Here is a 56,595-nt window from a genome sequence, read left to right as displayed (position 1 = left end):
GGTCCAGGTCGAGGGTGTGGAGCTGGGTGGTGCGGTAGTCGCGGTGGGTGGGCGCGTAGAGGATGGCGACCGTGCCGCGGGGGATGCCGAGGCTTTCGCGGAGCCGGGCCACGTCGGCGGAGGTGGCGCGCTGGTAGATGTCGTTGCGCGGGTAGCCGTATTCGAGGGTGGTGTAGGCGGCGGGGTAGACGCGTTCCCAGACGAGTGTGGAGTGGCGGTTGGCGGACAGGACGTAGTCCCATTTGTCCACGTTCTTCAGTAGTGCCCCGAAGTCGGTGCCGCGGGCGGCGGCGGGGCGGTCCTGGAGGTCGAGGCCCATCAGCTTCAGGGGGGTGCCGTGCTGGGTCTGGATCATGATCTGGCCGGGTCGTTTGACCAGTCTGCGGTCGAAGTTGACGTTGTTGACCAGGTACTTGGAGCGGGCAAGGGCGGTCCAGTAGGCGGCCGTGCCGGGGCGGATGCGCGCGGTGGCGGTGGGCACCGAGTGATCGTGACGTGAGTCCGTGATCCAGGCGGTGCGGATGTGCGGGGCGTGTTCGCGTACGGCGGCCTCAAGCGCGCCGGGGTTGCAGCCGTAGCCCCGCCCCCAGTAGGAGGAGAACACCGCGCGGTCGGCGCGCACCGGCAGGCGCAGCTGGATCCGGTAGTGAAACTGCAGCGCTGCGCCCCTGACTTTGCGGCGTGCGGTGACTGCGTACCGCCTGGCCCTGCTGCGCACCCGCATGGCTGTCCACAGGGTCCGGTAGGTGCGGTGCGAGCCGAGGCGTACCAGGGTGTGCCGCAGCCGAGTGCGGGTCTGCACGCGGGCGCCGGGGACGCGGTAGCGGCGGTAGTGGGTGCGGGCCTTGCGCAGGAACGCGGGGCGGCTGCCGCGCGGCAACCGGTTCCGCTTGATGAAGATCGTCGAGTAGTGGTCGACCATCCGCCGGAACAGCACCGGCCGCCAGAGCGCCGAAAGCTCCGGGTGTGCGTCCAAGAACGCGAAGACACGCTCGTACTGGTCGAAGATCTCGAAGTGCCTGCGGGTCGCGGTGCCCAGGATGCTGCCCTGGCGCCGCTGCCGGTAGTGCACGCAGACCCGGTCGAGCGTGGCGATCGTGCCCGCCTTCATCAGGACCGGATACGTCCAGGGCGTGTCCTCGTACAGGCCCGGCGGGAAGACGAAGCCCTCGCGCTCGATGAACTCCCGGCGATACGCCTTGTTCCAGGCGACCATCAGCAGCCGCAGCAGGGCGGGCCGGTCGCTCAGTTGGAACGGGGCCTTGCCCTCTTCTGTGAGTAAGCCGGTGAATTGGTTGCGGACGGTCTCGCCGGACCAGTAGCTGCGTGCGTAGTCGTAGACGAGGACGTCCGGCTCGTCGGTCTCCTTGAGGCGGTCGGAGATGGCGTGCAGGGCGTCCGGGGTGAGGGTGTCGTCGCTGTCGAGGAAGATCAGGTAGTCGCCGGACGCGTGCTCCATGCCGGCGTTGCGGGCGCGGCCGAGGCCGACGTTCTCCGCGAGGTGCACGGACTTGACCCGGCTGTCGCGGGCAGCGAACTCGTCGATGATCGCGCCGCAGGCATCCGGTGAGCAGTCGTCGACCGCGATCAGCTCGATGTCCGTGAACGACTGGTCGAGGACGGACTCCAGGCATGCGTGCAGATACGCCCGCACCTTGTACACGGGGACGATGACACTGAACCGGGGCAAGGCGTATCCATGGGGGTCGGCGCGGGCATACTGCACGGAAACGCCCCGGGGGCCGGTCGGGTTACGCCGAATACGGCAGATGGGGGACGGCGCCGGGGCGGCCGGGCGGCTCCGCGAGCAGCGGGACAAGTCCGTTGACCAGGACGGAGATCCGGTCCGCGCACCGCCGCGCACACGCCCGGGACTTTCCGTACGGATCGAGTACGTCGTCGTCCTCGGGGCGGGCGGCAGGTGTGCGTGGGCCGTGTCCGACGCGGATGTACTCGGCGAGCGTGAAGCAGCGGGCGAGAGCCGTGGGCGCCAGGCGCACCGCCGCTTCCCGGTGTTCGCGTGCCAGGCCCAGGACGAGGCGAGCCCCGGCGACCATGCGGGCATCGAGGCGCCGGGCCGCGAACCGGTCCGGATTGCCGCCGAGCCGCACGAGTTCGTCGCTCATGGCCGGATCCATGGGCGAGCCCGGCACGGCCGAGGTGCCGGCGCTCACGGCGGGCGTGTCCGCACGGGCCGTCAGCAGCCGCGCGGCCAGCGGCGAGCGGCAGATGTTGCCCGTACAGACGAACAGCACATACCCGGAGGCGGGTTGAGAGCCGATCACGATGCCGGGTCGAGAACCCATTACGTTGCCGGGCATTCCCACGACAGCTGTGCCGACTCGGGCAGCAGCCGCTCCTGATCGGTGCGCGCGAGGGACAGCAGATTGGCCGCGTGCGGATGACCGCCCGGCAGGCGGCTCAAGTCCGCGGCCTCGGCACGCCGTACTTGCCGGCAGTGTTCGTCGATGACGTAGACGCGGCGGCCGTCCTCGTACAGCGCGTCCAGTACGTCACCGGGGCGCGATCCGCAGCCGCGGATCTGCGACGGCAGGTACTCGACGAAGAGCGCGGCGCCGGACCGCGCCACGGTATGGGCGGCGCCTTCGAGCACATGAGCCTCGTATCCCTCGACGTCGATCTTCATCACGTCCGGCGCGGGCAGGCCTTGGGCGATCAGGTACGAGTCGACGTCGACCCGGGGAACGGTCACCGTCTCGCCGCTCGGCGCATGGCCCGCGGTGCCTGCGGTGTGGCCGCCGCTGTTGACGCCCGACAGGTGCAGCGTCAGCTGGCCGGGGCCCGCGCCGACCGCGACGGCTTCGACACGTACCCGGTCCGCGCACTCGTTGAGCGTCAGATTCCGGCGCAGGGCACGGAGGTTGGCGGGCACCGGCTCGAAGGCGGTCAAGCGGCCGGACGACGGCAGCGCGGCGGCTCCGGAGCAGGCGTAGAGGCCGATGCTCGCACCGATGTCGAGGACGTGTGATGCGTGCGCCGAGAAGGTCTCGAAGAGGTCCAGTGCCAGCTGTTCGTGGCGGCCGGAGAGCAGCCCCGCCGCCGTGCAGCGCTCCCCGTCCGCCATGGTGAACCACAGTCCCCGGTAAGGCACTCGCACCCGTTTCCCGCGGGAGGGGAAGGCGATGCGGTGCAGCGCCGCCGACAGCGACGTGGTGAGGCCGCTGCCCTGCAAAGGGGTGCCGTGGACGGCACGCCGCCCGGCCCGCACGGCCGCGCACAGGGCCCGCTGGCGCACTCCGGCCGACCGGGTTTCCTCGTCCTGCTCGGTGGCGGCGCTCACCGCAAGCTCTCCGACAGCGGTCGGTCGGCGGGAGCGAGCCGTTGCCGGAGCGTGCCGTCGTCGTACCCGTACTTCTGGTCCTTGGGGATCCGCGCCATCGACAGGACCGCGCCGAGGACCGGAGTGCCGACCGCGCGCAGGGCCGCGACGGCCTCCTCGATGCGGCGGCGCGGGGTGATGCCCGCGCGGACCACCAGGACGGTTCCGTCGGCGTACGCGGCGAGGCTGGTGGTGTCGGCGACGTTGAGGACGGGCGCGCTGTCGACGACGACCGTGTCGAAGCGTTCCGTGAGTTCCGTCAGTACCTCCTGCATGCGCGGCGAGGCGAGCATCTCGGCCGGGTTGGGCGGCAGCTCACCGCTGGTGAGGACGGAGAGACCGTCGCTGTCGGTGTTCTGCAGGACCTCGTCCACCGAGGCGCGGCCGATCAGCACGGTCGTCAGACCGGCGCTTTCGACGAGTCCGAAGGTACGGGCGACCGACGGGCGCCGCAGATCGCCGTCGACCAGGCAGACCCGGCCCCCGGCCTCGGCCAGGGCCACCGCGAGATTCGCGGCGAAGGAGCTCTTGCCCTCATCGGGCCCCGCGCTGGTCACCAGGATGGTGCCCGCCTGCTGGTCGATCCGCGCGAACTGCAGCCCGGCGCGCACCAGTCGGATGGCCTCGGCCCGTTCTCCGTACGCGTCGCGGGTCATCGCCAGGGGGCGCTGGTGCGCCCTGCGGTCGTAGGGGATGGCGCCGAGCACCGGAAGTCCGGCCGCGGCGGCGAGCGCCGCGGTGTCGCCCACCGTGGTGTCCAGGCTCTCGCGCACCACGGCGAGGATCGCCCCGGCGAACAGTCCGGTGAGCAGTCCGCCGAGGATGTTGAGCAGCGGCCGGGGGCTGGTGGCCTCCTCGGGCACCTGCGCGGCGCTGATCACTTCGAGCCGGGTCAGCGGATCCGGCTGCGGGCCCTCGGGCAGCTCTTCTCCACGGGCGCGGGCCTCCTCCTCCTGCTTGGCCTGCTCCTCTTTCGTGAGCCGCTGCTCGGGAGTCTCCAGGAGCATCATCTGCTTCCTGAACTCTTTCGCGAGGGCGTCCGCCATGCGGGCTGCGGCCTCGGCGTTGCCGTCGCGCACGGTGATGTCGAGCAGGACGGAGTACGGGGGTGCCTCGGCGGTCACCCGGTCGGCGAACTCCGCCGGCGTGTCCGCCAGGCCGAACTTCTTCACGATGGGTTCGGTGAAGCGAGGGCTCGCGACGATCTTCGCGTACGACTGGACGCGTTGGGTCGCGACGTTCGCGTACTGGGAGCGCTCGGCCATGGTGTCGGCGCCCTGTGGCGCGGCGAACAGACGCGTGGTGGCCTCGTATTCGGGGGTGATCGCCGAGGTCAGCGCGGCACCGGCGGCCAGGCCGAGCAAGGTGGAGACCACGACGATGCGCCAGCGGCGGCGCAGCGTGCGGAGAAATTCGTGCAGATTCACCGGAGTCCAGCCTTCGCTTCCGCGTTCAGAAGGGTTCAGAATGGATAGGGGCGTTCAGGAGGTTCAAGGAGGTTCAAGGGAGTTCAAGACGGTTTGAGAAGGGTTTCGGGGAGGCTTCGCCGCCTTGTGCCATCTCTGGGCGAGCACGTGTCGGACGGTAAGGCAGCCGTAGCGGTGCCTCCTCGTGCCACGCCCCGGAGTGCCGCCCGCTTCACCCCCTGGGCGCTGCCAGCGTCGCGGCCTGGAGCTGCGTGGCACCTTGTCCGGCGAACCACCTGATGGTGCGGTCCATGCCCTCGACGAGCGGGACACGCGGGGTCCAGCCGAGCAGCGCCTGTGCCCTGCTGACGACGGGTTGGCGCCGCTCCGGGTCGTCCTGGGGCAGCGGGATGGAGACGATGTCGGAGTCCGTGCCGGTCATGTCGCGGATGAGATGGGCCAGTTCCAGCATGCTGACCTCTTCGGGGTTGCCCAGATTGATGGGGCCCGCGGCATCGGATTCGGCCATGCGGACGATCCCTTCGACGAGATCGTCGATGTAGCAGAGCGATCGCGTCTGGCTGCCGTCCCCGGACACCGTCAGGGGCAGACCGTTCAGCGCCTGGTGGATGAGGTTGGGGACCACCCGGCCGTCTCCGGCGCGCATCCGCGGGCCGTAGGTGTTGAAGATTCGGACGATCGAGGCGTCCGTTCCGCGGCTGCGGCGGTAGGCCATCGTGGTCGCCTCGGCGAATCGTTTCGCCTCGTCGTAGCAGCTCCGCGGGCCGATGGGGTTCACATGTCCCCAGTACGTCTCCGGCTGCGGATGGACCTGCGGATTTCCGTACGTCTCCGAGGTGGAGGCCAGGACGAATCGGGCGCCCGTGCGGGTCGCGAGGTCGAGCATGCGGCGGGTGCCCTCGGCGCCCACCCGCAGCGTCTGCAGGGGGTGGCGCAGATAGTCGGCGGGGGAGGCGGGGGAGGCGAAGTGGAGGACCAGGTCGGTCTCGCCGATCACGTCCAAGGGCTCGCTGACGTCACAGTTGATGAGCTGGAATCCCGGGCGCCCGACTAATGACTCGACATTCTCTGGACGCCCTGTCAGGAAATTGTCCAGGCAGAGCAGTTCGTCGAAGCCGGAATCCAGCAGCCTCTCGCACAGGTGTGCGCCGATGAATCCTGCGCCGCCGGTCACTACCGCTCTCATCAGGAATCCTCATCTCTCGTGCGCTCTCGCTCCGCTGTGGCCCAAGCTCGTGTTCCCTTGGGCTGCCTCGTGCGAGGGCGATGACGAACAACCCATGGACGATGACGAACAGCCCATGGACGGTGACAAATAACCCATGGACGGTGACACCACCCGTCAACACGGAAACATCTGTTTATTCACGCGAGTGGCGGTTGGACATGGCCGGGATGCAGGACGCCGAGGACCCCATCTGCTATATCCGGTTGATCATGGAAGGCAGACGGCGTGACGGCGGTGAGGGAGGCTCCGACCGCATCTTCGGTCTTGCCCTCTTAATCGTCGGCGCCGCCCCGGCCGTGGTCTTCCTCGACCGGGAGTTCTGCCATCCGTTCGTCCCCCCACCACAGGGACGCTGGGGCGTCCCACGCGCCTGGGAGTACGTCAACCCGGGCCGCTCCTCTCTCGCCGCGCTCTTGGCCGCGGTGGTCCTGGCGTTGGTCATCGCGCGATGGGCGCACGACTGGAGGGGCGTGCGCTGTCCGCGCCCGAGCAGCGGAGTCCTGGCCGCCGCTTGCGGTCTCTACGCGGCGCCGCTGGTGTCGGCGCTGCTGACCGGACACGGCGGATTCGGCGACTGGTGGCTGTGGCTGCCGATGGTGCTGCTCGCACTGCTCCGGTACGCGCCCTCGTACGGGCTCGACGGTCTGCTTCCCCGCATGCGCCGGATCCTGCGCATCTACACCTGGGGCAGTCTGCTCTCCCTCGTCCTGATCCGTGAGCAGGTCACCGAAGCCAACGGGAACGGCCTGTTCAACATGGGCTGGCTCGACGGCGAGCGGCTCGGCGGTGTCGCCGGGCATCCGATCCTGCTCGGCATGCTGGCGGGCGTCGCCCTCGTCGTCGAGGTCACCCCGATCGCGCGCGCCCGTCCCTGGCCCCTGCACGCCGCTGCTGCGGTCCTCGTGCTCGGCCTCAGCCAGTCGCGCACCGGCTGGGTCGCCGCCCTGCTCGGCCTGCTGCTCCTCTACCGTCCCGGCCGTCCGCCGACCCTGCTCTCACGCGGGCTCACCTGCGGACTGCTGGCCGTGCTCGGCACTGGCCTGCTGCTGCTCACCCCGGGCGCGACCGCCTCCGTCACCAGCGCCCTGTTCTCCGACGAGGTGGCCACCCTGCACGGGCGCACCGTGCCGTGGGAGACGGGGCTGCGGGCCTTTCGCGCGAACCCTCTGACCGGGTGGGGGCCACGCTTCTACCACGACGTCGGGTCCCCGGCGGGCGGCGCCTTCTCGCACGGCCACAGCCAGGTGATCCATACCCTCGCCACGGCCGGACTGCTCGGCGCCGCCGCGCTGGTCTGCTTCGTCGCCGTCCTGCTGCGGGCCGCCTCTCGTGCGAGACGGGCCAGTTGCGGTCTGGCGCCGGCGCTCGCCGTGATGACGCTCGTCTTCTGTGTCACCGAAGTGCCGCTGCGCTCGGACGGTTTGTCGCCGAACGTCCTGCTGGCGTTTGTCCTGATCACGGTGGTGACCGTCGCCCGGCGCGGCACCGTGAGGGTGATTCCCCCGCGTTCCGGGGGTCCTGCTCCTGTGGTGGCCCCCAGCCTCGTGGAACGCGTGTGAACGAGGTGCTCGCCGTACGGCTGCGGATCGTGGTCCTGTGGATCGTCGGGGTCGCCCCGGCCGGGCTCAGCGCGCTGGTGCTCAGCGGTGTGTACGAGCCGCCGAAGGTGTGGAGCGTACGCCGTGCATGGGGAAGCCCGGCAGCCGCCGAGAGTCTCGGCCTGGGCGCCTCCCCTCCGGCGCAGCTGCTCGCCCTGCTCCTCGTCCCGCTGCTGGTCACAACCGCCGTGCTGGGATGCGCACTCGCCCGCCGGGGCCGGAGCGCCGCGGCCTTCTGCGGCACCCTCGCCGTCGGCCTGGCCGTGCTGTACGGGGCGCGGCTGCTGTCCGCGCTGACCGGCCGCAGCGGCGGCGCCGGGCGGTGGGACCTGTGGCTGCCGCTGCTGGTGACGATCGCCCTGTGCCTGGCGCCCCGCCCGGCCCCCGGTGACGTACTGCCGCACCTGCGGGGCATCCTGCGCGCCTACACGTGGGGCGCGTTGGCCGCCCTCGCGCTCTTCGGTACGGCCGAGACCTTCGGGTATCCCGACACGGCCGAGCTGCGCCTCGGCTTCCTGCCCGGCCGGTTCATGGGCACCGGACTGCACCCCAACCTGCTGGGCCCGCTGGCGGCGTTCGCGCTCGCCGCCGAGTGCGTGCCGCTGCGCAGGGCCCGGCTGTGGCCGCTGCACGCCGCTGCCGCCGCCACGGTCCTGCTCCTGACGCAGTCCCGGACGTCCTGGCTGGCCTGCGTCCTTGGCCTGCTCCTGCTGCACCGGCCCGGTGCCCACCGGATGCTGCACCCGCTCCTGGCCCGCACGCTGGGCGTGGGCGCCGCCGTCGGCCTGGCGCTGCCGGTGCCCGGAGCCGTCGCCGCCGCGGCGCGAGCGGCCGGCAGCGGGGACATCGGCTCGCTGCACGGCCGCCATCTGCCGTGGCGTGCCGCACGGGAGGCGTTCGAGGCGCACCCGCTCCTCGGCTACGGCCCCCGGCTGTTCACCGACCCGCTCTCACCCGTGGGCGGCGCCTTCGGCCACGCCCACAACCAGCTGCTTCAAGTCCTGGCCACCAGCGGCCTTGTGGGCGCCGCCGGGCTGCTGCTCTTCGCGGTGGCCGCCGTGCGGCTCGCCGTCCGCTCCTTCGGCGCCACCGCGGGACTCTCCGCGGCGTGGCTCACCATGACGGCCGTCGTGGGCGTCACCGAGGTCCCGCTGTCCGGCACCGGCCTGTGGGTTCCGACCGCGCTCACCTCTCTGCTGGTCTGCGCCCTGCTGATGGCCCCCACCGGAGCGCCACCCCTCCCACTCCAGCCACTCCAGGAAAGACCACTGCCATGTACTGCTCCCCGGCGCCTCCCGTCCCCCGCGTCAAGCGCCTGATCGACCTCACCGGCGCGGTACTGCTGCTGATCGCCACAGCTCCCCTTCTCCTCGTCATCTCCCTGGTGGTGGCGGTGAGTTCACCGGGCGGCGTGCTCTACCGGCAGCGGCGCACGGGCCACGGCGGTCAGACCTTCGACATGCTCAAGTTCCGCACCATGCGGCAAGGGGCACACGCCCAGCGGGCCGCCCTCGCGGCGCGGAACGAATCCGGCGGCGGGCTGTTCAAGATCCGCGACGACCCGCGCGTCACACGCGTCGGACGGCAGTTGCGCCTCCTGTCCCTGGACGAACTGCCGCAACTGGTCAACGTCGTACGCGGCGACATGTCCCTGGTCGGTCCGCGGCCCCTGCCCGTCGAGGACTCCGGGTACACCGGCCCGGCCCGTGCCCGCCTCGACGTGCTGCCCGGGCTCACCGGTCTCTGGCAGGTCAGCGGCCGCTCCGAGCTGTCCTGGGAGGAGATGGTCCGGCTCGACCTGCACTATGTACGGCACTGGTCGGTCCGCCTCGACCTGAAGATCCTCGCCCGCACCCTGCCCGTCGTACTCGCCGCGCGCGGCGCCCACTGAACCGCACCCATGCCGGCCGCATCCGCCAGCACCTCGCGCAACCTCCTGTGGAACTACGGAGGTTCCGCCGCCGCGTTCCTCGTCCAGCTCGGCTACACCGCCCTCACCGCGCGCCTGGTCGCCCCGGGCCAGTTCGGTGCCTACGCGCTGGCCCTCACCCTGACGACCCTCCTCTCCTACTTCGCGGGCAACGGCATGGCGGTCTGCCTGCTGCGCGCGGACACCCTGACCCGCTCCCTGCTCCGTACCGCGCTGCGTGTCGCCGTCGGCAGCGGCCTGGTGTGCTGCGCGACCGTGCAGCTGGCCGCCGCCTTGGTGGGCGGCCTGTTCGGCATCGCCGACACGGTCCCCCTGCTGCGGCTTCTCGTCCTCCAGTTCCCGCTCACCGCGGTGGCCGTCACGCTGTGCGCCGCCCTGCGGCGTCTGGGGCGCGCACAGTCGGCGGTCCTCGCCGAAACGGGAGGGCAGCTGGCGGGTTCGACGGCGGGCGCGGCGCTGCTGCTCGCGGGCTGGAGTCCCTACGGTCTCGCCATGGCCTGGCCGGTCAACGGCGCGGTCTGTCTGCTCATCGCCCACCGCATGCTGTCGGGCGGCGGCCCGCTGCCCGACGGGCCGGCCGTCGGCGTCCGCCAACTCCTCGGCCTCTCCAGCTTCTTCGGTTCCACCTCCTTCGTCAGCTCCGCTGTCTCGCAGCTGCCGGTGGGCTGCGCGGCCTTGCTGGGACCCGCCGTGGTCGGCTACTTCTCCCGCGCACAGAATTTCGTCGTGCTGCCGCTGACCGTCCTCAACCAAGGGCTTGCCCGAGCGGTCGCGCCCCGGCTCGCCGACAGCGGGCGGCCCGACGAGCACCACCCCGGACGACGGCTCCTGCCGCACCGGGACGTGGACGACGTGGTGTGCGCGGCCTCCGCCCTCGCCCTGGGCGTCTTCGGCGTGACCGCCGGGCTCGGCCCCACCGCGCTCGGCCTGCTGCTCGGCCCCGGCTGGGAGCCCGCGGTCGCCCTCGTCCCCTGGCTGAGCACGGCCGCCGGACTCTGCCTGATCTGCTACAGCGGCCTGGCCCTTGACCAGATCCGGCACGCCCCGCGGGCCATCGTCGCCGCACAGGCCGCGATGGTCACCGCGAGCCTCCCGGTGCTCGCCGTCGCCGCCGCACGCGAGAGCGTGACGTGGTGCGCGCTGGCCATGGCGGCGGGACCGGCAGCGGGGCACGCCGTGCAAGTGGCGTGCTGGCGACGTGATCGCGTGCTGCGGGTGCGGGCGCTGCTCTGGGCGCACACGGTGCACGCCGGGATCGGCGCGGGCCTGTTCCTCGTGAGCTGGTACGCCACTCGCGGAGAGCGTTCCGTGAGCGCCCTCGGCCTTGGGCTGCTCGCCCTGGGGCCGTGCGCGGGTGCGTTGTGGCTGGGGCGGCGGGGCGTACCGGCGTTCCGTGTGGCCGAGCGGCGCGGCTACGCCGGAGGCGGTGGCCGGAGGTCAGACCAGAAGGCCCCGCAGCCCCGTTGAGAACCGATGGCTCATCCCGTCGATCGTGTACCGGGCGGCCTCCGCACGGCACGCCCGGCGCAGGCCCTCGACCCGGGGACGGTCCACGAGCAGGGCGGCGACCTCCTGGGCGTACGCCCTCTCGTCGCCGCGGACGACCACCGCGGTGCGGCCGTCGGCCACATAGTCGAACTCGACACTGTGGTACGGCCAGGCGGTGGTGACCAGCGGGGTGCCCAGGACGAAGGAATCCACCGCGCACAGACCGACCCGGCCGGGCATCAGCATGACGTCGGACACCGCCCCGTACCGGGCCTTCGCCGTGGCGGACGTGACCGTACCGAGCGCGACGACAGGGCTGCCCGGTTCGGCCGCCGCCGCCTCGACCAGGGAACGCTGCGCCCCGTCTCCGGCCACCAGCAGTCGGAAGCCCGGCAGTAGCTCGGCGACGATGCGGGCCGCCGCCAGCAGGAACGGGATGCGTTTGGGCGCGTCCAGACCGCCGATGTACCAGGCGGTGCGGCCGGGACAGAGCCGGTGGCGGGCACGGAGCCGGACCAGATCCTCGGCTTCCACCGCCGCGTACGCCGTGGTCAGCTCGTCCGTGTCCACCGTGTTCCGCAGCACCGTGACCCGATCCTCGCGCACCCCCCAGCGCAGGGCCGCCCGGCGCCCGCTCTCCGTATACGCGAAGTACCAGTCCGCCCGCCGCGCGGCCCAGGCCTTGACGGCCCCGGCCAGGGGCACGGCGCGACGTGTGTGCGGATCGCCGTGGCCCCACAGGGCAACCCGCGGGCCCGCACCGCGCGTGCCCCGCAGCAGAGGGGCGTACGACTCAGCAGCGTACAAGGCATGCTCCAGGACCAACGCATCGCAGTCACGGGCGAGTTCGCCCAGGTGGCGCCGGACCAGGGTGCGCCCGCCGGGCAGGGGCAGTTCCCGCTGGCGCAGGGGCACGGCCCCTTCGAGTCGGGCCGCGTCTGCGCGCCGGGCCTGGTCGCCGTGCGGCGCGCCGTGGGCCACGACCAGCTCGATGCCGTGCGCCGCGAGGTCCGCGGTCATCCGCCGGAACAGCGGCACGCGATAGCCCGCCAGATACGGCTGGACCACCACCACCCTGGCCCGTGCTCCGCTCACGACACCCTCGCCGCCGCGCCGACTCGGCCGCTTTCGGCGAGGACCTCGTCGTAAAGCCGCGTCATACGCCGTTGCCAGACGTGCTCGCTGAAGTGCGTCTCATACGTGCGCAGGCACTGATCGCGCAGTTCGGGGAAGCGTCGGGTGGCCTCGCGCAGCGTCGGCGCGAGCGGGTCCTTGACGGTCATGACCGCGCCCGTGCCGTGGGCCCGGACGGTGTCGGCGGCCACCGTGCCGTCCATGGCGAGCACCGGAAGGCTGGACGCGAACGCCTCCGTGCAGGTCAGCGAGCAGGAGGCCTCCGGTGACACGCTGGGGAAGACCAGGCCGCGCCGCCGGAGCATCACCTGGCGTACGGCGGCCCGGTCGAGACGGCCGAGGAAGCGGACCGAGTCCGGCGCCGCCGCCCAGCAGGCCGAGGCCAGTTCGCCGTCGCCGACGACATCGAGCGGCTCCCCGGCGGGCCAGCGTTTGAGCAGGCCGAGGATGCCCTTCTGCGCGTTGAGGCGGCCCACATACAGCCAGGCGTCGCGGTATTCCCGCGCCCCGTCGACGGACACCGCCGGTACGGAGTTGAGCACGAGCGCCAGCTTCCGCTCGGGAACGCCGGCGCGCAGATAGGTCAGCCGGGAACGCTCCGAGAGGACCACCACACGGTCCGCGCGGCGCAGCAGCGGATGCCCGGCCGCCCCGTGCCGGTTGGCCAGGGCCAGGGGCAGGCTGGCGAGCCGCGAGCCGCGGTAGCAGCCGTGGTGCAGGCCCGCCCAGCGGTCGCCGTCGGGGCAGCGCGTGCAGGGCACGCCGTCCTTGAGGAGGTTGCCGCCCACGCACAGGGGGCGGAAGTTGTGCTGCGTGACCACCAACGGGCCGTCCCAGCGGTCCAGCCAGTCGTGTCCGTAGTTGGGGAAGAGATTGTGGACGTGCACGATGTCCGGCTGGACGCGGCGCAGGTCGTCCAGCGGGTGATGGCCGCGCCCGCTCGCGACGCGCAGCGCGGCCCGCACCGGGTAGAGCGGCCCGCCGCTGAGCTCGTCGGTGTGGGCGCCCACCACCGTGACATGGTGGCCGGCTGCCTCCAGCGCCCGCTGCTGGTCCCGGACGGCTTCGTTCTCGCCGCAGGGCCAGCGCCCGGTATAGAAGCTGTGGACGAGAGCGACCCTCATCCCGCGCTCTCCTCGGTCGTCGGGGTGCTCTCCGCGTGCCCGAAGTCGATATCGGCACTGGGCCCGGTGAGCACACCCATCCCCAGGACATACCGCTCCACCAGGCCGTGCTCGGCGGCGAACTTCTGGTAGCCGAGCCGCGCCTTGTAGTCGTCGCCCGGGGGACAGTCGTCCACGACGATGACACCGCCCGGCGCGAGGCGTGGCCACACCTTCTCCAAGGCGGCGTACACCGGCTGTGAGAGGTCGACGTCGATCAGGCAGGCGGAGATCTCCGGGGGCAGCTCCTCGGCCGGCAGGCGCACGATGTCCCCCTGCACGAACTGGACGTCCGGCGCGCCCAGGGTGCGGGCCGAGCGCCGCACGGCGGGCAGCGAGATGAAGTCGAAGGTCCGCCGCAGCCGCTCCGGCGTGCCCAGGCCGACATCCGCGCTGAACTGCTCGGGCACGAAACCGCTGAAGGTGTCGATGGCGACGTACTTCTTGGGCGTGCCCGCCTGCCGCAGCATCCGCTCGCTCCAGATCGCGGTGCCGCCCAGTGAACAGCCGACTTCGACGACGTCTCCGGGCACGTCGCGCGTCTGCATCAGGACATGGGTCCAGACATAGAGCCGCTCGGGCCCGATCCTGATGGGCGGACAGTTGTTGATGTAGGGGCCGAGCGGGGTGCGCTTGACGAGCCCGTATGCGCGGGCTCTCAGCTGGCCGACGGTCATCATGGTCACTCCTTGTCGTCCGGGGCGGCGGGCGCGCACACGAAGGTGGGCGGGCGGACGGCGATCCGGGCCAGGTAGGCGGGGTTGTTGCGCAGATAGCGGCGCCACAGGCGGTGCGGCTCCTTGGCCAGGCGATAGGCCCACTCCAGACCGTGCCGCTGGAGCAGTACCGGGGCCTGGGGCTTGAGCCCGGCATGGAAGTCGAAGGCGGCGCCGACGCCGAGCAGCGCCGGGGCGGTGAGACGGTCGCGGTGCTCGGCCATCCACCGTTCCTGTTTGGGCGTGGACAGGCCGACCCACACCAGGTCCGCGCCGCTGTCGTTGATGCGCCGGACGACATCGGCGTCCTCGGCCGCGGTGAGCGGCCGGAAGGGAGGGGAGTACCTGCCCGCGATCTTCAGCCCCGGGAAGCGCTCGGCCAGGCGCTGCGCCAGCAGCTCAGGGACGCCCTGCCCACCGCCGTACAGATAGGAGGACCAGCCCCGCCCCGCGGCCCGCTCCAGGACGGCGAGCATCAGGTCGGGTCCGTAGACGCGCCGCATCCAGTACGCCCCGGCCCGATGGCCCGCCCACACCATGGGCATGCCGTCCGGCACGGTGAGTCCGGAGGCGTTGTGCACGCGACGCAGCCCGGCATCGCGGACGGATTCCATCACTCCGTGCACCCCGGTGACGCAGACGTAGGAGCGCACCCGGTTCTCGATCCAGTGGTCGATCTCGTCGAGGGCGATCTGCGGGGTGAGCGCGCTGATGTGAGTGCCGAGTACGTCGATGCGCGGCACCGGCGGCGGCGCGGCGAAGGCCGTCATCCGGCGAAGTGGGGGTCACCGTCGCGGCGTGCCCGCACTTGGTCGTGCACCCAGCGGTAGGTCGCCTCGAGGCCGTCGAGGAGGGCGGTGGAGGGCTGCCACCCCAGCTCCTTGTAGATCTGGGTGTTGTCGCTGTTGCGGCCGCGGACACCTAAGGGCCCGGGGACGTGTCGGCGGGCGAGCCGCACACCCGCGATCTCCTCGACGATGGCGTACAGCTGGTTGATGGAGACCAGCTGGTCGGAGCCGATGTTGAGCGGCTCGGAGACCTCACTGCGGGTCAGCCGCAGGGTGCCATCGACGCAGTCGTCGATATAGGTGAAGGACCGGGTCTGCTCGCCGTCCCCCCAGATCTCGATCTCCTGGGCGCCGGTGAGGACGGCGGTGGCGACTTTCCGGCAGGCGGCGGCCGGAGCTTTTTCCCGCCCGCCAGTCCATGTGCCCCAGGGGCCGTAGACGTTGTGATAGCGGGCGACGCGGGTGGCGAGCCCGAAATCCTCGTGGAAGTGGCGTGCCATCCGCTCGCTGAACAGCTTCTCCCAGCCGTAGCCGTCCTCGGGCATCGCCGGGTAGGCGTCCATCTCGCGCAGCGGGACCACGGCGGTATCGGTCTGTTTGTCCGCGGCGTAGACGCACGCGGAGGAGGAGTAGAAGTAGCGTCCGACGCCGCATTCGCGGGCGGCGATGAGCATGTGTGTGCTGGAGAGCACGGACAGCATGCAGGCCGCCTTGTTGTGCTCGATGAATCCCATGCCGCCCATGTCGGCGGCCAGGTGGTACACCTCGCCCGCTCCGCCGTCGCACACCTGGAAGCAGGCGTCGAGCCCGGAGACGTCGTGGATGAGATTCTCGGCCTGCGGGTGTAATTGGTACCACTCGTGGAACGGTTTGCGGTCCACGGCGCGGACGGACTTGCCTTCCGCGATGAGGGTGCGGGTGAGATGCCCCCCGATAAAGCCCCCGGCTCCGGTGACCACGGCGTCGATGCCCGGCACAGTGCGGCTCCTGATCTGTTGTGGACTGATACGACAGATATGAGGAACCTTTTGACAGGTGGTCGCCGAAGTTCGTGCATGACACTCCGTCAGTCACCGAATGCCGCCGCAGATTCACTGGCCCGGCGCCGTCCGACCGTCCACTTGATTCAAACGAACCCATTTCGACCAGACGTATGAATCTGCCGTAGGTCATGGTGGGGCATCGCTGCGTGGCACCGCCCGTAAGGCATCTTTTCGGTTATGCAAGATCCGTTTTGGTATGAGTACAGGCGCCTGGGCTTATTACCCGACGGCCCCGGTGAGCAACTCTGTGGTGATTGCCCCCCTGTGGCGAGAGAGGGTGCGCAAACAGCGCCCGGCCTTTCGTCACAGGGGGGCTGCACGGCTGAGCAGGGTGCGGGCAGCGGTCTCACGGCGGTGGGGATACAGGATCCTGCGCATGCCGTTCAGCCGGCGGGCGGCGCGGGTGGAGCGAAGCGTCGGGTAGACGTCGAGGTAGGCCTGCCAGTGGGTCAGGGCGGCCTCCCGGTGACCGAGGCGGAAGAGGGTCTCGGCGAGGCGGGCCTGAGTGAGCGCGCGGGCGTGCCGCTCGCCGGGCGTCCGCAGGCGGAGCGAGGCGGTGAGGGCGCTGATCGCGCCGGGCCGGTCGCCGAGGATGGCGAACGTCTCGGCCCGCTGGTAATGCAGTGCACCCAGTGAGTAGTTGGTAAAAGGGCCCGGCGTGAAGTCGGACTGGGCGTACAGGCGCTCGGCGGTGGTCAGCGCGGTCAGTGCGGCGCGTCGGCTGTCGTGGGACTGGGCGACGGCCAACTGGGCCTGTGCGTAGGCCTGGACGAGCGGCGGGGCGCTCTGGGCGACGGTGACGGCGCGTTCCGCCAGGTGCACGGCGGCGGGGGTGCGGTGGCCCAGGTCGTGGGCGTGGGTGGACATGGCGCGCAGGGCGACGGCGAAGATGGCGGTGTCGTCGGCGTTGACGGCCAGCCGGGCGGCGGTCTGGTGGTAGTGCTGGGCCAGCGCGTCGGCCCCGTCACCGGCGCACATGATGCCGAGCAGCAGGGTCAGCTGCGCGGCGTCCGACAGGAGGCGGCGGTGGATCCCTTCGCTGGCGCTGGCATGCAGGTAGCTGGCGACGTCATGGTTGAGGTAGGCGGCAAGGGCGGTCCGCATGTATCCGCCGCCGTGCAGGTTGGTGGCTTCGGCGAAGACGCGGGCCATGGCCTGTAATTGTTCGTCCTCCGCCTGCCCGGCGCGGCGTACGGCCGTGGTGGGCGGCGTATGCCTGATCAGCCGCTCGGGGTCGGGGGCCTTGAGGGCGGCGATGCTGTAGGGGTTGGTGTTGAGCGTGTAGCGGCGGCTGGGGTCGAGGTCGGCTCGGGTCAGCACGGACAGTTCGTACACCGGGTCGGATTCCCAGGACATCTCCGGCAGCGGGGTCGGCACGCGGCTCAGGCCCGCCTCGGCAGCGGGGATCGGCCTGCCCAGCTTCCTGGACAGGGCTTCCAGGAGGAACCCCGCGGCGGGCGGGCGGGGACGCGTGCCGGAAATCCAGCGTGAGACCAGGGACCGGTCGCAGCGCAGGGGTTGTCCGTTCTCGGCTGCAACTGCCCTGACCGCGGCGCCCAGTTGGGATCCGCTCCAGCCGGTCTCCTCAACCAAGAGCTTCAGACGGGTGTTCGGTATGCGGGTCATAGCTGCTCTTCCTGCTCTGGGTAAACCAGACCACCCGGCAGCGGCTCCCGACTTCAGCGGCCTCGCCTTTCACCGCATCCACTCCCGTCGACTGCTGATGTGGCCTGAGTCGTGGATACGGATATGGATACCCAGCCCTTGCTTTGCTTCAACAGGGGTATGGCACCGTTTGCCCGGTGATTGGCAGCCGCCGAGGGGGCGGCTGCTCGGGCAGAGGCCACCGGCAGCCCCCGTGGCCGTCGACCACCCGCCATGCGGCTGGGGCGAGTTGGGCCCCTACCTGGGCTCCTTGGGCAGCGCCTACGGCTGGAGCCGAGGGAGAGTGTCCCTCCTCGGCGTGGGGCGAACCGGCCATCTCGGTGACGTTCCCATAGGCGCAAGGTTGCATCGCTTGCACCACATTCAGGGCGAGGTCCCGCCGGGGGCAGATCCGGCGGGACCTGGAGCTGTCCGACAGTTAAGAAGACTTCGCCTGTTCCTTGTCGACCACCAGCGCATCCGGAGCGGTGGTCTTGACGGACTCGATCCCATTCATGCACGAGGCCTTGCTCTCGTATGCCTCGCCGACCGCGATGATCTCGCCGTTGCCTGCCTTGAGCCGGAATCGGTACTTGTTCGCCTTGTCTTTATATATTTCAAACTTGCCTGACATGGCACGTCACCTTTCAAAGTGCCCCCTGTGGTGACGGTAAGCCGGAGAGCGGTGCCGCGCAGCTTTAAGGAGCCGCGCGGCTTTAAGGAACTGAGGGGCTGTCGGCATGGTGATGGCCCCTCAGTTGTCAGTCCTCGGTCTGGCGGCGCCGTTCTTCCTCTTCGTGGCGCCGGATGGTTTCCATGTCCGCCTCGGAGAGGCTGCCACTGCCGTCCGCCGAATAGGCGACCAGGTCGAAGTCGTCCTGGGCGGGAGATTCGGCACCCGCGTAGAGGTCGGCCGTCGGGTACGTCTGCGGAGGCAGGCTCGGTGCCCCGGCCGGCTGCAGGGACTGTCCCTGTTCCGCGGCGGCGAGCAGGGCGTCGACCATGGCCAGGATCACTCCGCGTTCGCGGCGGGTGAGCCGGTCGGCCCGGGCCGGCATGACGAACGGCTCCAGCGGGCGGTCGCGGTACATGCCCGCCGCCTGCTCGATGGCGGCAGGGGGAACGCTGAGCGCCAGCGCCAGGCCGTCGATGGTTTCGCCGGTGAGGAGCCCCGCGTGATCGCCACGGGCGATCCGGCCGATCGTGCCATGGCTGACCCGCCCGCTGCTGCGGGCTGCCGCGGCGCGGTAGCTCAAGGGGCGTTCGGGGCTCCCGAGTTCGGCCAGGCGTGTGGTGACAAGTTCTCGAAGGTCATTCGTCATCAGGTGTAAATCTCCCACAAATCGCAGGTAGCGGAATTCTGCACTGCCGACCCGTTACGGAGGGGGTCCAGGGGCCTCGGATCAGCTCGGGTTGCCATCTGTCCGAACGTTGGATTATGTTACGTGAGTCACTTTACATCAGGTGCTGAGGCGTCCGCCCACCTGCGTGAAGTGGCTGGTCAGCGCCCCGGCGGCTCACGTGACTGCGCCCTGCCTGATCTGCGCGGATGGCGCACCCCCGGGGCGCTCGACCGCAGGCCCAGCCGCTGAGCGGCAAGGAAGGAATCGTCAATGCCTGCTCCACACACCACCTCTTTCCCTACCGGTCAATACACCCTGCCTCCCTTCAGACCGCAGTGTGAAGGAGACTTTCCGTGTCGCACGTCTTAGCTCCGACATCCTTATGCCATGCCGGCACGGCCCATACCCTGCCCACCACCCCCCAGGAGTGGGACCGGCTGAATGACACCCTGGCCCGCTACGGCTACTCGGTTCTGCGGGCATGGATCGGGGACGGCACCGTCTTCTCCCGCATAGACGCCCTCCTGCACATCCGGCTCGCGCCTTCCATGGATCTGCGGGACGACCCTGATGCGGCCGCCGAACTTGCCGGCCTGACCGTAGCCGTCGCCATCCCTGCCTTCCGTGATCAACTCGAGCACGGCAGCAGCTGGGACCCCCGGCGCGGTGCCTCCCTTCGCACCTACTTCATCGGCCAGTGCCTGATGCGCTTCCCCAACGAATACCGTCGCTGGCTCCGCGAGCACCGCGCCGGCGCCTGCCTCACGCCCGCCGCCGTGCATACCCCCGACCTCCCGGACCCCCACCCTGGGCCGGACCAGGCCGTCGCCTTGCACCTGGATGCCCTGAGCGTCCTGGCCAAGGCCCCCGTCCGCACCCGCACGGCGCTGGCGCACGTCGCGGTCGGCTACTCCCATCGCGAAGTCGCCAGCCGTCTCAACACCACCCCGAAGAGCGTCGAGATGCTCCTGCGCCGCCACCGCAAGCGGACTCCGGCCGACCCTCATTGCTGAGCCCGCCTCCTGCCGTCCGACATCAGCGTGCTTTCCCTACCCGCTAAGGAATCGAACCCATGCTGTCTCGAATCACTGACCGTCTTCGGCTCCGCCGTCGTTCTCCGCACACCACCGAGACCTCCGCGGAACACACGGCTCTCCTGTCTGAGGTCGCCCCGCAGCATCAGCTCACAGAATTTCCCGGCACTCGCTTCTTCCACCTCGGGGCCGAGAATCCTTACGTCGGCACTGTGCGCGCCATGCTGATTGATCGCGGCGCCGGTGATTTCTACACGCTGCCGGTCACCAGTGAATGGACCGTCGAGGACCGCCAGGCCTGCATGGCATTTCAGCGTGCACAGGGCTGGGAGGCGCATCGTGCGACGGGCACCCCCGACGCGGATACCTGGCGCCTTCTCGTCAATGACTACGGATGCGATGTCGTACGTACTCAACATCGCGCACTCACCCACAAGCACCCCAGCGGCGAAAACATTGACCCCTCTTCGGTTCCTGAGTTTCCCGGCGACGAATACTTTGGCCCAGGACAGGCCAACGTCTGGGTCCTCATGCTCCGTCTGCGGCTCATCACCCATGGTGGCGCCGACGACCAGCGCGCCCTCCTCGACGACGACCCCGCCCTTGACGCAGCTCGTACCTGGGACGAGGGCCTGCGCTATGCCTGCACCCGCTACCAGCTGTCATTAGGGTGGCGTGGCACGGCAGCCGACGGCTATCCGACACTTGAAACCTGGACCCGGCTCTTCGCCTTCCGGTCCCAGAGCCTTGCCTGATGCCCCTCATTTTCCTGAACACCGCTTCACCTGCCCCGTGGTGTCGTCGGTCAAGAGGAAATCGGAGCAGTACGCGGACCAGCCGTCCGGACCTCGGATCGCCCAGCCCGAAAGCCTGCCCATCGAACGGCCGCACGCCGTGCACGAGGTCGGCCGAAGATTGGGAATGGCCCGGCCGCGAAGCGTGGAAAGGGTCGTTGCGTGAGAGTCTCCACGCCCGGTGCCCCGATCTAAGGAGGAGCGCATGCAGCTTATTATTCAAGCAGTAGGCCAATAGACGAAGGACATTCCAGGGCCTTGGTCCATTTGGCTGTCCACGTACTCCTCAAGTGGCTCCTGTGTGACGACGGGCCAGCTCCTTCTGTACCGCAGCCAAAAGGAACGCGAAGTCCACCCGCTCGGTGTAGAAAGGTCCCGCGGCGGCCACCAGCTGGGGAAGCCGCTCGGCCATGCCTTCCAAGATGGCCGTATGCGCGCGGCCCAGGCCGTCCGGACGGGCGCCACGCGCCCACTCCAGGAGCGTGCCCGCGCACTCCAGCAGCACCGAGCTGTTCCCGGCCGCCGCGACGACCCGGTCAGCGGCCTCGTCGTACTCCTTGAGGAGGAGCCGGTGGAACTCGTGGTCGCGGAAGGTCTTCAGGCGGGCTTCCGCTTCGGCGGTGCGCTGCGCGTACTCGGGTGACTGGTAGAGGGACAGCAGAGCCGCGTACTCCGCGGATACCGAGCGTGCCTCTTCAAGCTGCTGCGTCAGCCGGTCGTAGAGCGCCGCACGCTCGGGATCGTGGGCGGACAGGCCGACTCGCTCCATCCAGTCCGGCGCGTACTTCGCCCGCTCTGTGCCGTAGACCGAGACCATCCGCTCCATGTCGTCACTGCGCGCATACAGCGCGACGACGCCCCGCGCGCGGACCATGTTCAGCATCGACCGTGCGTCCGGCTCCCTGCGGACGCGGTCCAGCAAGAGGCGCAGGCGGGTGGTGTCGGCGTACCCCTCGGCCGCGGCGACCGCCTCCTGCAACTGACGTTCACACGCGGCGAGTTCGTGTGGCTTCAGGCTTGCCAGATTCTTCGCGTTGGGCCCCTGGACATGCGCGATGACGGCCTGCAGCCCCGTGATCTCCTGGCTGCCGCGCAGGACTGTCGCCCGGGTGGCCTCGATCTCCTCCAGCCGAGCGCGGGCCGCAGCGGCCTCATCCTTCTCCCGTAGGCGCTTCTCCCGCGAGCGCGCGGGCAGCAGGGCAAGAGGGAGTACGCGCGAGGGCGTGGCCTTGTGCTGCTTCTGTTGCAGTCGGCTGATCTGCTCATGCGCTCTCGAACGTTCCGGTTCGAGGCTGCCCAGATACGCCTCGGTGCCTCCGGCCACGGCGGCCCACTGGAGAGTCAGGAACTCCCGCGCCGTGGCGAGCCGGTGCGTGTCGAGCGGGTCGGCGCTCGACGTCAACTCACCGATGAGGTCCTGGACTTCCTCAAGCCCCATCCCGAGCAGGGTGGCCCGGAAGGCCCGCAGTTCCGCCTGGCTCCGCTGCTCTGCGGCCAGGTGCGGGTCCGCTCCGGCAACGGCGCCTGGATCTGGATCCATCTCGGCTGCGACCGGGCCGGTGAACCGGCGTAGTTCCTGCTCGACCACGCCCATGATCCGCGTGGCTTCGGCACTGAGCTCACCGGTGACGGCAGTCGCCGTCTGTCCGGCCCGGCAGGCCGTGCGGTAGAAGGACGCGGCCGCGTACGAGGCGGCCCACCGCAGGATCGCGCGAGTGCACCAGTGCGGCAGGGGAACGGCGTCGAAGAGAACCTGCCGGGCGTCCGCGGGGGCCTTGGCCAGTGTGCCGCCCGCCCAACGGGACACCTCCACCAGGGAGTTGCCCACTTCCTGTGCGCAGGCCCCAGGGCCTTGGTGGGCGAGGGCGGTCAGGGCGCGGCCCAGGGCCTCGTGTACCGCCTCCTCCGCCGACGCGGCGCCGCCGCGCACCGCCTCCGCGGCCTGGGCCGTCGCGTCGGGCACGGCCTGGAGCAGCGCGGCGACCGTGTGCCGGGGCAACAGGGCAGAGACAGCGGGCGGCAGCGGCAGCAGCTCCGAGATCCGCCGATCGGGCAGAGCCGTGAGCCACGCGGTGGCCTCCGTTGCCGCCTGGGCCGTCGCAGTCGCCATGTGCTGTGCGCAGGCCCCAAGGCCTTGGTGGGCGAGGGCGGTCAGGGCCCGGCCCAAGGCCTCGTGCACCACCTCCTCCGCATGATGTGCGTGGTCGGCGACGAGACCCACCGCATTGCCGAGGTTCTCGGAGACCTGGTCCAGGGTGTCGCAGAGGACCGGCATCCGGTCGGCGGCGGAGGCAGACGCCGGGTGCCGCAGAGCCGTCTCGCGCCGAGTGCTGGGCCCCGGCCGTCCGCCGGACCACTCCAGCAGCTCTCGGCCGAGCCCGAGGGGGACGTTCACCACGGCTGGAGGGGCGGGCCGCAGTGCGGGGCCGGGGCCGGCCCCCGCGCGTACCGGTGAAGCAGCACGGGTCGTACGGCGTACCGCAAGACTCTCGAGTTCTGGCATCGGATCACTCCTCGCTGTGGGAATCGCTGACCTCGGGACAGGGAGGATCGTGACCAGGCGGAGCGGCTTCGGCCTCCGGCTCCGACGCGGTCAGCCCGTACCTATAGGCCAGGAGCGCTGCCTGGGTGCGGCTTTCCACGCCGAGCTTGTCGAGGTTGCGTGAGACGTACGTCTTCACACTCGACCGGGGCCAGTTGAGCCTGTCGGCGATCTCCGCGTTGGTCAGACCCGCACCGATGAGGGCGAGCACCCGGCGTTCGCTCTCGCTCAGGGTGCACAGCTTCTGGTCGATCGCACCGGCCTGGGCCGGCGCACGCTCGGCGGCCTGCCGCACCAATCTGCTCAGTACGTTGTCGTCGATCACCCGGCCGCCCGCCACCACCGTGCGCAGCGCCGCGAACAGCTCCTGTGGCTGCAGATCCTTGAGCAGAAAGCCGGAGGCACCCGCCCTGAGCGCGTCCAGCACCCGGGTGTCGGCGTCGTAGACGCTCAGTATGAGGACGTGGGGCGGTGTGGGCAGCCGCATCAGCAGGCGGGTGGCCTCGAGGCCGTCCAGACCAGGCATGCTCAGGTCCATCAGAACGACGTCCGGACGGTGCTTCTCGGCGAGGGGTACCGCGTGGGTGCCGTCGTCGGCCTCGGCGACTACCTCGAACCCTTCGGCGTACTCGACCAGGGTTCTCAACCCCGCCCGGACGATGACCTGGTCGTCTATCACCGCTATGCGAATGCGCACTGCCCGTGGCCCTCCCGGCCCGTGCCTGTGGGGAGGACCACTTCGAGGCCGAAACCGCCGCCGGGTCCAGGGCCGGCCGACATACGACCACCAACCTCGGTGACCCGCAGTTCCAGCCCTGCCAGGCCCATCTTTCCGGAGCTGTCCACGGGTGCGGTACCGGCGGACGCGCCGTTGCGTATCGCGAGTGCCACCTGCTCGTGTCGATAGGACAGGCAGACCTCGACCGCCGCTCCCGGAGCGTGCTTGATGATGTTGGTGAAAGCTTCTCTGCAGGCGCGCTGGAGCAGCTGCTCCAGCGGTGGGGACAGCAGTCGGGGCGCGCCGTTCACGCGGCATCGCACGTCCATGCCGGCCGACACCATTTTGTCCGCCAGCGTGCCCAGGAACTCCGCACAACTGGTCCGGGACCCCACGGGATTGTGCCGGGGACCCCCCTCCCGCAGTGCTTCGAGCAACTTCCGGAGATCACCCAGCATGTGGCGTGCCGCCTCGAGTACCGCGTCGGCGGCCTGCCGGGCCCGGGGCGGCAGCCCCGGCACCTGCTGGAGTGCCCCGGCCCGCAACGCCAGGCTGGTGGCTTGGTGCCCCAAGTGGTCATGGAGATCGAACGCGATCCGCGTCCGCTCCTCCAGCAACGCGAACCACGTGACGTTGTCCGCGGCGTCCACAAGGCCGGCACACCGTTCCCGCAGGGCTGCCTGCTGAGCTCGCTGGTATCGCACCAGCCCGCCGAAGACCGCGGGAAGGATCAGGTCGATGCCCGCGCGGTGGCACATCTGGATGACGCTCCCGTCGGCCGGGCCCGTCACATGCTGAACGGTCAGGTAGATGCCCACTCCTGCGGCCAGAACCGCGTGGCGCAGCCGGCCGCCGTAGCAGGCGACTGAGTAGGCGGCGGCGATCAGTGGGGTGCGGGCACCGGCGAACGAACCTGCCGCCAGTCCGGCGGCCACACACACCTCGGGAAGCCGACGGCGCAGCAGCAGCGCTGCTGAGGCCCCTAACCCCACGGCAAGACAGGCGCCCGATGTGCGCGCGCCACCGCTGCTCGGTAAGTCTGATGCGTGGGTGGCACACGCGAGTGCGGCGAGCAGCACGATGCCGATGTCCCAGGCCCACCGCCGGCCCCGCGCCCCGACCCGGACGAAGGAATGGTGGAGCCGATCGTAGATTCTGACGCGCATGTGCTTGGTGGCTTCATATTTCGCTGTTGTGGGTGAGGGGGAGGGCTGCTGCCCCTGATCGTTGGTCCCGCATGTATGCCGTACGGCTGTCAGCTGGGCCGGTGGGCCCGAAGCTCCGCTCGGGCCTCGGGCACGAGGAGCGTCCCGATGCGGGCCGCAAGGCGGGTTGCCTTGTGGGCGACGTGCTGACGATCGCCGTCGGAGTCGGCCAGCATCGCGAGGAGAGAACCGTCGGCGACCGCAACGAGGCAAAGAACGCCGTTTCTCAGGTCCACCACCGTCTGACGGGGCCGGCCGGCGCCGCAGACCGTGTCCAGGCCCTGCGTGAGGACGCACAGGTCGAACACCATGGCGGCCAACTGATCCGCCTGCTTCCGGTCCAGCGCGCCCGACGACGCCAAGAGATTCCCGGCAGGTGACAGTACGAAGGCGTGCCGCACTCCTTTCGTGGCCTCGAGGAAGCGGCTGACCTGCCACTGGACGTCGCCGGAGCCTGCAGGCATACGAGACGCCGGACTGCCCGGCACGGTACGGGGCGTCGATTCGCTGCCGGGCTCCGCTATGTGAACGGCCACTGTGCGGCCTCTCCTTCGGGTTGTGTGGAGCAGGCGCGGCTGACCGGTCAGCAGACACTGTCTCGAGTCGGGAGTTGATGCCCACGGTACGGAAGATCACCCAGAGCGGTTGTCGGCAAAGGTGAACTCCGGCAGGCCAAAGGGTGACTCAGAGGCCGGGGGAATTGCGGGCTGGATCCGGGAACTCGATCAGCCTGCTTCGTGATGGGTCGAAATACCTGCTTCGCAGGCGAAGATCGCTGCCTGCGTGCGGTTGCTCAAATTGAGCTTGGCGAGCGTGCGCGAGACGTATGTCTTTACGCTCGTGTGCGACAGATACAGCCGTCGGGCGATCTGAGCGTTGCTGAGGCCCGCTCCGATCAGCTCGAGCACCCGGTGCTCGCTGCTGCTCAGCCGGGCGATCCGGTTGCGTGCCGTCTCGTCGAGGCCGGGCACAGACGTGGACGCGCACTGGAGCAGGCGGTCCCATGCCCCGGGCGTCATCACGCGGCCGCCGGCGAGCGCGGTGTGCATGGCTGCTTCGAGCAGTTGGGGAGACAGGCCTTTGTGCAGGACACCGCTGGCGCCCGCGTTCAATACGTCCAGCATGCGGCTGTCGACGTCTGAATTCGTCAGGACGAGCACCTTGGGCGGATCGGCATAACGCATCAGACGCGTGGTGGTGGTGACACCGTCGACGCGTGGCATACCCATGTCCATCAAGACGACATGGGGTCGGTACATCCGGGTCCGCTCGAGCACTTCGACGCCGTCGGCCGCCTCTGCGACCACCTCGAAAGCGGAAAAGGTCTGTACCAAGCGTCTCAGTTCCGATCTGACCGCCAACTGATCATCGGCGATCAGCACTAATGAGTTCACCTGGTCACCTCAACTCCCCTCCAGGGCTTGAAAATCTCTGCGCCGACATTACTGCGCAAACCCAACGAAGAAAGAATCAGGTCAAGGCAAGAACATATTTCGGACCAGAAGCACCGAAACAGGGGCCCAACGTCCCGAACGACCAGGACCAACGTCCCGGCCGGCCGTGACGCCGGGGGTGTCCCGTTCAGCCCGATGGTCGTGGTCGTGCCGAGCACGATTCGGCCGGAAGGTTCCGGAAGGCGCGGGGAGTCGTGCCGCCAACCGGCGTGTCCGGAAAAGGCCGTACGAGTATCGGTTATGCTCGCCCGCAAAGGTGGGGGCTCTGATCCTTGAATGCTGATTAGCGCGTCTTCGGTGATGTTGCTGAAAGATATTACCTATGAAGTTAACTCACATTCGTGCGGCTTTGGTGTCCGCCGCTTTAATGACCGCGTCGGCCGTCGCGAGCGGCGGTACGGGGCAGGCCAAGGACGGGGTGAACCCTCATGGTCAGACCGCCACGCGGGCCACAGCACCCGAACTCGTCGACTGCATGGACCACTACGGCGTCAATCTCAACGAGTACCTCTCGATCGAGGAACAGATCATTGGTCATCCGGGCTGCCGCAGGGTGCCGTCCGGCGAGAAATGGGCCCTGTCCGTCCCCGGATGGCGCATGGTCGCCGACGGCAAGAAGGCCGTCTACCCGCAGGGTTACCGGGCCGCTCGCACCCGGGGCGTACCCCCGATGCTCGATTTCCAGGCGAAATTTCGTGGTGCCCGGGTAGTCCTGGACAACGGCGCGGAGAAAAGGACGCTCACTTTCGGTCCGGAACTCTTACAGGACACCATCCGCGGAGACGAGCTCGTGCACACAGCCCTCGTCTCACGCCCACTTCCGCCCCTCCCTGTCGGCAAGTACCGGGTCACGGCTTTCCTGCGGATGAGTCATGAGCACTACGACGGTGTGGGACGCGATCCGCAGGCGAACCGTCTGTCGCCTGGCGAGTCTCGACTCCCCGATTCCTTCTTCGAGGTCAAAGAGATGGGAGATGTGAAGCGGTGAAGTGGAATCTGCGCCGGGCCGCGGCCCAACAGGGCATCTGGCGGCCGGATCAACTGCACGCCGTCTTCCGGCAGATCGGGTTCAACCCGTCGCTGAGCAAGGTGGCCGCCCTGTGGTCCAACAGGCCGATCACGGTCAGGCTGGACGATCTGGACATGATGTGCACCGCCCTGGACTGCACGGTCAACGACTTGCTGGAGGCGGAAACCGTGCTCTGGCCGCAGAGTTATGAGGGGGCGGAGCAGAGGAAGGGGAGCGACAACCCCGATCCCACAGGAGCCGTCCCGAACTGTTGACGCGCGCCGTCCAGAAGGCGTGAATGACGAGGGGATGCCCGCGACCGTCAACTGGGCTGCCATACGCAGGAATCGAGGGCGCGGGGCGGCGGTGTGAGGGGAGTGCCGCCGGTCTCTTTCACAAGAGAACGATGTTGCAGCGCTTGCTCCGACTACAGGGTCTCGGACCTCTGTACGGCAAGGCTTGGGCGGCTTTGTACTGTCCCTACCCACAGGCGCTGCTTGGTAACCGGGCGAATCTGCGGGCGAGTCGGCAATACCTGCCCCAGTCCGGCACCCGGAAGAGTTTCCCGGGAGTGCCGGCCCCTTTCCCGCACAGACAATTCGCCGGGCAACCGGATCCGGAGGTGCAAGCGCGCTCGTCACGCGTCCGGGAAGAGGCGACCATGGCGTCGCCCCCCGGGGGCCGCCCTGCTCGCTGCATCCTCGAACGCAACCCGTGCAGAAGAAGGTAGGGCCCGATGACCAAGACCAGCAGCCCGCCCTGGGACATCGCAGCCCTGGACGTGCCCGCCGCAGAGGTGGCGGCCGAGGCCGCATGCCTGGTGCTGCGGCAGGCGGCCACGAAGACGCACAGCGAGTCGGACCGGATCGCCTACGCGCTCGACGTGACGCTGCTCACCCATCCCGACGCGCCGGTGTCGACGAATGAGTCGTACCCCGGCTGGGACGCGCACATCGCCACCCTCGCCGAAGGCAACCGCAAGTCCAGGAGGGCGCTATGACCACTCGCAGCCTCAGCATCACTGTCGGCACCGGCCGGCGGCACACCACGACGGAGGTGGCGTAATGGTCACGCCCGAGGGCCCGCGCCCCGAAGACATCGAGGAGCAGGCCCTCGTCAAGGTCGATGCCCTGGCGCACGAGGCCTTCGGGTCCGACGAGACGAGATGGACCGAGCGGCAGCGCAACGAGTACCTCTGTGCCCTCGACAGCGTGCACCGCGCCTACAACTCCAGGGCGGACTCGCCATGACCGCCGTCCTGCCTGAGCGGCCCACCGGCCGCGGCAGGTCGCTGCCGATACCCGAGACCGCAGAGCCGGTCGTGTTGCCCGGCCCCCTGCCCGCCACCGAGCAGAGCGTCCCACGCCGCATCCCGCGCTGGATCACCGACCCGTGCCTCATCGAGTCGATCCTCGCCGGCCACATAGAGATCCCCGACGACCTCAACCCGCAGGAGGCGGCGGCGCCGGTGCCGGGTTGCGAGCTTGCGCTGCCGGACTTCAGCGCGGGGTAGTCGACGTCGCCTCCCTCGAACTGTGGTCGAAGAGCCGGCCCATCTTGCGGTACTCCGTCTCGACTCCGTCGAGAACGTCGGCGGCGGTGAGCGGGCGGTCATGTGCCGCAGCGGCGAATGCGGCGCTCTCGACGCTCGCACGGATACTGCCGCCAGCCAGGGCATACGTCCGTGCCAGCTCGTCGACGCACAGTTCCGCCGGTGCGGCGGAGCCCAGATAGGTGCGCCACAGTTTGGCTCGTACCTCGGGCCCCGGGCTTTCGAAGACGATGACCTCGTCGAAGCGACGGGTGAAGGCCCCATCGATGGAGGAGCGCAGGTTGGTGGTGAGGATGGCGAGCCCCTCGAAGGACTCCAGGCGCTGGAGCAAGTAGCCGCTCTGCAGGTTGGCGTGACGATCGCCCGCGCCGCGGACCTCGCCGCGTTTGGCGAACAGGGAGTCGGCTTCGTCGAAGAGCAGCACACAGCGCAGGGTCTCGGCCGCGGCGAAGATGCGCTCCAGGTTCTTCTCCGTCTCGCCGACGTACTTGGAGACCACGGACGGCAGGCTGACGACGTAGAGGTCGCTCTGGAGCCGTCCGGCGAGAGCCTCGGCGGCCATCGTCTTGCCGGTGCCGGACTCGCCCGCGAAGAGCGCGACGGTGCCACGTCCACGCCCGCCGCCGCGACGCAGGCCCCACCGCGTGAACACGGCGTCGCGGTGTTCGACGCGGGCCACCAGCATGCGCAGCCGCTCGCGCACCGGATCGGGTACGACCAGGTCGGACCAGCAGACCTCCGGGACGATCCGGCGGGCCAGCCGGTCCAGTTCGGCAACCGCGGACTCGCGGGCGGCGGCCCACACCGAGGCGAGGGGAGCGGTGCGCGACTGCAGGGCGGCGGCGCACCGGACACGCTCCGCCGCCGCCAGCGAGGCGGCGGACATCGGCTCCCGCGGATCTTCGTGCGTACGAGAACGAAGGTCCGCCTCCCTGGGCAGCAAGGCCTCCCAACCGTAGGACGGCCACGCGCGGTTGCCGTAGAGCAGGAGGGGCAGGGGGGCGCGGTCCAGGCAGGTGACGACGGGGCGCAGGAAGTCCTGCGCCCCTTCCGTCGGAGTCTCGGGCGGCGCGCCGGTGGAGACGTCCAGCGGGACGAGGAGGCCCGCTCCCAGCAGTCGGGCCTCCAGGGCGATGCTCCTGGCCAGGTCCTCCGGCGGCAGGCCGGCGGAAGGCAGCGCGTCCGGGGCGACCAGAAGGGCGGGTTTGCCGACCGCTCCCAACGCGGCACAGGCGGCGGGCAGGGCTTCACCTGCGAGGCCCTGGCGGAGATAGCGCGTCTGGGGTGTGGTGGCGTCCAGATCCGGGAGGGCCGCAGTGCAGGAGCCGACCGCCGGTCCGCCCGGCACATCGGGCAGCAGATGGAGCCACTGCCCCCCACCCCGGATGCCTTCGCGGTCCCCGCTGAGAAAGGCCAGGACACGATCGGGAACGTACGGAATCCGGTCGAGGAAGGCCGCCCCCGGGTTCTCGTGGGCCATGAGCCCAGCCCGCAGCAGAGGGGAACTCTCACGGAGGAATCCACTGCGAACGGCCTCGGACACGGGGATGGCGTTGGCGGCCAGAGCCACCGCCACGGTGGGACGGGAAGAGTGGGCCAAGCCGCTCAGAGCACGGAAGGCGGCACCGCAGGCCGGGACGAGATCGGGCAGCAGACAAGTGACGAGGAGGTCTGCCTCCTCCGAACGCAACGCGAACTCGCGGACGAGATGGGCAAGGGGATCTCCCTCGTCCGCGAGCCGCGCGGCCTCCTGACTGTCCGGCCATGGAACGCCGTCGTGCGTGCTTGTCCCATGGGGGTGGAGGCCAGCAGCGTACTCCTCGCCCTTCAGATAAAGGCTGCGCAGACGCTCTTCGACGACCGCGAGTCGCCGGGTGAACAGACCGGTGTTCAACCGACCTCCTTGACGTTGCGGCGCGGGCGGCCCGGACCTCGCTCCGGCCGGTCCTCCCCGCGAGGCCCCGCTTCCCCTTCGAAGGACGGGAGACGGCGCACGCGCAGGGCGGCACCGCGCACCGGGGGAGCGGCGGCCTCGGTGGCCCGGCGTTCGAGCGGGACGGTCACCACCAGATCGAGGGCGGGGCGCGGCGGTGTGCCCAGCGCGGACCACACGCGTGCGGCGACGCTGCCCTCGCCCTCAGGTCCGCCGCAGCCCCGCAGCCGCATCGTGAAGCGGCGGCCGTCATCTTCCGGCGGGAGGAGTTCCTCTGTGTCGGCGCACCACTCCAGGAGCCGTCCCAGGACGTGGTGTTCGTCCGCCACGGCCTGGGCCCACACGGTGACCAGATAGGAAAGGGCGAAGTATCGGGGCGGCTTGCGGTATCCGATCACCGCGCCGTCCTCGTCCACGATGCCGATGTCGCCGCTCTGGCTGCGGGTCGCGTCTTCCTCCAGGCCGTGCAGGAAGACGTTCACGCACGGGCCGTCGCGGTGGGCGGCCCACTGGGGTCCGGGCGTATCGAACGTGACAGGAATGCGGCTGCCCGCCAAAGGGCCCTGAAGCAGCAGTTCTCGAAGGATGTCGTCGGCATGCCGCACAACACTCACTGGGCCGCTCCTGTCGGTTCTTCTCTCAGGTTCCCCGCGGTCATGCGATGGGATGGGGCAGAGGGGAGGCGAAGGGGCCCTTCTTCGGTACGAGCATGCCGTCGAGCAGGGCTGTGGCGGCACAGGCCGATGGTGCGTCGGCCGATGGGGTGTTGGGCGAGGCGGCGTCGGGCGAGGCGTCGTCGACGGAAGGGCTGGGGGAGCGCCGCAGGCGGACCGCGCCCGTCTTCTCGGTCGTACAGTCCACGCTGAGCTTGAGGCTCTTGCCTGCCGACACGACGTAGGGACTGTCCTTCCAGGTCTGCTGGTGCGGCTCGGCCATGCCGCCGGTCGCCAGCGCCCCCTGGTCCGCGGAGAGTTGCCAGCTTCCCCTGGCGGGTCCTGCGGCGGTGATGTTCACGCCGGTCAGCCGCAGCTCGTACCCCTGAGGGACGCGGTAGGTGTCGGAGGCGGTGCCGTCGGGGGAGCGGGCGTTGAGGGGCTGTTGCAGGGTCTTCTGCTGCGGCGCCCCCTTCTCCTCCTCTTTCCGCTCCTGCTCCGCCTGCTTCTTGTCGGCCGCGGCTTCCCGCTTCTTCTCGGCCTGCTGCCGGTCGCTCTCCGCCTTCTGCTGCTGCGCCTGTTGCGATGCTCCGCCGAGCGACTGGGTCCTGGGTTCCGCCTTTCCGCCCAGGGGAGAGAGCCACAGGGCGGCGCCTGCCACCGTCATGGCAGCCAGGGCCGAGAGAACCTTGACCGTCTTCTTCGTGAGGAACGGACCACGTTCGTAGGTGAATCCGAACTCACGCCGCCCCTGCGCGTCCCAGTCGACCTGGAGCCGCATCGCGCAGCTCTCCGGCTCGCCCCACAGACGCGGTTTGGTGTTGGCCATGTCTACGCCGATCCGTGCCCGCTCCCCTGCCCGCAGAACGATTCTGGTACGGCGTATCCGTGTCCGTACCGGCGCGGAGTCCTCGTCAGGAGCGCATCGGACACGGAGATGGGCCGTCGCGTTGCCGGTGTTGTGCAAGGTGACGAACTGCGCCGCGCCGATCCGGCCCTTGACCGTCTTGCGCGCGAGTCCGGCATCCAGGTCCCAGAACTCGCCCACGGACAGCTCCGCTTCGGGCACGGCGGTCAGTTCACGGTTCTCCGCCGATACGACCTTGACGCCGAACGGGAGCGTTCCGGGGGCCGTCTCGCTGGAGCGGGGCGGGGCCAGCGGAATGCTGATCTGCTCGCTGGTACCGGGGAAGACCACCACCCGTCCGAGGCGCCGGGTGTCCCACTCCCCGGGAAGGCCCAGGAGATCCAGGTCGTACGCGTCGACGATGTGGCCGTCGTTGCAGATCAAGAGGTCGGCCATGATCCGCTCGCCGGGGACGACGGGATCACCCGGCATGATCAGTTCGGCCCGTAGGGTCACGCGTTGCTCTCTTCGTGTCGTCGAGTCGGTGTGCCGTGTCGGTGTGCCGTGCTGAGGTGGTCTGTTGGTCTCCGGAAACCGTGGAGCGGGGCCCTGAGCCTCAGACCTCCGACCGGCGGGTGAAGAACTGCACTTCCGCGATTCCCACAGGGGCCTTCGCGCTCTTCGCCCCCTTGCCGCCCGCCGATCGCACCCCGACGATCTGCAGACGTACCGCCTGAACGTCGTCCACACCCCAGGAGAAGGTCTGTGGTCCCGGCTGGTCGGCCAGATCGAGTTCCTTGACGAAAGCGCGCTTTCCGGCGGTGATCGCCACGGCCCTGAGCTTCTGCGGGCGGCCGGCCGCCAGATACTCCCGGGGCTGCGGCGAGACACCGCCGAAGACGACCAAGGTGGTGAGGCGGAAGGGGTGCCCGAAGTCCGCCTGCCACCACTGGCGGCGCGCCTGGTCGCCGGATGCTTCGGGGGCCCAGGCCCGGTTGTCCACGCCGTCGGCGGCGCAGCGGGCCGGGAATCCGGACTGTTGGCTGGAGGCGGACACGGACGAGGCGACCACCATGGCCTTCGACGCGAACCTGTCGTGCGCCAGCGCGATGCCCTGCCGCAGCGGTCCGGTCAGGGGTTGCCCGGCCCCGGTGAGAGCGAGCGCGAGGACGGCGGCGGCCACGGCGACAGGGGCGTACTTGCGGTGGTCCCGGTGCCACACCTGCGGACGACGGTGCAGAGCGTCGCGGACTTCCTCGGTGATCCGCGCCCACCAGGGCCGGGGCGGGGGCGGCAGGAGGGGCCTCAGCAGCGTCCCGCAGCGGGTACAGAAGGTCCGTACCCGCGGATTGGGGTAGCGGCAGCCGCGGCCCGGACAGGCCATCGGTGTGGCGACGTCGGCCTCGATTATGCCGAGGCGCAGCGTCTCCTCCGCATCGTGACTGAACCGGGGCTCGGGCGCATCGGGGGTGAACCGGGGCTCGGGCACATGAACCGAGGGCTGCGCGTCGTCCCAGCCCAGATAGGTGCCGCACGCACCGCAGAAGATGTCGGTGCGGTGTACGGGGCTCTCGCAGCCGGGGCACGGCTCGTCGTCGGGCAGCGGGGAAGTGCGGGCCATCTACGTCTCGTCCCGAGGGCAGGTCGTTTCGGTGACCTGGTGCGTTTCGATGACCTGGTGGACATGGGCCGGCAGCCAGTCGCTCACCAGGTCGCTGACCTCCTGCGCGGCCATCCCGTGCGGCACCTCCACCCGGACATGGACACGCGGCGGCTCGTCGTCCTCGGGCAGGTCGTCCGGCCACGCGCAACAGCGCGTGCTCCCGGAGTCGGTGATCTCCACCGGGGTACCGAGGACTTCACTGGCCAGCAGTTCCAGGCCGGGGCGGGTGCCGCGCAGTCCTTGGAGGCGCGTCCCCGCCCACAGCGCATAGCGTCGACCCCTCTCGGGGACCGAGGAGGGCAGCGACACACCACTCCAGCTGAGCATCCATTCAAGGAAGTCGTCCGGGGTGGTGGAAGGGTCGAAGTAGGCGTCCAGGCAGTCCAGTTGCTCGACGACGGGGGCGAGCACGTCGTCGAAGCCGCAGACGAAGCGGTCGGCGAAGTCGCCCTGCCGGTAGACCGCGGGGAGCATCGCGCGCAGTGACCGGTGTTCCGGCAGTGCGGCGGCGGGCTGGTCCTGGCCGCGTCGGCCGGCCGTCTTGGTCACGATGCACCCCTGGCGTTCCACCGGCCCGCGGACGCGGCTGAGGAAGGGACGACCGAGACCTGATGACGGTAGGACAGGAAGAGGGCGGCAGGCTTCAGTTCGATGCGCTGTGCCGCGCCGGAGCGCTCCCCGGTGGTGGGGTCGGCCGGGTACATCTCCAACCGTCCCACGGCGTCGACGCCCGGTACCGAGGCGAGCGTGGCGTGCAGGTCGACGGAGCGCAGGGGACGGCCGAGCGGCCAGCCTGGACGGCCGTCCGCGGCGGGTAGTGGGCTGAGGAACGCGTGCAGGGCGTCCAGTGCCCGCTCACGTATCTCGTCGGGGTCCTGTCCGGGGGCGGCGTCGAGCCCGGCGACGACGGTCACGCCTTGGTAGGCGGGCCCGCTGACCGCGACGCGGATGCCGAGCGGACGGCGGGCCTCGACGGCCTGGGAGATGATGGAGAGCATCGCGGGCGAGGGCACCGCCGTACGCCAGTCGGCCCCCTCGAAGGCCTCGGGCACATCCGGTACGACCAGGACGCGCACCAGCCCGTGCCCGTCGTGCTTGTCCGCCTCCACACATTCGATGCGCCCGGCCTCGCGGCAGGCGGTGCGTGCGATGACGGCGTAGTCGCCTGCCGTGACCGCACGCCGTTGCGTCCGCAGCCACTGAGCGGCACGGAGCTTGACGCTTTCGACGGTCTCGGCGTCCACGCCGCCGGTCGCGGGGGCACGGTTCTCCGTGCGGGCGATCGTCGCCAGCGGGGTGCGCAGCACGGTCAGCGCGCCCGCGCCGACGTTGCCGCCGCGGCCGCCGCCCGTGCGGTACTCGGCGGCGCTGACGCGCGCACCGGCCGCCGGTACCGCCCCGTGCTGGTGGACGGCGCCGTCCACGCCGCGGACCACGGGCCCGAACTGGACCAGGCCCAGGGCCTCGTCGACCCGCACATGACGGTCGTCGGGGCGGGAATCGGCGAAGGAGGTGACCACGGCCCACTCCTCGGTGCCGTTCGTGCCGTGGGTCAGTACGGTGCGCAGGGAGCCGGAGACGATGGGCAGCCGTTCGACGGACAGGCTCTGGCCGGGGGTGCCGTCCGAGCTCCCCAGGTCCTCGCCGCGTATGACCTCGCCGTGCGCGCTGGACGTGGTGCCGCCGATGGTGAACGCCTCCAGGCGGCTGATCCGCGGCGAGGAGGAGTAGGCGGGCCGGCCGGCCTCGGCCTCCACGACGCGGCAGCGCAGCCAGGCGGCCCGGCGCCGACCGATCAGAGAGGAGATGTGCCCGTCGGGAAGATGCAGTACGACCTCACCCGGCCGATTGAGGCCACCGGTGGTGTCCCGCTGGACCTCGCATCTCTCCCAGCCCTGCCCGCAGCGCGCCTCCCACAGCAGCGGGGGATGCGTGGGGGAGATGCCCACGCCCTCCAGGGCGCAGTCCATCCGCAGGACCACGGCGCACCGGGGCGCGGGTTGGGTCAGGCCGATGAGCAGAGTGTCTCCGGGTACGGGGTGCTGCGAGAAGCACGTCACCGGATCACCGGCCGCGAAGCGCTCGGTGACCAGCACCGCCACATGTCCGGCCTCGGCGGTTCCCAACTGCTGGAACGCCGTGGGGACGATCTCCAGGTCGCGGTCCACGGTGAACACACAGGGCTGGCCGCTGCCGGCCCGCGGGGTGGCGACCTCCGTGCCGGCCGGTACCACCACGGACGTGTCCTGCGGGGCCGACAGCCAGAAGGTGACATCGGCGCGGGCGGCCTGAGGTGCCGTCAGCTTGAGGTCGAGCAGATCGAGGAAACCGAGGTGGACCTTCTCGGGCACCCGGTTGAGCCGGTACACCAACTGGTCCACCATCTGTGCGAAGGCCTCGACGAGTGCGACGCCCGGGTCCGAGACGTTGTGGTCGGTCCACTCGGGGCAGCGGCGCTGGATGAAGCGCTTGGCGTCGTCCACCAGGTCCTGGAAACGCCGGTCGTCCAGGTGCGGGCTAGGCAGGGGCATCGTGGTCTCTTTGCAGGGAGGGGTTGTGGGAGGGGTCGTGGTCGGCGGGGATCGCGTAGAACGGGAAGACGAGGTTGCGACGGCTGTTGGTGTGGGAGAGGCGGTACGTGATCTCGATGTGCAGCACCTCGGGTTGCCGGGGCAGCCGGATGGCCGTGACGTCGTCCACGACGATGCGCGGCTCCCAGCGGTCCAGGGCGCGTCGCACCTCATGGGAGACGGCACCCATCGCGGAGGCATCGCCCGAGCCGAAGACGTAGTCGCGGATAGCACAGCCGAACTCGGGGCGCATCGGCCGCTCGCCGGGGTCGGTGCCCAGGATCAGGTGGATGGCCTGGACGATCTCCTTGTCGCCGTCCACCATGTCCGCGCCTCCGGACGGGTTCACCCCGATCGGGAAGGCCCATCCCCGGCCGATGAACATCCCCGCTGTCTCCGTCATCGGACGCTCACCTGCTCTGACCTTGGCTCCAAGATCCTGGGCGATGTCACGTCAACCGCCGATGCGTACGGTCGGTGCCCCGCCCACGATGATGGTGCCGCAGGGCCCCTTGTCGCCCATGCGCAGGGCGGGCAGGCCTCCGATGAGCACGGTCGCGCCCGGCATGGGGGTGGGGATGAGGGGAGCCGGAGGTACCGGCGGATGTCCGGGGAACGCACAGGCGCCCAAGCTGCCCGTCACGGCGGCGGGCAGCCCACCGATCAGCACGGTCATCGCACCGGGCGGCGCGATGGCCCCGTCGCCCGAGGGAAGCGGGACGGGGGTCGGGTTCGGGATGTGCGACAGCGCGTCGCCGATCCGTGCGGCTGGTGGCATGGGCAGCGTGCTCCTTGGGTGCGGTTCCGTGCTGAGGTGCCGGTGAGGTCAGTTCAGCTTGCTCAATCGAGCTTGATCAATTGAGCTTGATCAGGGGGGCCTTGAGGGAGCAGGTGCCGCCGCCCTCCACCGACACGGTGGTATCGGCATGCACGTTGACCTGCTGCCCGCTGAGGTTCAGCGATCCCTTCCGCGCCTTGAGGCTGATGCCGTCGGCCTCCACATGGACGGCCCTCTTGGCATCGATACGCACCTCGCCGTCGCTCTCGATGGAAATGCTGGTACCGCGCTGGTCCAGGTCGAGTCGCAGCTTTCCGTCGCCGGAGGCCAGGAGCACCCCCAAGGGGCCGCCCTCGGCGTCGAGCAGCTCCAGGCGCTGGCCGGTCCTCGACACGAAGGAGCGCACATTGGTGGTGCCCTTCGTCGTGTCGTACAGGTCGCTGACGGCATGCTTACCGGGGGCATGGCGCTGGTTGTAGAGACCGCCGAGGATGAATGGCCTGTCCAGGCAGCCCTGTTCGAAGCCCACGAGGACCTCGTCGCCCACCTCGGGGCAGACGATGCCGCCGTCCTGGGCGCCGCCGAGCTGGAGGGTCCGGGCCCAGTCGCTCTCGTAGTCGTCCGACAACCAGGGGAAGCGCACGCGGGCCCGCCCGTGTGCCCGGGGGTCCTGGATGTTGGAGACGGTGGCGCAGACGAGTCCGGCCAGGCGCGGAGCGGACGCCTCGGAGTCTCCCGGAACCTCGCCCGCCGCCGTCCCGTCGCCTTCCTGGACGGTGACTTCGGTGAGGTAGCCGGTGTCGGGATGGAATTCATGGCGTACCGATGTCGCCGTATAGCGGCCGTTGAAGTCCTCGCCGAGCCCGCTGAGGGTCACGGCCGAGCGCAGCCGCAGCTGCGGGGTGCCGGTCACGACCGCGTGCAGCTCGGTGAGACTGGCGGCGACTTCCTGCGCCATCGCGGCGGCGAGGTGCTCCGCCTCGTTCTGGTCGATGCGCGGCAGCGAGGTCAGACGCAGCGGCTCGCCCCCCAGGCCGTCGCCCGGCCGCCAGGAGACGTCACGGGACGGTGTCCGCTGTACGCGGTGCTCGGCGACCAGCGCCTTCCCTCCGTCGGGGTCCCAGCCCCGTACGTGCACGGTGTCGACCTGGTGGCGCAGGGTGGCGCCGACGCGCACCTTCAGCAGGTTCTGCCCGTACTCCAGGACGTGCGGGCTCTGCTGGGAGCGCGCGGGCGGCGAGGGGGCCTCACCCGCGTCCGCCACGGCACGCCAGTGCAGTTCACCGGAGCGCATGAAGACGTCGTGGCCGCTCTGGCGGGCGAGCCGGGTGAGGAAGTCCCAGTCAGGTTCGGCCTGGCTGAGGTGTTCGTAGACGAGCGAAGTGCTGTCGATACGACCGGTCTTGAGGCCCGCCTTCCTGGCCAGTTCGGCCGCGATGTCGCTCGCCGACCGCTGCCGGTACGCGGCGACACGGCGCCCTCGCCGCAGCCGGTGGGACAGATCGTGGGCACGTATCACGGTGTGCGTCCCCGAGTCCCCGGCGAGCACCTCGCATCCGGTGACCTCGCCCGTGAACAGCTCGCTGCTGCCCGTACCGTTCCGGGCCACCAGTTTCAGCCCGGCCCCCGGCCGCAGCCCGGTGCGCCGGGGCAGTTCACATCCGGGGTCGCGCAAACCCACCTCGCATACGGCGGAGGAACGCCGGGACTCCTCGACGAAACCCCAGGCCAGCGCCTGCGCCCAGGGCTCGGGCAGCGGGTTGCCCTCGACGAAGGCGAGCAGGGCGGCACCGTGCTGACGTTCCATCGGATCAACTCCTCCAGGTCAGGTAGTGGGGTTCAGACCGTGTGCCGGTCGGGGCCGCCGAGCGGCAGCACCAGGCGCTGGCCCACACGCATCCGGGTGGGGTCATCGATGCTGTTGCGCTCGGCGATCTCCCGCCATTCGGCGGGTGAACCGCCCAGGTGGCGGTGGACGATCGAGGGGAGGGTGTCGCCCGCGATCACGGTGTGTACGTGCCGTGAGTCGGGCGAGCCGGACGTCGGGTTCTGCCGCCGCTGTGCCAGGCCGATCTCCTCGAGCACCAGCGTGCAGGTGGCCCGTTCCGGACTGCCCTGAGGGGAGAACAGAGAGTAGACAGCCTCCACCTGACGCAGGCACGACAGAAAGGACACCGACTCGAACTTCCCCCACCGAAAGACCAGCCATGGTGGTGAGGGCCGATCCGCGTCAATGCTGTCCTCGGTGGGAGCACACCACTTCAGGAGCTTGGTCATACGTGCATCCACCGAGCCGCCTTTGTCGGCGCCGTCGAGGAGGATCTTCAGGGTCAGCACGCGAGGCTGACTCCCGGTGAACTCCGGTGTGGCGGCCGAAGCGGCGGAGCGCACGCGGTGCCGTGACCACGAGGCGCCCTTCGTCAGGGTGAGTTCCGCGGGGTTGAACTGCAGGGTGATCGTTTCGCCGGGCAGCTTGCGCGGCTCGCCCGCGGAACTGGTCGGTGGCGCGAAGCACTCCAGGCAGGCCCGCACCATCTTGTCCTGGCTGTCGCCGGACAGGGACGCGGTCATCTCAGCGGCCTCCGGGTTCAAAGAAGCCGTGATGCGCGATCTCCAGGACCTCCATGGCAGCCGTCGCGCTTCGCACGTCGAAACTCGGCCCGCTCCAGGACACCGGCACCACGCCGAGCAGCCCCCATCTGGCAAGGACCGAACCGCTGTTGGTGAGCGCGGCGATCTCACCCGTGGTGCGGCGTCGCTCGGCGACGGCGGCGGTAACCCAGCTCACCGTCTGACCGACGCCGGAATGCACCGGCCGGGACAGCAGGAGCGGCGGGTAGGCCAGGCGCTTGGGCAGGTACCAGCTGAAGCCGTTGCTGCCGCCTTCGGCGTACTCCTCCATCTCGACCGAGCAGGCCAGTCCCTCACAGCTGGTGAAGCAGCCGAGATCCTGGCCGTCGATGGTCAGCCGGAAGTGGTGACTGCGCGCCGGGTCCGACCGCGCCTGTGCCCTGTCGCTCCGGTTCGACATGCCCCTACCTCCTGTCCTCTCTGCCCTCGGCGGAACACTCGCTTCTGCCCTGTGCGGAACACCCGCTCGGAGTACCCCAGTTCACGCTCCCGCCGGTACGCGCAGGGGCGGGCACGGCGGCCGAACCGACGACCATCAGCCGTGCCCTCGCGGGCACCGACGGTTTCCCCAGCTGCTTCTGCTGCCCTTGTCCGGGGGGTACGACGACCGCGCCGCCGGACGCGATGGTCGGCACGAACTGCGCGCGCACGGCCCGCACAGACTGGACAGCGGGACCAGCCGGGACGGCGGGACCAGCCTGGACAGTGGTACTCGCCGCCGGGCGTCCAGTGGGAAGGCCCGTGCTGCGCGGGCCCTTGAGCGCGGAGGGCGCGGCTGCCTCGTACGGCAGCAGCCGTGCCGCCCCCTCGCGTGTGGGCGGCAAGTGACGTGCCGGAGGGGGTGTCGGCGTCCCCAGGGCCAGGTGCTGGGGACGCCGACTGCTGGAGGGAGCGGGGAAAGGCACGCTCTCGGCCGCGCTGCCGGCATCCACAGGCCGAGGCGCATCGTCATCGCGCGGAGCCGACGGCCGGTGCTCGGCCCGCTCGTCGTGCCGAGGCTCCGGCGCCGCACCGCCGGAGGCCGAAGGCGAGCGCCGCCACCATCCGCGCACCGGGCGCAGGATGGCCTTCCAGGAACTGCTGCCGGGGCGCCGCTCGCCGCGGGCGAGGGCATCAGGTGCCCCCGCGGGGTGGGTCAAGGGCCCGGACGCGGCATGCCGGGGGATTGGATGTGCCGCATCCGGGCTGTCAGGGGACGGCCAGACCAGGGAGGCCGCCGGGCGGTGCCGGAACCGTTCCGGGGGGCGCCGCCAGGCGATGACCTCCTGGAAGGCCAGTGGTGGCCGGTCGGCGACCTGTGTGCCCAAGTCGCCGGCCAGCCTGGGGTCTTGCCAGGCCGCCAGCAGGTCGGCGGTGCGTTGCTCTGCCGTAATGGGGAGGAAAGCGTGACTCTGCGGCAGCGGCCGACCGCCCGGTGCTACCCCCTGAGGGGTGCGCCCGAGGTGCAGCGAGGACGGCTGCCCCGTCGCGGACCGATGCCACACTGTCTCTCAACCCTTACTCTCTGGCCGTCAGTTGAATGATGGTTCCGATTTCCCCGACATACCGGCGCCGCTCGTCATGTTCGAGGTCAAGGATTTCGGTGAGCGGCCAGTGGAAGTGATAGGCGATGTACGCGATCTCCGCGTAGAGAGCGTCGATCGCGTACGTCGTCATTCCCCCAGGCGGCTCCCGAGATCGACCGGGAATTCGTGCGTACAGGCCGGACAGATCGTCGAGGCCGCCGCCGTGCCATCCGTGTTGATCTTCTCGTAGAACCGCTGCAGGAAGGCCAGATCGGCGGCGAAAAGCCCTTCCACGACGCCGGCGTGGACCTCGGGGAGATCTCCAAGGCGAGTGACCACCCGGCCCAGCAGAACCACCGACAGATAGGCGGGGTTCTCCTGCACACGCTGGTCCTTGAGCGGCAGCAGCTCGTCCCGCGCGGTGGCGAGGCGCATGACACCGTCGCGGTGCAACTGCCCCTCCGCGTCGACGAACCCACGCGGGAGCCGAAAGGGGAACTCGGTTTCCGGCGGGACCGGCGGGGCGGTCACGGGTCGGTGCATAGGTCGCTGTACGGCACTTGCGGCCTCACTGCCGGAGAACATTTCCGTCTGGTCCTTGGCCCTCGGCGCCGGGCCCTCGGTCACACGCCCACGCCTCACGCGATCGTCAGGTCCTCGTACTCGATGGTCACGGTCTCCATGAGCGGCTCGGAGCTTCCCGAGGTCAGGGCGCCGAGCTGGTACTGACTGGCCCAGGCATTGGCGAGGTTGTACCGGCGAACCGTCTCACCCTTGCCGCTCTTCACCTCGATGGTGACGTTCTTGCGGGCCTTGACGATGTCGTTGTTCTCGGCGGTCAGCCTGATCCAGTCGGTGAGCGCCGTGCTCTTGTCCACGCCGCGCGTGATCTCGATGCTGCCGGCCTCGCGGGGACCTTGCTGCTTCCGGATGATCTGCTTGCCGGTGGAGGCGTCGTTCTCCTCGCTCTCGATGACCCGTTGGCGGATACCGAGTCCCGATACTCCCTTGAGCTGCTCCAGCTGGATGCCATCGATCTGGATGGCGAAGGTATGGACGACGAAGTCGTCCTGCGGGCTAGGCACCCTATTTCTCCCTATGTCCTATGCGTGCGAGACGATTGGTGTGTGAGTCTCCGGTGTGCCGTGTGTCCCACCATTACTCGGCGGACTCCCCGCCGCCCAGCGCCGCCTGCGAAAGACGGAACACCACGAATTCCGCAGGCTTGACCGGCGCGACGCCGATTTCGCACACCACCTGCCCGGTGTCGATGACCTCCGGCGGATTGGTCTCGGCATCGCACTTCACGTAGAAGGCTTCCTCGGCTGTACGGCCGAAGAGCGCACCTTGCCGCCATTCGTTCACCAAGAAGGCGGCGATATTGCGCCGGATCGTGGCCCACAGCCGCTCGCCATTCGGCTCGAACACCACCCACTGGGTGCCCAAGAAGATGGACTCCTCCAGGTAGTTGAAGAGCCGTCGTACGTTCAGGTAGCGCCATGCCGGATCGCTCGACAGGGTGCGGGCTCCCCAGACGCGGATGCCACGTCCGGGAAAGCTGCGAATGCAGTTGATGCCGACCGGGTTGAGCAATTCCTGCTCGCCCTTGGTGACTTGCAAGGGAAGATCCAGGACACCCCGCACCACTTCATTGGCCGGCGCCTTGTGCACGCCCCGCTCGGTGTCGCTGCGCGCCCACACCCCCGCCACATGCCCCGACGGCGGCATCAGGACCTGCTTGCCGGTGACCGGATCGGTGGCCCCGACCCAGGGGTAGTACAGCGCGGCGTACTTCGAGTCGAAACCGGTCTCGGTCTGCCGCCAGTGGTGGACCTCGGCCGGAGACATGTTCGGCAGTGGATCGATGACGGCCACGCGGTTGGCCATCCGCTCGCAGTGGTCGATCATCGCCAGTTGTACGGCCTTGACCTGCTCACGGTCGACCATACCCCGCTGATACGCGGCCATCAGGTCGGGAGCCGCCAGAATGGTCACCTCGTCGACGGCCTCAAGACCGGCGAACCCGGAACGCTTGGCGACGTCGCCGACATAGCGGCTCACTGCCGATGTTTCCGCGTCGGCGGCCGTGTCTCGGCCGTCCTCCCCGGACGCCGGGTGCAGGGTGACGGCCTGTTTCTCGGGAAGAACGAGTGCGTCGCTGCCCGCGGCACGGTTCACGACGGAGATGAACTGCGAGTGTTTACGAACCTGTGTGGCCACGTACAAATCGGATGCACGGTCGGTGGAAACCTCGAAGGCCTCGACCCGCTTTCCCGACGCTTTGATCACGAGCCGGAACAGATCAGAACCACTGGTACGCGCGTCTGTCTCACCGCCGGCAGCCGATGGACCCTCTGACTCCTTGGGCGCCGCCTTCTCGGTCTTGTCGGCGGCACGCCTCGGCGGCCTCGCGACCGTGTCCGTGCTCTGCTCCGTGCGCTGCCCGGAGTCTGTGCTCGGCCCGGCCACCCGTTGCACCTCGACCGTCAGCTCCTGCCCGACAACGCCAGGCAGTGGGCTCACCTGGAAACTGCCCAGGGGCTGCACGGATCCGGTCCGCAGCACACGCGGGGCGGAATCGATATCGGCGGACTGGCCGTCGACGCGAACTATGTAACACGCTCCGCCGCCGTTGGCGAAGTACCCGTATACCGAACGAGCCAGATGCGAGTGCTCGATAAACTCACCGAAAGTCGCGAGAAACTGACTCCAATTCGCGACCCGCACCGGTCTGTTGAGAGGACCCTGTTCGGCGAATCCGACGAAGGCGGCCACCGCGGTGCCGATCCCCTGAATGGGGCGCGAACCGCCATCGCTTTCCTCCATGTAGATACCCGGGGATAGGTAATTGGGCACCCGTGCTCTCCTGGATCGTCCGCAGTGGATTTGGCCTGCTGGAAAGCTAACAGCAGTAATGCAGGGTTGGACCACTCGAGTTGACTCTTGTCATCTTCTGGCAGGCGTGAGATCAACTTGTGGCCTTGTTGCGCAGACCGGGAGTTGGTGGCGGGAAAGGGGCGACTCAGGACAGGGCGGCGTTGCCCGGAACAGCAACTCGCCTCGCCACAAGAGCCTCTGCGAGCCGCTCCAGCTCCACGTCTCCGGAGTCGAGGGACACGGCGTCCGTGGGTCCGGCCCACCGGCCCGTGGCGGCCCACGCGGTTGCCGCCTCGCCCTCGGCCCAGGCCGGGAGCATCGCCTCGATCTCACGGCGCCGGTCTGAACCGGCGGGCAGCGTGGTGGGGTCGGGCAGATGGGGAAACTGGAGACGGCCGACCCTGGAGCCGAGTTGGAACACGCCGCGTCCCGGGAGGGACTCCGCGTCGTCGTGACCGAGCCCTACACGCACATTCAGGAGACGGCTGAGGGGACCGGGCAGCCCGTCAGCCGGGTCGATCGCGTCTTCCGGGCACTGGAGCCACACAAGAAGGAAGACGCGGACCGAGCGTCCCCGCTGGGCGATACGACGGGTCTGCCGCAAGAAGGTCAACAGCCGGGCCATGCCGTCTTCGCCGACGGCCATCTCATCGACGGCATTCGTCCAGTCGTCGACATTCAGGTACAGCGGCGGGAAGTTGGGCTCTGCCCCGTCCTCGTGCCGCATCCGGCGCCGCACATCACGGCGTCGGCACATCTCGCGGAAGACCCGGTCGACGGCATGGGCGATGTCCTCCGGCTCCTCCGCGACCGTGAGGACCCCACGCGTGCGCTCATGGTGTGCGAGGTCGCCCTCGCCCTTGCCGTCTGCGAGCACCGCACCGCCCGTCTCGGGGTCGGTGGCGCCGCCGCTGGCCTCGGCCTGTTCCAGGAACCTCTGGTGCTGGAGGGCGATCGTCGCGACGACGGTGCCGAGCGACACGGACTTGCCGACTCCCGGCGTACCCGTGCCCAGCATGTGCGGATGGTTCGTCATGTCGATGACCAGCCACCAGCGGCCATCGGCGAGCTGACGGGCACCAGGCGTACCGGGATCAGTGACGGCCAGCGGAAGCTCGTTCCATGCCAGTCCGTCGAGGTGGGTCCGGGTGAAGGGGATGTCCGGGCCAGTGGCCAGCGCAGGCACCGGGCGAAAGACGGGCCGGTTGTACGGGGTGGCGCGGTCGGCGACGAATCGCCGTCCGGTGACGGCGCGGAGCTGGTCGGTGAGGCGATGAATGTCCTGGGCCTCGAAGCGGTCGGCACAGCGCAGCGTGATCTCGTTGATCTGTCCGTCGCGGCCACGGCGCAAGGTGACGTGGTCGCTCACCCGAGTCGGAACCATCTTCTTGACCCACTGCTCCGCCCCGTCGGCCTGGCGCGTCACGGTCCATGAGGGCTTCTCCAGGGGGATGCCCATCAGGGACGCACAGCCGCGGAAGAGCTTCACGGCTTCCTTGTCGGCGGGATCGTCCTCGGGCGCACGCAACCACCAGCGTGCGACCGGGATCAGCCCCACCAGAACGAGCGAGATCCAGCCGAGCAGGAACGCCCCGACGAGACCGACCAGAACGGCCCAGACACGCCGCGCCAGGACCTGGCCGACGGCGGGTGCGGCCTGCGTCTTCTTGGTGCTGTCCATGCCATCACGTCCCGGACGGGGCCGTGGCTTCCGCGGCAGTCGTGGTGGCAGGACGCGAGGCCCACTGCCAGCCGAACACGGCGGCGCCGAGCAGGAGCGCGCCGCATCCGACCCGGGGTATGCCGAGCAGGAGGGCATCGAAGGCGAGGCAGCCGAGCACCAGCCAGGCCAGGATGGCCACGCGCCGCCCTCGGTGCAGCCTCGTCCGCAGGTGATGGAGGTACAACACCTTGTACCGCGCGGTGTGACGGAGGAGGCCGATGGACCGGGTGGTGGAGCGGGCGGTGGTCTGCAGACGCGGAAGAAGCCGGGCGGCCAGTGGGCGGCCCACCCGGCTGGCCCGGACTCTTCGGGTGAGGTCGGCGGTGGTCATTACCGGGCCCTTCCTCCGCGGGTAGCGGCGTTGGTGGTGGTCTGGCGGTCGGCTGCGGCGCAGGCACATTCCGCGGCGTACCGGCATCACGTTCCCCGTCGGATGCCGGTACGCGGCGGAATGTGCCTGCCGCTGTCCCGGCGTGCGGCTGCCCACGTCAGCCGACCACTCTGTCTTGTGTCCGTCTTATGTCACGCCTGGCTCGGTCCCACTCGCCCGATTTCTCAACGCCGGGCCTTTCTCCCGACACCAACCGGGCCAGTCCGGGAGGCCGGGGCGCCGACCTTGCCTGACGGAGGTTCAGCTCGCGACGCGAGGGGCCATGGCGGGCGCAGGGCGGGGCGAGAGGAAAGCCGGGTCGGTGAGGGGAGCCCAAGTAGTGGCGTTGGGTATGACTTGGGTGGCGCAGCGGGTCATAGTCAGACCCGTTCCCGCCTCCAGCCACAGCAAGGGGCTCCCCGGATCCGAGATCCGACGCAGGAGGGCAGGGAGGTCAGCCGGCTTCACCATGCAGTCGGCCAGCACCTTGGCAGCGACGTCTTCCTCGGCGAACGGGCGGGACTGTGAGGCCAGGTGGAGCGCTATGCGTGGCGCGTGTGAGCGCAGTCCGGAAACCTGATCGCTGAACTGCATGGCCTCATAGGCCACCTTCGGGTGATGGGCGAAGTAGGGCGTGGGCAGCCGGGTGGCCGACAGCCCGTATCGGATTGCCAGCTGATGGGCCCGTTCCACTGAGTGGATCGGACCGGCCAGCACGGTTTCGCACGGAGTGTTGACACAGGCAACAATGAGTTCCGGCTCGTGAGCGCTGGACAAGAACGCGTCGGCTTGGTCGGCACTGGCGCGGAGCCTGAGCAGGCCGTCGTGCCGTTGTGGCATCGTCCGGGCCAGCACAACAGCGATCCTGGCCCCGTCTCCCACGCTGAAGACTCCGGCGGCGGCCATGGCAGTGATCTCACCGAAACTGAACCCTGCCACCGCTGAAGGCGCTGTCCCCATCGCACAGAGCGCCTCGTGGACCGTCAGACAGGCTCCGTACAGCAGAGACTCTGCAAGCCCGGCCGGACCAGATGTGAGGTGCCGGGAGTCCGCCCCGGAATCGAGCACCACACCACTGAGCGGGGGCAGTCCGTATGCGCCTATGGCTGAGTCAATCGCGGTGAAGACTCGCTCAGCGGCCCTGCGTACAACGGGCTGCTCTTGTGCGGCCTTCTGCAGCGCGCGGAGGTGGAAGTCGCCTTGTCCCGGGAAGAGATGGACAGCGGTCGGAACGTCGCACGGTGAGGGAACCACTCGAAGACTCCTTCGTGGACAGGGTGGTGAGTGCAGGGCTGAGCAGGGGCACAGGGCATGCGGGATCGAACGTGGTGATCGCCAGCAGCAGGCATTCGGCGTCAGCGTCCGCCGGCTGCGGCGCGGCGTGCCCGGCACCCACCGGCAGGTCGCCCGTGCCGGTTCCCGACTTGAGGAGCCTTCGTCCCTGAGTACCGGTGCGTGTACAGATCCTGGCGTCGGACGTGTCCAGACATGCCGCGATCTCCTCGTTGTCGGCCACCTACTCGGGAAGGCAGGCGCGGACACCACACAGAACTGCGGTCTAGGTTGCTGTGTGCGTTGATTTGCCAGGTCGCATGGCTCTCCTTTGCAGGCCGACTAGTGCAGAAGCCTGCACCCGTCGGTGGACGGCAAGGTTGTGACCGTGAGTCGGCCGTCCACCTCGTTGTGGAGGCCGTCAGATGCTGGGGGCGCCGACGCTGCCCTACTGGCGCGGTGAGTCGGCGACTAGCGCAAAGAAGCGGAATCCCGCTGTCCATGAATTTCCCTTCTGGGAGGAACAGCCGGATCACACCCAAACACCTGCCTTCGCATACTGGCCGCGTCTTCGGGTAGAAGCAGTAGAAAGCAGGCGGATTGGGTTCGTACATAGGGCCGGACAGCTGATGTGCTGCAAGCGATGCAGCCTTGTGCGTTTGTGAGATTGGTCCAGAGGCGGACGGTTTGGCGCACCCCGAACGGCTGTGAACTGGCCAGACGTGGGGTGTCTGCGGTGGCAGCGCGCGCAGTGCGACTCGCGGTGCTCTTGTCGCCGGTGTCACTGGAGGCGCCCCGCCGCCAGACCGACACTGAAGGGCCGTTGGTCATGAGGGTCCATGCCTGGGTGGCGGTGCAGACCTCGGAACCGACCGGCCCTGCCTTCCTTGGCAGCCTCTCCATGGCCGCTCTGTCCCTGCTCGCTGCTGAGACGGTCTAGACACAGCCCGATGCAGACGGAACCGGCACGCCATTGTGTCGGCCGTCAGACGGGGCGGGTTCCTCAATAGCGGCCGTACCAGACACGGTTCGTCCACAGCTTCTCCAGCCGCACACTCCGGCCCGGCTTGGGGGAGTGCCAGACTCTCTTGCGCCCGGCGTAGATGCCGACGTGGTAGATGCGGTTACCTGAGTGGAAGAACACCAGATCGCCCGCGCGGCGCGCCTTGGCCGGCACATGCCAGGAACGGTTGTACTGCGCGGCGGCGGTTCGCGGGAGTTTCTTGCCCACCTTCTTGAAGGCGTACAGCGTCAGGCCCGAACAGTCGAAGCGGTAGGGGCCGGCCGCGCCCCATTGGTAGGGGGCGCCCCTCTTCGAGGCGGCGATCCGTAGAGCCTTCTCTCCCGGTGTGATTGCCTGGGCGGCATCGGCTGTCCCTGGCAACGCGGTGGCTATGGCCAGCACCATGCCCGCCACGGCCCAGATCGCGGAGCGGGAGGTGCCCACGCCTCTGCACGGGGGCCGCGCAGAGGGCTGCTGACGTCCCGATCGCGCGGACCTGCGTGTCTCACGGCGAGGGCAGGTCGGTGCGGCGTGCTGCGTACGTTTCCCGGTCGCCCTTTGCTGGGCGTGATCGCAGCGAGTTGCACGGCCGGCGGCTTCCGTGCCCCTCTGGCACGAGCCGGTACAGGTACGGGAGCGCACTCGGCCCTGTGACGTGCACCGGCATGAACCCGCAGGACCGGTGGCGTGTGAAGATCGCATGGGTATTGCTTCCTTTCGATGGGGACGCGCCTCGTCGATGGCAGGCCGACCGACTGCTGTTGACGCACGTATGTGACGCACGAACGGCTGGAGGCCTGCCCGGACATGGAACGTCGCGTGACGAAGCACGTGTTGATTGACGGCTGCTCAACAGGAGTTGCGAGCCAGTGCGGACAAGAGTCGGCGCCCAAGGGAGAGGCGGCGAGGCCCCATCGGGCGTCGCGTGGGCCTGGATTGCTTTGGCGTCGGCGGATCACCAACCGACCGGTCGCTGCTTTCATTGCGGCCTGTGAACAAGCCAGCTCTTCTATGCAGTTGACAGCAGCCTGCGCGCGAGCAATGCAACAGAGTGTCACAAGACCTGCGAAGTGGGTCAATCCACCAAACGGGCCGAGTCTTGCCTGACGTACCTCTAACCAATCGCCTGTTGCGAAGGCATGAGATGGGCCTCTGGGCAACTCGTGCCACCGCAACGGAGACCTACCGCTGCCACACTTCGCAAGCGTTGTGGTCCGAATGAGCCACGACACGCCTCAAACGGCTCCTTTCGCTGCTCGGGCGGCGGCAAAGGGCGCGTCTCGGCTGGTCCGGCGCCTACGGGGAGGGTGCCCTGGAGGAGTCCCTGACCGATGCGTCTCCAAGGGCAGGATTTCATGACGAGATCAAGTCACCCCCGACCTCGATTAGGGGGCCGTGCGGTCACCGCAACGACCGTGCTCCTTCTTGCACTCACTCCTACCGCCGCGGCAGTGGACAAGCCCACCGAACCGGGCGTGCTCAAGCTGATCGACACCCCGAGTGGCAGAGTCCTCGCGGACAAGGACGGCTACGCGCTCTACCTGCAGGACGCGGAGAAGGCCAACACAGCTCCATGCGTCGGTGAGTGTGCCATCAACTGGCCTGCGGCGACCGGCTATCCGACCAAGGCGGACGGGGTGGACGGCGCCACGGGATTCACGAAAGACAATCCAGAAGGCGCCGACAAGCCGCAGGTCATCTACAACGGGCACCTGCTTTATTACTACAAGGGGGACCAGCCGAACGAGCCCAAGGGGCAAGATATGGGCGGCTGGAGCCTGGTGGACGCGAAGGGCAACGCGCTCAAATCCACGGAGGGGAGCGCGCCCCGCCGTGACGACACCAGCGAATCTCCTGATGCCGCGCAAACCACCTCGACCGGAGCTGTCCGCGGCAGCGTCGAGTACATCAGCGGAACAACACAGGACTCCGCGGTACGTCCGCTGGTCGTCGGGGCCGGGCTCCTCGCCGCTGCCGCGGTCGGTGTGGGGGCGTTGTTGCGCAAGCGCAGGGAGCAGGACACCGGTGCTCCCGACTCCCCTCGGACAAAGGGGGGAGGGCGTTGAGTTTCCGGTACACAGGCAGGACGGGTGGTACGGCTGTTACGGCAGCGCGTGCCGCTGCAGTGCTGTGCGCCGTGGCTGTGGCGTTCCCTCGATTACGCCACTCGCTGAGGCATCTTCCGCCACAGCCCTTTCTGCCCCCTGCGCGAAAGCCAGAGCCAACTGCATTGATGATCTTCGGTGCGATCCTGCGTCGGGTGACGCGTGAAGAGCATTGAGGAGTGAGGCCGTGGGGGGCACCACTCTCTTCGCCGAGAAAGTCGTGTCCGCCGGTGATACCAGCGGACACGACGCCATGCTCCTGGCGACGCCCGGCCTGCGATCGTGAGGGTCCTCAGGCGAGTGCTTGATGAGACTGAGTCAACGACTCAACGAACAGATCCAGGGCATGTCTTCCAAGCGAGATGGTAAACCGTACCGATGCTGGCATCAGTCGAGTCCATGGTGATGAAGTTCGTCTTAGACGGGTCCGAGTTGCCGGCGTTCACACGCAGGTCAGTGTTGATGTTGAAGTTGCGCTTTTCTCCGCAGGGCGCCCAGACGAGAGCATCGATGTCGGTGACATCAGAGACCTGCCAGTTGTCGGCGCGCGGCCCGGTGAAGGTGTGGGAACTCTCTGCCGTCTGCGGCATTCCTTGAAAATAGTAGTTTGCCTTCTGCTGTGCGACGGCGCCCCTCTCTAGTTTCATGAATCCGCGGTAGTCGGCTCTGGCGATCGCGTAGGTGATGCCCTGTGGGACATGCACCCGCAGGTTGAGCTGACAGTTCTTCCGGAAATCCGTTGGTCTGGTGCCCGGGCCCACCTGGGCGAGATAATCGCTGTACGTGACGGTGAAGGCTGTGTTGTCGGGGGCGACTGCCACGGCTGCGGTGCCCAGGGGGCAGCCCGACCCGTTGACGGTTGCCAGCTCAATCACGATTTTGTCGGGAGGGGCGACGGCTCCTTCCTCGGCTGCTGTTGCCCCGGTGATTGTTGAAGCAGTCAACGCGACTGCTGCACAGCCCGCTGCCAGAGCACTCTTGCGCATGCTTTCTCCATTCACATGCCCAACCCGCCGGCGGGAAGGGAAACGCGTTTCTGAGTTCGCTCATACGTCAGCACAACTCACCAGGAAAATAAAGGGAGTCCACTAAAATGAGCCATCGCGGGGGCGACCTATCAGCCATCAAGAAAGTTTGACTCAAAGAGACGCTGTGGCGCGAACTGCCCGTCCTTTGGTTATTACCTCGTCGGGAACCAACGCCTCTAAAATATTTCTGCCTCAATTACTTGGTGACCTCGAACTTCGCCTCGTTTGTCGATCGACGCCGACGTGCCGGTTCAGGTGCGGCTCCCTCCATGGTCGGTCCGCGCGCTGCCGGTGGGCTCGACCGACATGGCGGGTCAGTTTCCGCAGTCATCTGCATTGATATTCACTCATTTGTCCGGAGAGACACCTTTTCGAGGGATAGCACAGACGACAAACCGGAACAGCCGGAAATTTTGGGTGAGTTGTGTGAGAGCATGCGCAGGGGCCTACTCGTGGGCCCTTCGGGAGTGTGGCGGAATTGGCAGACGCGCCGGATTCAAGTCCCGGTGTCCTAGCGGGCGTGAGGGTTCGAGTCCCTCCACTCCTACCCATGGTTCCTGCAGCTTCTGCTGGCCCCTGCGGCTCTTGCCCTGTGCGGGCGCTGGCCCGCTTCGGTCAGCGCGACCAGCACGTCCGCAACCTCGCGGGTGAAGGCCGGCACATCGTCGACGTCCGCATGCCGGTTGAGCGGGACGATGACGTGCATGCCGCGGAAACCGGTCGTCATCACACCCGCCTGGAGGCCCAACTCATCCAGCAACACATGCAGTCGATGTGCGGCACGCCGCACCGGTTCGAAGAGCGAGCGGTCGAGGCCGTGGCACGACGCCGACTCAAGCGCGCGTGCCACGGCCTCGACCGCTTACCCGAGCCCCGTTGTCCCCGCACCGTAGTCGGCCGGGCGGCAGGTCACAGATCGCGTCCTTGATCGTCGAGGCCTTGAGACAGCCCTGCGTCACCCGTCGTACGTCACAGTGCCTTGAACCTGAGGACGGTATGGATCCCACGACGTGCCGGGTTGCAGCTCAAGGGAAATGGTGCACGCCTTTTCGTCATTACCCGTCCCTCCCAACCTAAGGGAGTAGCCAATTTTCCCGTCCTTGCCCCCATATTTCCAAAGGTCATAGCCGTAGGTGAAATGTAGGGAGACATCGGGGTTGTATTGGCCGTGAGGCTTTTCCCTGTCGAAACCGAAATCCAAGTATCCTGCGCCTGTCCAGTATTGATTGCTGGTGTCTCCAGGGATGTAGTAATCGGTACGCGACTCGAAAGTCATCTGCCCGCCGGAAGGTATGCTCTGCGGAGCCGCCCCCTCTGCCCAGTAGGTGTCAAGGTTGTGCCCCTTGAGCTGCCCTTCGCTGATGCGGCCACCGGTGTGGGAATCCCATAAACGCAGCTCGTGACCCGTGTTATTCGTCACGATGAAATTGCCGTAGTAAAAGTCTCCTCTTTCTTCCTTCATCTCCATGCCCCTTCGATTCGATTGCCTTTTGGGCTGGCTGCCGATTAGGCGATGAGGGTCAGCCCTTCCCTGTAGGGATGTGCGGTCCTTCTTATGTCGGCCGCCTGCGGCCTCCCCTCGCCGCGATGGTCTGGGCGGCTTCTAGGACCAGCAGGTCGCGGAACCACCCCTACCCATGACGGCGGGGGTTGCTTGGTGGGGCAGGTGGGACTCGAACCCACGACCGGCGGATTATGAGTCCGCTGCTCTAACCGGCTGAGCTACCGCCCCTTGTGCCCGGAGGGCAGACGTGAGCTCCCGTCGTGACATCGCCGCATTACATGTCGTTGCGCGCACGACTCCCCTCTTGAGTTTTGGATCCCGCCGCTGTGGACGTTTCTCCAATACGCTCCGGCTACCCCAAAGCCGGAGCGTCACCCTATTGGTGTAGTTGGCTGAGCCGGGTTCCGACAGAAGTGGAAAATGTCCAGCGGCGTATCACTGTTTCTTCACTGGCTGTGGCACGATGAGCATGTTTTCGAGTCTTACTGTTCGCTGTCAGGTCCCTGTCGGGAAAGTCGCCCCTCAGGTGAGTGCCGTCGATCGTGGGTGCTCACAAGTTCCGTCTGATGACAGCGTTCGCAGGATCAAGGCTCCCCGTGCGCGGCGACTTCGGCAGGGTTGAGCTGCTGGCTCGGCTGACGCTGATGGATCGCAGTGCAACCACCGAGATACGAGGAGGAACAGATGCATTGGTTATGGGCAGTCATTGTTGGGCTGGTGCTGGGGTTACTCGCGAAACTGATCCTGCCTGGAAAGCAGGAAATCCCCATCTGGCTGACCGCGCTGCTCGGCATCGCCGGCGGCCTGTTGGGGAATGCAGTCGCCCACTGGATCGGGGTGGACCACACCAAGGGGATCGACTGGGTGCGCCATGGTCTGCAACTAGGAGGAGCCGTGCTCCTGGTCGCCGTGGGGACGCCGCTGTGGGCACGCTTCCGCTCTTCCCGAAGGGCAACATGATTTCGCGGGGGCGATCACACAGTCCGCGGCAGTAAGAGGCGGTGCGCCCGGGCTTGGACGGGTGGGACGCCTGGTCCGCCCCGCCCGTCGCCCGCGCGCGGCCTCCCCCCGGCATGTCGACAGCCGGGTCCTCAAGGCCCGAGATTCATTTGGACCGGGCCCTCGACTGCCGCGGCTCCTGGCGAACTGTTCCACCCAATGGGCATACCGCGCTTCCCTGACCGCATGGCGATTTGAGCCCCGCCGTCCGAATGCCGGTGCTGGCCGCTCGCCCGGCCCCGCTGGTAGCTCTCGTGATGGACCCCGATGGCTCCCCGCAGCCCGTACCCCGCTGCGCAGGGTTTCCGGATTGGTGCCGAGATCGGCAGCGAGCCTTGAGCTTCGCCCTGCCTCGATGCGCCAGTAACCCCCTGGGCGAAGTCCCGGCCGCCCAGCAGCCGTGTGAGCACCCATCAGGTCGATCCGCCTTGGGCGAAGGGCTTGGCCAAGAGGGCGACATATAAGAGGTGCAGGTTCTGAGGCCGGCCGTCTCGCCAGGTTCTGACTCTTCTGTCCGGCGTGACGGCCGTCGGCGATTCCGCGCGGGCGGACCACGGAACGCGGCAACCCGGGGCACAACTGTGCGATCCACGTGTCTCGTTGACATGCGGCCACAACACCTGCCGCCGGACTCCGCCGGCTCTTCCTCGACCGCAGTCCCGAACGCTTGGCCTCATGGCGCTCACATGACCAGCACGGAGAAAGGAACCGAGATGGCCTCTTCCCGACGAGCCGTTCCCGCCGCACAAGTATGGCTGGCGCCAGGCCGCATAGCTCGCAGGAAACTCCTGGCCATACTCGCGATAGGTGCCGCTGTCGCCGTCATCCCTGGCGGACTGGAGACCAGTGCATCAGAAGCCGTGAACGGGCGCCGATGCAACCTTCCCACCGGCGTGCTCGCTGTCACCGACCTTCCGACGGGCAGGTCGGTGATCGACTGCGCGGCAGTTGGGCGGATGGTGAGCCTCGACGGTGCCGGACTGACCATTCCAGAGCCCGGCATGGGCGTATCAGTTGAGGGCGTTTCGGCGAACGGGAGCCTGCAGCACTTCCAACTCGAAGTGTCCGCTGATGGGATCATCACCTACCCAGAACCCGCCGTGGACGCGAACGACCCGATGTCCGAGACTCCGGGAATTCGGACGGATGCCGCCGCTTGTTTCGATGCGGCACATTCGATATACGGCTACGCGGAGCGTGATTCCTACGCGTGGCGCATAGGTGACGGAGGAATGCCTGGAGCTCTCTCGCAGTCCGCCGCACAGCTCGCTTTTCTCGATGCGATCAATAACATAACCGACAGCTATAACGACTGTGGCCTCAAGGATGAAGTTTCGGCGATTCAGAGGTACTCGGGAACCACGTCTTATGAAGCTGATTTTGCCAGCGGATCCCTCACGTGCACCGCACGCGACAGAGTGAGTACATGGGACGCTGGTGATTTAAATGCCAATTCTGTTGCGGGGGCTTGTGTGTGGTACGTGACTGTCAATGGATCCCCAGCAGACGTGGTGGAGGCCGACGTCCGCTACAACACTGTTGACTTTGACTTCACGAACGACCCGAGCAGCAGAACGTGTAGGAATAAGTACGACATACGTGCGGTCGGTACACACGAAGCCGGGCATGTATTCGGGTTGGGGCATGTGGCTGGCGGCCACTCAAATCTCACCATGTACACCCATTCATTTATCTGCAATGCGAAGGCAAGGACTCTTGGTAGAGGAGACGTCCTTGGGCTTCAAAGGAAGTACTGAGGGCGGGTGAGGGGCCGTGCAGCGTTTCCCGGCCGTCCCGTTTGCCCTACCGTCACGCAGACGGCTTGGCTTCCGCGTTGAGCTGTCGCGCAGGTGTTCGGCCATGGCCTGAGGTTCAACGTAACTGGCTGCCCTTGGGGTAGATCGGCTGAGCAGGATTACCCCAGTGGGATCGCGATCGACGCCACGATGGCCAGTTCCGCTCCCTCGTCGGCCTCGGGCGCGAG

At 68.7% G+C, this 56,595-nt stretch carries 54 protein-coding genes and 2 tRNA genes (1 of these 56 cut by a window edge); 15 read left to right on the top strand and 41 right to left on the bottom strand.

From position 1 onward, the window contains the following. From ACIBKX_RS33145 to ACIBKX_RS33125, 5 genes are all read right to left on the bottom strand, one after another. Window positions 1-1,690, bottom strand: the 5' portion of a protein-coding gene (locus tag ACIBKX_RS33145) for a CDP-glycerol glycerophosphotransferase family protein (RefSeq protein WP_399376750.1). The gene continues 599 nt to the left of window position 1, outside the view; 1,690 of the gene's 2,289 nt are visible here — the first part of the coding sequence; it begins with the start codon at window positions 1,688-1,690; the stop codon falls past the left edge of the window. A 61-nt stretch (window positions 1,691-1,751) separates the two neighbouring features. Then, window positions 1,752-2,306 (bottom strand): low molecular weight phosphatase family protein, encoded by a 555-nt coding sequence (locus ACIBKX_RS33140; protein ID WP_363276191.1) that lies wholly within the window; start codon window positions 2,304-2,306, stop codon window positions 1,752-1,754. Further along, on the bottom strand, window positions 2,306-3,301 hold the full coding sequence (locus tag ACIBKX_RS33135) for an FkbM family methyltransferase (protein ID WP_363276192.1): 996 nt from the start codon (window positions 3,299-3,301) through the stop codon (window positions 2,306-2,308). The genes ACIBKX_RS33140 and ACIBKX_RS33135 overlap by 1 nt, the downstream gene beginning before the upstream one ends. Beyond that, complete coding sequence (locus ACIBKX_RS33130) at window positions 3,298-4,767, bottom strand: polysaccharide biosynthesis tyrosine autokinase (protein ID WP_363276193.1); 1,470 nt, start codon at window positions 4,765-4,767, stop codon at window positions 3,298-3,300. Before ACIBKX_RS33130 ends, ACIBKX_RS33135 begins: the two co-directional genes overlap by 4 nt. 211 nt (window positions 4,768-4,978) lie before the next feature. Continuing rightward, window positions 4,979-5,953, bottom strand: coding sequence for a UDP-glucuronic acid decarboxylase family protein (locus ACIBKX_RS33125; protein ID WP_363276194.1), 975 nt, complete (start codon window positions 5,951-5,953; stop codon window positions 4,979-4,981). 200 nt (window positions 5,954-6,153) lie between these two features. On the opposite strand from ACIBKX_RS33125, the gene ACIBKX_RS33120 reads away from it, so the two are divergent. The 4 genes from ACIBKX_RS33120 to ACIBKX_RS33105 are packed head-to-tail and all read left to right on the top strand — an operon-like array spanning window position 6,154 to window position 10,990. Continuing rightward, window positions 6,154-7,554, top strand: a complete 1,401-nt coding sequence (locus tag ACIBKX_RS33120; RefSeq protein ID WP_363276195.1) for an O-antigen ligase family protein — start codon at window positions 6,154-6,156, stop codon at window positions 7,552-7,554. Beyond that, window positions 7,551-8,912, top strand: a complete 1,362-nt coding sequence (locus ACIBKX_RS33115) for an O-antigen ligase family protein (protein ID WP_363276196.1) — start codon at window positions 7,551-7,553, stop codon at window positions 8,910-8,912. The genes ACIBKX_RS33120 and ACIBKX_RS33115 overlap by 4 nt, the downstream gene beginning before the upstream one ends. Further along, window positions 8,867-9,484 (top strand): sugar transferase, encoded by a 618-nt coding sequence (locus tag ACIBKX_RS33110; RefSeq protein WP_363276197.1) that lies wholly within the window; start codon window positions 8,867-8,869, stop codon window positions 9,482-9,484. Before ACIBKX_RS33115 ends, ACIBKX_RS33110 begins: the two co-directional genes overlap by 46 nt. 9 nt (window positions 9,485-9,493) lie before the next feature. Next, window positions 9,494-10,990 carry an oligosaccharide flippase family protein gene (locus ACIBKX_RS33105; protein ID WP_363276198.1) on the top strand — a complete coding sequence of 499 codons (1,497 nt, stop codon included), beginning with the start codon at window positions 9,494-9,496 and terminating at the stop codon, window positions 10,988-10,990. On the opposite strand, the gene ACIBKX_RS33100 is transcribed toward ACIBKX_RS33105, so the two are convergent. From ACIBKX_RS33100 to ACIBKX_RS33065, 8 genes are all read right to left on the bottom strand, one after another. Continuing rightward, complete coding sequence (locus tag ACIBKX_RS33100; protein ID WP_363276199.1) at window positions 10,961-12,106, bottom strand: glycosyltransferase family 4 protein; 1,146 nt, start codon at window positions 12,104-12,106, stop codon at window positions 10,961-10,963. The two genes, ACIBKX_RS33105 and ACIBKX_RS33100, sit on opposite strands and share 30 nt — an antisense overlap. Beyond that, complete coding sequence (locus ACIBKX_RS33095; RefSeq protein WP_363276200.1) at window positions 12,103-13,269, bottom strand: glycosyltransferase family 4 protein; 1,167 nt, start codon at window positions 13,267-13,269, stop codon at window positions 12,103-12,105. Before ACIBKX_RS33095 ends, ACIBKX_RS33100 begins: the two co-directional genes overlap by 4 nt. Beyond that, entirely contained in the window at window positions 13,266-13,988 is a 723-nt protein-coding gene (locus ACIBKX_RS33090) for a TylF/MycF/NovP-related O-methyltransferase (RefSeq protein ID WP_363276201.1), read from the bottom strand. Before ACIBKX_RS33090 ends, ACIBKX_RS33095 begins: the two co-directional genes overlap by 4 nt. A gap of 2 nt (window positions 13,989-13,990) precedes the next feature. After that, complete coding sequence (locus ACIBKX_RS33085; protein WP_363276202.1) at window positions 13,991-14,794, bottom strand: WecB/TagA/CpsF family glycosyltransferase; 804 nt, start codon at window positions 14,792-14,794, stop codon at window positions 13,991-13,993. Beyond that, window positions 14,791-15,789, bottom strand: a complete 999-nt coding sequence (locus tag ACIBKX_RS33080; protein WP_363276203.1) for an NAD-dependent epimerase/dehydratase family protein — start codon at window positions 15,787-15,789, stop codon at window positions 14,791-14,793. Before ACIBKX_RS33080 ends, ACIBKX_RS33085 begins: the two co-directional genes overlap by 4 nt. Before the next feature lie 369 nt (window positions 15,790-16,158). Further along, window positions 16,159-17,481, bottom strand: coding sequence for a hypothetical protein (locus ACIBKX_RS33075; RefSeq protein WP_363276204.1), 1,323 nt, complete (start codon window positions 17,479-17,481; stop codon window positions 16,159-16,161). A gap of 457 nt (window positions 17,482-17,938) precedes the next feature. Beyond that, window positions 17,939-18,133 carry a YegP family protein gene (locus ACIBKX_RS33070; protein ID WP_363276205.1) on the bottom strand — a complete coding sequence of 65 codons (195 nt, stop codon included), beginning with the start codon at window positions 18,131-18,133 and terminating at the stop codon, window positions 17,939-17,941. A gap of 127 nt (window positions 18,134-18,260) precedes the next feature. Continuing rightward, complete coding sequence (locus tag ACIBKX_RS33065; protein WP_363276206.1) at window positions 18,261-18,821, bottom strand: hypothetical protein; 561 nt, start codon at window positions 18,819-18,821, stop codon at window positions 18,261-18,263. A gap of 374 nt (window positions 18,822-19,195) precedes the next feature. Between ACIBKX_RS33065 and ACIBKX_RS33060 the strand changes: the two genes are divergently transcribed. Continuing rightward, the gene (locus tag ACIBKX_RS33060) at window positions 19,196-19,855 is read left to right on the top strand and encodes a hypothetical protein (protein WP_363276207.1); all 660 of its coding nucleotides are present in this window, start codon (window positions 19,196-19,198) and stop codon (window positions 19,853-19,855) included. A 59-nt stretch (window positions 19,856-19,914) separates the two neighbouring features. Beyond that, the gene (locus tag ACIBKX_RS33055) at window positions 19,915-20,631 is read left to right on the top strand and encodes a peptidoglycan-binding protein (RefSeq protein WP_363276208.1); all 717 of its coding nucleotides are present in this window, start codon (window positions 19,915-19,917) and stop codon (window positions 20,629-20,631) included. Between the two features lie 325 nt (window positions 20,632-20,956). Here ACIBKX_RS33055 and ACIBKX_RS33050 read toward each other — a convergent pair whose 3' ends face one another. The 5 genes from ACIBKX_RS33050 to ACIBKX_RS33030 all read right to left on the bottom strand — a co-directional run bounded on the left by ACIBKX_RS33050 (window position 20,957) and on the right by ACIBKX_RS33030 (window position 26,517). Continuing rightward, complete coding sequence (locus tag ACIBKX_RS33050) at window positions 20,957-23,173, bottom strand: hypothetical protein (protein ID WP_363276209.1); 2,217 nt, start codon at window positions 23,171-23,173, stop codon at window positions 20,957-20,959. Window positions 23,174-23,177: 4 nt separating this feature from the next. Then, complete coding sequence (locus ACIBKX_RS33045; protein WP_363276210.1) at window positions 23,178-23,909, bottom strand: response regulator transcription factor; 732 nt, start codon at window positions 23,907-23,909, stop codon at window positions 23,178-23,180. Then, the gene (locus tag ACIBKX_RS33040) at window positions 23,894-25,096 is read right to left on the bottom strand and encodes a histidine kinase (RefSeq protein ID WP_363276211.1); all 1,203 of its coding nucleotides are present in this window, start codon (window positions 25,094-25,096) and stop codon (window positions 23,894-23,896) included. Before ACIBKX_RS33040 ends, ACIBKX_RS33045 begins: the two co-directional genes overlap by 16 nt. 89 nt (window positions 25,097-25,185) lie before the next feature. Beyond that, entirely contained in the window at window positions 25,186-25,671 is a 486-nt protein-coding gene (locus tag ACIBKX_RS33035) for a roadblock/LC7 domain-containing protein (RefSeq protein ID WP_363276212.1), read from the bottom strand. Window positions 25,672-25,860: 189 nt separating this feature from the next. Next, window positions 25,861-26,517, bottom strand: a complete 657-nt coding sequence (locus ACIBKX_RS33030; RefSeq protein ID WP_363276213.1) for a response regulator transcription factor — start codon at window positions 26,515-26,517, stop codon at window positions 25,861-25,863. Window positions 26,518-26,911: 394 nt separating this feature from the next. Between ACIBKX_RS33030 and ACIBKX_RS33025 the strand changes: the two genes are divergently transcribed. From ACIBKX_RS33025 to ACIBKX_RS33005, 5 genes are all read left to right on the top strand, one after another. Next, a complete protein-coding gene (locus ACIBKX_RS33025) occupies window positions 26,912-27,577 on the top strand; it encodes a hypothetical protein (RefSeq protein WP_363276214.1) in 666 nt (221 codons plus the stop codon). Then, window positions 27,574-27,873, top strand: a complete 300-nt coding sequence (locus tag ACIBKX_RS33020) for a helix-turn-helix transcriptional regulator (protein ID WP_363276215.1) — start codon at window positions 27,574-27,576, stop codon at window positions 27,871-27,873. Before ACIBKX_RS33025 ends, ACIBKX_RS33020 begins: the two co-directional genes overlap by 4 nt. A 461-nt stretch (window positions 27,874-28,334) precedes the next feature. After that, entirely contained in the window at window positions 28,335-28,598 is a 264-nt protein-coding gene (locus ACIBKX_RS33015) for a hypothetical protein (RefSeq protein WP_363276216.1), read from the top strand. Between the two features lie 64 nt (window positions 28,599-28,662). Further along, complete coding sequence (locus ACIBKX_RS33010; protein ID WP_363276217.1) at window positions 28,663-28,848, top strand: hypothetical protein; 186 nt, start codon at window positions 28,663-28,665, stop codon at window positions 28,846-28,848. After that, the gene (locus tag ACIBKX_RS33005; protein WP_363276218.1) at window positions 28,845-29,111 is read left to right on the top strand and encodes a hypothetical protein; all 267 of its coding nucleotides are present in this window, start codon (window positions 28,845-28,847) and stop codon (window positions 29,109-29,111) included. The genes ACIBKX_RS33010 and ACIBKX_RS33005 overlap by 4 nt, the downstream gene beginning before the upstream one ends. Here the strand turns inward: ACIBKX_RS33005 and ACIBKX_RS33000 are convergent. From ACIBKX_RS33000 to ACIBKX_RS32910, 19 genes are all read right to left on the bottom strand, one after another. Next, window positions 29,098-31,044 (bottom strand): ATP-binding protein, encoded by a 1,947-nt coding sequence (locus ACIBKX_RS33000; protein WP_363276219.1) that lies wholly within the window; start codon window positions 31,042-31,044, stop codon window positions 29,098-29,100. The two genes, ACIBKX_RS33005 and ACIBKX_RS33000, sit on opposite strands and share 14 nt — an antisense overlap. Then, window positions 31,041-31,697: a DUF4255 domain-containing protein gene (locus tag ACIBKX_RS32995; protein ID WP_363276220.1), complete on the bottom strand. Its 657-nt coding sequence runs from the start codon at window positions 31,695-31,697 to the stop codon at window positions 31,041-31,043. Before ACIBKX_RS32995 ends, ACIBKX_RS33000 begins: the two co-directional genes overlap by 4 nt. Before the next feature lie 40 nt (window positions 31,698-31,737). Further along, window positions 31,738-33,099 (bottom strand): hypothetical protein, encoded by a 1,362-nt coding sequence (locus tag ACIBKX_RS32990; RefSeq protein ID WP_363276221.1) that lies wholly within the window; start codon window positions 33,097-33,099, stop codon window positions 31,738-31,740. Window positions 33,100-33,199: 100 nt separating this feature from the next. Then, window positions 33,200-34,204: a discoidin domain-containing protein gene (locus ACIBKX_RS32985; protein ID WP_363276222.1), complete on the bottom strand. Its 1,005-nt coding sequence runs from the start codon at window positions 34,202-34,204 to the stop codon at window positions 33,200-33,202. After that, entirely contained in the window at window positions 34,205-34,795 is a 591-nt protein-coding gene (locus ACIBKX_RS32980) for a phage tail protein (RefSeq protein ID WP_363276223.1), read from the bottom strand. Beyond that, on the bottom strand, window positions 34,792-36,777 hold the full coding sequence (locus ACIBKX_RS32975; protein ID WP_363276224.1) for a putative baseplate assembly protein: 1,986 nt from the start codon (window positions 36,775-36,777) through the stop codon (window positions 34,792-34,794). The genes ACIBKX_RS32980 and ACIBKX_RS32975 overlap by 4 nt, the downstream gene beginning before the upstream one ends. Further along, entirely contained in the window at window positions 36,764-37,219 is a 456-nt protein-coding gene (locus ACIBKX_RS32970) for a GPW/gp25 family protein (RefSeq protein ID WP_363276225.1), read from the bottom strand. The genes ACIBKX_RS32975 and ACIBKX_RS32970 overlap by 14 nt, the downstream gene beginning before the upstream one ends. Before the next feature lie 51 nt (window positions 37,220-37,270). Then, on the bottom strand, window positions 37,271-37,594 hold the full coding sequence (locus ACIBKX_RS32965; RefSeq protein ID WP_363276226.1) for a PAAR domain-containing protein: 324 nt from the start codon (window positions 37,592-37,594) through the stop codon (window positions 37,271-37,273). A 76-nt stretch (window positions 37,595-37,670) separates the two neighbouring features. Next, on the bottom strand, window positions 37,671-39,401 hold the full coding sequence (locus ACIBKX_RS32960; RefSeq protein WP_363276227.1) for a VgrG-related protein: 1,731 nt from the start codon (window positions 39,399-39,401) through the stop codon (window positions 37,671-37,673). A gap of 32 nt (window positions 39,402-39,433) precedes the next feature. Continuing rightward, window positions 39,434-40,165, bottom strand: a complete 732-nt coding sequence (locus tag ACIBKX_RS32955) for a LysM peptidoglycan-binding domain-containing protein (RefSeq protein ID WP_363276228.1) — start codon at window positions 40,163-40,165, stop codon at window positions 39,434-39,436. A 1-nt stretch (window position 40,166) separates the two neighbouring features. Then, window positions 40,167-40,625: a phage tail protein gene (locus ACIBKX_RS32950; RefSeq protein WP_363276229.1), complete on the bottom strand. Its 459-nt coding sequence runs from the start codon at window positions 40,623-40,625 to the stop codon at window positions 40,167-40,169. 1,097 nt (window positions 40,626-41,722) lie between these two features. Further along, window positions 41,723-41,881: a DUF6760 family protein gene (locus ACIBKX_RS32945; RefSeq protein ID WP_363276230.1), complete on the bottom strand. Its 159-nt coding sequence runs from the start codon at window positions 41,879-41,881 to the stop codon at window positions 41,723-41,725. Continuing rightward, a complete protein-coding gene (locus ACIBKX_RS32940) occupies window positions 41,878-42,315 on the bottom strand; it encodes a hypothetical protein (protein ID WP_363276273.1) in 438 nt (145 codons plus the stop codon). The genes ACIBKX_RS32945 and ACIBKX_RS32940 overlap by 4 nt, the downstream gene beginning before the upstream one ends. Before the next feature lie 53 nt (window positions 42,316-42,368). Then, on the bottom strand, window positions 42,369-42,815 hold the full coding sequence (locus ACIBKX_RS32935) for a phage tail protein (RefSeq protein ID WP_363276231.1): 447 nt from the start codon (window positions 42,813-42,815) through the stop codon (window positions 42,369-42,371). Between the two features lie 73 nt (window positions 42,816-42,888). After that, complete coding sequence (locus ACIBKX_RS32930; protein ID WP_399376735.1) at window positions 42,889-44,556, bottom strand: phage tail sheath family protein; 1,668 nt, start codon at window positions 44,554-44,556, stop codon at window positions 42,889-42,891. Between the two features lie 196 nt (window positions 44,557-44,752). Continuing rightward, window positions 44,753-46,288, bottom strand: a complete 1,536-nt coding sequence (locus tag ACIBKX_RS32925; protein ID WP_363276233.1) for a hypothetical protein — start codon at window positions 46,286-46,288, stop codon at window positions 44,753-44,755. Between the two features lie 4 nt (window positions 46,289-46,292). Beyond that, on the bottom strand, window positions 46,293-46,661 hold the full coding sequence (locus tag ACIBKX_RS32920) for a hypothetical protein (protein WP_363276234.1): 369 nt from the start codon (window positions 46,659-46,661) through the stop codon (window positions 46,293-46,295). Between the two features lie 300 nt (window positions 46,662-46,961). Continuing rightward, window positions 46,962-47,768, bottom strand: coding sequence for an acyltransferase domain-containing protein (locus ACIBKX_RS32915; protein ID WP_399376826.1), 807 nt, complete (start codon window positions 47,766-47,768; stop codon window positions 46,962-46,964). A 1,207-nt stretch (window positions 47,769-48,975) separates the two neighbouring features. After that, window positions 48,976-49,380, bottom strand: coding sequence for a C40 family peptidase (locus tag ACIBKX_RS32910; protein ID WP_399376824.1), 405 nt, complete (start codon window positions 49,378-49,380; stop codon window positions 48,976-48,978). Between the two features lie 1,046 nt (window positions 49,381-50,426). On the opposite strand from ACIBKX_RS32910, the gene ACIBKX_RS32905 reads away from it, so the two are divergent. Then, window positions 50,427-51,041 carry a hypothetical protein gene (locus tag ACIBKX_RS32905; RefSeq protein ID WP_363276236.1) on the top strand — a complete coding sequence of 205 codons (615 nt, stop codon included), beginning with the start codon at window positions 50,427-50,429 and terminating at the stop codon, window positions 51,039-51,041. A 365-nt stretch (window positions 51,042-51,406) separates the two neighbouring features. Here the strand turns inward: ACIBKX_RS32905 and ACIBKX_RS32900 are convergent, their stop codons facing one another. Beyond that, window positions 51,407-52,066, bottom strand: coding sequence for a DUF4360 domain-containing protein (locus ACIBKX_RS32900; protein ID WP_363276237.1), 660 nt, complete (start codon window positions 52,064-52,066; stop codon window positions 51,407-51,409). 505 nt (window positions 52,067-52,571) lie between these two features. Here ACIBKX_RS32900 and ACIBKX_RS32895 point away from each other — a divergent pair. After that, window positions 52,572-52,655: transfer RNA gene (locus ACIBKX_RS32895), tRNA-Leu, on the top strand. Here the strand turns inward: ACIBKX_RS32895 and ACIBKX_RS32890 are convergent. The 3 genes from ACIBKX_RS32890 to ACIBKX_RS32880 form a co-directional block, all read right to left on the bottom strand. Continuing rightward, window positions 52,653-52,958, bottom strand: coding sequence for a hypothetical protein (locus ACIBKX_RS32890; protein ID WP_363276238.1), 306 nt, complete (start codon window positions 52,956-52,958; stop codon window positions 52,653-52,655). The genes ACIBKX_RS32895 and ACIBKX_RS32890 overlap by 3 nt on opposite strands. Window positions 52,959-53,063: 105 nt before the next feature. Beyond that, window positions 53,064-53,576 carry a hypothetical protein gene (locus ACIBKX_RS32885; protein WP_363276239.1) on the bottom strand — a complete coding sequence of 171 codons (513 nt, stop codon included), beginning with the start codon at window positions 53,574-53,576 and terminating at the stop codon, window positions 53,064-53,066. A 187-nt stretch (window positions 53,577-53,763) separates the two neighbouring features. Continuing rightward, a tRNA-Ile gene (locus tag ACIBKX_RS32880) sits at window positions 53,764-53,840 on the bottom strand. Between the two features lie 456 nt (window positions 53,841-54,296). Between ACIBKX_RS32880 and ACIBKX_RS32875 the strand changes: the two genes are divergently transcribed. After that, on the top strand, window positions 54,297-54,572 hold the full coding sequence (locus ACIBKX_RS32875; protein ID WP_363276240.1) for a GlsB/YeaQ/YmgE family stress response membrane protein: 276 nt from the start codon (window positions 54,297-54,299) through the stop codon (window positions 54,570-54,572). Window positions 54,573-55,297: 725 nt separating this feature from the next. Then, window positions 55,298-56,368, top strand: a complete 1,071-nt coding sequence (locus ACIBKX_RS32870; protein WP_363276241.1) for a peptidase M10 — start codon at window positions 55,298-55,300, stop codon at window positions 56,366-56,368. The last annotated feature ends 227 nt before the right edge of the window (window positions 56,369-56,595 follow it).

Source organism: Streptomyces sp. NPDC050658, from assembly GCF_044457025.1.
Classification (GTDB): Bacteria; Actinomycetota; Actinomycetes; order Streptomycetales; family Streptomycetaceae; genus Streptomyces.
The sequence above is the reverse complement of the archived record's forward strand: the minus strand, read 5'-3'. Positions and strand labels throughout refer to the sequence as shown.

Coding starts and splice junctions, on each gene's coding strand:
- ACIBKX_RS33140 (WP_363276191.1), bottom strand. CDS start 2,306: ATGGGTTCTCGACCCGGCATCGTGATCGGCTCTCAACCCGCCTCCGGG.
- ACIBKX_RS33125 (WP_363276194.1), bottom strand. CDS start 5,953: ATGAGAGCGGTAGTGACCGGCGGCGCAGGATTCATCGGCGCACACCTG.
- ACIBKX_RS33120 (WP_363276195.1), top strand. CDS start 6,154: ATGGCCGGGATGCAGGACGCCGAGGACCCCATCTGCTATATCCGGTTG.
- ACIBKX_RS33110 (WP_363276197.1), top strand. CDS start 8,867: ATGTACTGCTCCCCGGCGCCTCCCGTCCCCCGCGTCAAGCGCCTGATC.
- ACIBKX_RS33105 (WP_363276198.1), top strand. CDS start 9,494: ATGCCGGCCGCATCCGCCAGCACCTCGCGCAACCTCCTGTGGAACTAC.
- ACIBKX_RS33095 (WP_363276200.1), bottom strand. CDS start 13,269: ATGAGGGTCGCTCTCGTCCACAGCTTCTATACCGGGCGCTGGCCCTGC.
- ACIBKX_RS33090 (WP_363276201.1), bottom strand. CDS start 13,988: ATGATGACCGTCGGCCAGCTGAGAGCCCGCGCATACGGGCTCGTCAAG.
- ACIBKX_RS33085 (WP_363276202.1), bottom strand. CDS start 14,794: ATGACGGCCTTCGCCGCGCCGCCGCCGGTGCCGCGCATCGACGTACTC.
- ACIBKX_RS33075 (WP_363276204.1), bottom strand. CDS start 17,481: ATGACCCGCATACCGAACACCCGTCTGAAGCTCTTGGTTGAGGAGACC.
- ACIBKX_RS33070 (WP_363276205.1), bottom strand. CDS start 18,133: ATGTCAGGCAAGTTTGAAATATATAAAGACAAGGCGAACAAGTACCGA.
- ACIBKX_RS33065 (WP_363276206.1), bottom strand. CDS start 18,821: ATGACGAATGACCTTCGAGAACTTGTCACCACACGCCTGGCCGAACTC.
- ACIBKX_RS33055 (WP_363276208.1), top strand. CDS start 19,915: ATGCTGTCTCGAATCACTGACCGTCTTCGGCTCCGCCGTCGTTCTCCG.
- ACIBKX_RS33050 (WP_363276209.1), bottom strand. CDS start 23,173: ATGCCAGAACTCGAGAGTCTTGCGGTACGCCGTACGACCCGTGCTGCT.
- ACIBKX_RS33040 (WP_363276211.1), bottom strand. CDS start 25,096: ATGCGCGTCAGAATCTACGATCGGCTCCACCATTCCTTCGTCCGGGTC.
- ACIBKX_RS33025 (WP_363276214.1), top strand. CDS start 26,912: ATGAAGTTAACTCACATTCGTGCGGCTTTGGTGTCCGCCGCTTTAATG.
- ACIBKX_RS33015 (WP_363276216.1), top strand. CDS start 28,335: ATGACCAAGACCAGCAGCCCGCCCTGGGACATCGCAGCCCTGGACGTG.
- ACIBKX_RS33010 (WP_363276217.1), top strand. CDS start 28,663: ATGGTCACGCCCGAGGGCCCGCGCCCCGAAGACATCGAGGAGCAGGCC.
- ACIBKX_RS33005 (WP_363276218.1), top strand. CDS start 28,845: ATGACCGCCGTCCTGCCTGAGCGGCCCACCGGCCGCGGCAGGTCGCTG.
- ACIBKX_RS32985 (WP_363276222.1), bottom strand. CDS start 34,204: ATGGCCCGCACTTCCCCGCTGCCCGACGACGAGCCGTGCCCCGGCTGC.
- ACIBKX_RS32975 (WP_363276224.1), bottom strand. CDS start 36,777: ATGCCCCTGCCTAGCCCGCACCTGGACGACCGGCGTTTCCAGGACCTG.
- ACIBKX_RS32970 (WP_363276225.1), bottom strand. CDS start 37,219: ATGACGGAGACAGCGGGGATGTTCATCGGCCGGGGATGGGCCTTCCCG.
- ACIBKX_RS32965 (WP_363276226.1), bottom strand. CDS start 37,594: ATGCCACCAGCCGCACGGATCGGCGACGCGCTGTCGCACATCCCGAAC.
- ACIBKX_RS32960 (WP_363276227.1), bottom strand. CDS start 39,401: ATGGAACGTCAGCACGGTGCCGCCCTGCTCGCCTTCGTCGAGGGCAAC.
- ACIBKX_RS32955 (WP_363276228.1), bottom strand. CDS start 40,165: ATGACCGCGTCCCTGTCCGGCGACAGCCAGGACAAGATGGTGCGGGCC.
- ACIBKX_RS32950 (WP_363276229.1), bottom strand. CDS start 40,625: ATGTCGAACCGGAGCGACAGGGCACAGGCGCGGTCGGACCCGGCGCGC.
- ACIBKX_RS32945 (WP_363276230.1), bottom strand. CDS start 41,881: ATGACGACGTACGCGATCGACGCTCTCTACGCGGAGATCGCGTACATC.
- ACIBKX_RS32940 (WP_363276273.1), bottom strand. CDS start 42,315: ATGTTCTCCGGCAGTGAGGCCGCAAGTGCCGTACAGCGACCTATGCAC.
- ACIBKX_RS32930 (WP_399376735.1), bottom strand. CDS start 44,556: ATGGAGGAAAGCGATGGCGGTTCGCGCCCCATTCAGGGGATCGGCACC.
- ACIBKX_RS32925 (WP_363276233.1), bottom strand. CDS start 46,288: ATGGACAGCACCAAGAAGACGCAGGCCGCACCCGCCGTCGGCCAGGTC.
- ACIBKX_RS32920 (WP_363276234.1), bottom strand. CDS start 46,661: ATGACCACCGCCGACCTCACCCGAAGAGTCCGGGCCAGCCGGGTGGGC.
- ACIBKX_RS32910 (WP_399376824.1), bottom strand. CDS start 49,380: ATGGTGCTGGCCATAGCCACCGCGTTGCCAGGGACAGCCGATGCCGCC.
- ACIBKX_RS32900 (WP_363276237.1), bottom strand. CDS start 52,066: ATGCGCAAGAGTGCTCTGGCAGCGGGCTGTGCAGCAGTCGCGTTGACT.
- ACIBKX_RS32885 (WP_363276239.1), bottom strand. CDS start 53,576: ATGGAGATGAAGGAAGAAAGAGGAGACTTTTACTACGGCAATTTCATC.
- ACIBKX_RS32875 (WP_363276240.1), top strand. CDS start 54,297: ATGCATTGGTTATGGGCAGTCATTGTTGGGCTGGTGCTGGGGTTACTC.
- ACIBKX_RS32870 (WP_363276241.1), top strand. CDS start 55,298: ATGACCAGCACGGAGAAAGGAACCGAGATGGCCTCTTCCCGACGAGCC.